This window comes from Streptomyces sp. NPDC006197, from assembly GCF_040613865.1.
GTDB lineage: Bacteria > Actinomycetota > Actinomycetes > Streptomycetales > Streptomycetaceae > Streptomyces.
In genome coordinates this window covers 1-42,827 of sequence record NZ_JBEXSZ010000066.1, presented here as the reverse complement: position 1 = coordinate 42,827, position 42,827 = coordinate 1, and the positions used below count along the sequence as shown (strand labels likewise).

The window sequence follows — 42,827 nt, the reverse complement described above, 5'->3', positions numbered from 1 at the left end:
GCGTACGTCGAGCAGGACCTCCACGAGATCTACCAGGGCGAGGTCCGCTACGCCCGCGACGCCTTCGAGGGCCTGCGCCTCATGGACGCCCTCATGGCCGTGAAGAAGGGCGTCCCCGGCGCCGTACTGCCCCCGCTCAAGCAGCGCCGCGTGGCCCGGCAGCCGGTGGTGGAGGTCCGGGAGCCCGAGCCGGCCGGACGCTCCGACGTGGCCACCGACAACCCCGTACCCGACCCCCCGTTCCTCGGGACGAGGGTCACCACCGGCATCCCGCTGTCCGAGTACGCCCCCTGGCTCGACGAGACCGCCCTCTTCAAGGGCCAGTGGGGACTGAAGGACACCGCGACCATCGAGACGGAAGGCAGGCCGCGCCTGCGCGCCCTCCTCGACCGGATCGAACGCGAGGACCTGGTCGAAGCAGCCGTCGTCCACGGCTGGTTCCCCTGTGTGTCCAAGGGCGACGACCTGATCGTCCTGGACGAGGACGGAGGCGAGCGGACCCGCTTCTCCTTCCCCCGCCAGCAGCGGGGCCGCCGCCTCTGCCTGGCCGACTTCCACCGCGCCGAGGACTCCGGCGAGGTGGACGCGGTCGCCTTCCAGGTCGTCACCGTCGGATCCAGGATCGGGGAGGAGACGGCCCGGCTCTTCGCCGCCGACGCCTACCGCGACTACCTCGAACTCCACGGCCTCTCCGTGCAGCTGGCCGAGGCCCTCGCCGAGTACTGGCACGCCCGGGTGCGGAAGGAGTGGGGCATCGGCGGGCAGGACCCGGCGTCCATGGCCGGGATGCTGCGCACCGAGTACCAGGGCTGCCGCTACTCCCTCGGCTACCCGGCCTGCCCCGACCTGGAGGACCGGGCGAAGATCGCCGCGCTGCTCCGGCCGGAGCGGATCGGGGTCGTGCTGTCGGAGGAGTACCAGCTGCACCCCGAGCAGTCGACGGACGCGATCGTCGTCCACCACCCGGAGGCGAGCTACTTCAACGCGGGAGGCCGCAGGTGACCCCGACGTACTCCTTCGAGTTCTTCCCGCCGAAGACCGACAAGGGCGAGCAGGTCCTCTGGGACGCGATCCGACGGGTCGAGGCCCTCAAGCCGGACTTCGTCTCCGTGACGTACGGCGCGGGCGGCTCGTCCCGCGACCGGACCATCGACGTCACGAAACGGATCGTCACCGGGACCACCCTGCGGCCCGTCGCCCATCTGACGGCCGTCGGGCACTCGGTCGCCGAGCTGCGGGCCGTCATCGGCGCCTACGCGGACGCCGGCGTCCGGGACGTGCTCGTGCTGCGCGGCGACCCGCCGGGCGACCCGCGCGGCGCGTGGACCCCGCACCCGCAGGGCTTCGCGTACGCGTACGAACTCGTGGAACTGGTCCGTTCGCTGGGCGAGTTCAGGATCGGCGTGGCGGCCTTCCCCGAAGGCCATCCCCGCTCGGAGGGCCCGGCCGCCGACCTCGCGCACTTCGTGGCGAAGTGCAGGGCGGGGGCGGACTACGCCATCACGCAGATGTTCTTCGACCCCGAGGACTACCTGCGGCTCCGGGACCGGGTCGCCGCCGCCGGCTGCGACATCCCGATCATCCCGGAGATCATGCCGGCCACCGACGTGCGCCAGATCCGCCGCTTCGCCGAGCTGTCGGACGCGGCCTTCCCCGAGGACCTGGCGCACCGCCTGGAGGCGGCGAGGAACGACCCGGCCGCCGCGTACCGCATCGGCGTCGAGCACGCGACGCGGATGGGCCTGCGGCTGCTCGACGAGGGCGCGCCGGGCCTGCACTACATCACGCTCAACAAGTCGACGGCGGCCCTGGAAATCCACCGAACCATCCTCAGCGCAAGGAGAGTTGCAGCGCATGTCTGACTTCACCGGTACCGCGTTTTCTGACTTCAAGGTCGCCGACCTCTCCCTGGCCGCCTTCGGCCGGAAGGAGATCACCCTCGCCGAGCACGAGATGCCCGGCCTGATGGCGATCCGCCGCGAGTACGCGGAGATGCGGCCACTGGCGGGCGCCCGGATCACCGGCTCGCTCCACATGACGGTCCAGACCGCGGTCCTCATCGAGACCCTCGTGGCGCTCGGCGCCGAGGTCCGCTGGGTGTCCTGCAACATCTACTCGACGCAGGACCACGCGGCCGCCGCGATCGCCGCCGCCGGCATCCCGGTCTTCGCCTGGAAGGGCGAGACCCTGGAGGAGTACTGGTGGTGCACCGAGCAGGCCCTCACCTGGCCCGGCGCCGACGGCCCGAACATGATCCTGGACGACGGCGGTGACGCGACGCTGCTCGTCCACAAGGGTGTGGAGTACCAGAAGACGGGTGTCCTGCCGGAGGCCTCGAACGAGGAGCTGGCGGTCGTACGCGCCCTGCTGGAGTCCACCACCCTGGACTGGACGGCGATGGCCGCCGGCATCCGCGGCGTGACGGAGGAGACGACGACGGGCGTCCACCGCCTGTACGAGATGCACCGCGAGGGCGCGCTCCTCTTCCCGGCGATCAACGTGAACGACGCCGTGACGAAGTCGAAGTTCGACAACAAGTACGGCTGCCGGCACTCACTCGTCGACGGCATCAACCGGGCGACGGACGTGCTGATCGGCGGCAAGACGGCCGTGGTCTGCGGCTACGGCGACGTCGGCAAGGGCTCCGCGGAGTCGCTGCGCGGACAGGGCGCGCGGGTCATCGTCACCGAGATCGACCCGATCTGCGCGCTCCAGGCGGCGATGGACGGCTACCAGGTGGCCACGCTGGACGACGTGGTGGAGACGGCGGACATCTTCATCACGACGACGGGCAACAAGGACATCATCATGGCGTCCGACATCGCCAGGATGAAGCACCAGGCGATCGTGGGAAACATCGGCCACTTCGACAACGAGATCGACATGGCGGGCCTGGCGCGGATCCCGGGCATCGTGAAGGACGAGGTGAAACCGCAGGTCCACACCTGGACGTTCCCCGACGGCAAGGTCGTCATCGTCCTCTCCGAGGGCCGGCTCCTCAACCTCGGCAACGCGACCGGCCACCCGTCCTTCGTGATGTCGAACTCCTTCGCGGACCAGACGCTGGCGCAGATCGAGCTCTTCACGAAGACGGAGGAGTACCCGGTCGGGGTGTACACGCTCCCGAAGCACCTGGACGAGAAGGTCGCCCGCCTGCACCTCGACGCGCTGGGCGTCCGCCTGACGACCCTCCGCCCCGAGCAGGCGTCGTACATCGGGGTTCCGGTGGAGGGCCCGTACAAGCCGGACCACTACCGCTACTGAGTCCGGCATGTGTACCGAACGCGACCCCTGGCTCCCGGACCGGCTCCTCCGCACCGAACGGGACCTGCTGATGCCGCTCCTCCGGCGCACGCCCGAGGAGGCGTACGAGCTCCGCACCGCATGCCCCGGCTGGACCGCCCGCCAGGTCCTCGCCCACTGCGGGGCGGCGCTCGTCCGGATCGTCGAGGACCGCCTCGAAGAAGGCGTCTTCCTGCCGGAGGCCAACGCCTGCGACGTCGCCGAACGCGAGGACTGGCCCATCGGCCGCATCCTCGACGAACTCGAACGCGGCCTGACCGAGGCGGGCCCCGTCATCGCGGACCGCGAGGACGGCCGGCTCGACGCGGTCGCCCTCGGCGAGTGGATCCACGCCGGGGACGTGCGGGAGGCCTTCGGCGAGCCCGGCGCGTACTGCGGCGCGGCGCTCGACCTCGCCCTCCCGCTGCTGGCGGTGACGAGCCGCCGCCGGGAGACACCGCGCCTGATCGGCGACCTGGCCGGCCGGGACGGCGGCCCGGTGTCCCTCGGCAACGAGACCGAGGGGCGGCCGCCGGCGCGCTTCTCCGGCGACGCGTCGACACTGATCCGCATCTACGCGGGCCGCCCACTGGTCCGGACGCGCTACTCCCTCACGGGCGCGACAGAACAAGAACTCCTCATCTACCGCTGAGCCACGCCCCGGCGCCCCCGCCCGTCGACGGTCGTGGAGCTGGACGCGGACCACTACGGCCTGCTCCGGCGGCCGGACCCGGCGGAGCTCGTCAAGAAGATCCGCCACCGCCTGGGGCCGTGGGGGTCTCCCCCGGGGCGGGGTTTTTCGTGTGGAGGATGGCCCGGGCCTGTTCGGCGGCCCGGGCCGTGCTCTCGGAGACGAAGTCGAGGAAGCGGGCGACGCTCTCCAGGCGGTGGCCGGCCGGGGTGTCGGAGCCGAGGACGGTGACGCCCTGCCGCGCGGTGTCGCCCACCTGCGCGATGGACCGGGCGGAGGCCGTCATCGCCTGGTACCAGACGTCGTCGTCGACGGTGTAGCGCTCGCGGCGGCGGTCGTCGCGCTCCCGGCGGATGAGGCCCTGCCCGTCGAGGAACGCGACCGCCTTGGAGACGGACGCCGGGCTGACCTGGAGGCGCTCGGCGAGCTCGGACGCGGTGAGGCTGCCCGTGTCGGCGAGCGTCAGGCTCGCCATGACGCGGGCCATCATCTTGGGCATGCCCGAGCCCATCATGACGGTCGTGAACGTCTCCTCGTACGCGCGCACGGCCTCGGCGTCGCGCCCGTGTTCCTGCGGGGAGGCCGCCGTCCCCCGGGGCGAGGCCGGCTTGCGGCGGTGGGCGCGCTGCTCGGTGGCGCGGTGGGCGAGGTCGGCGCGGTAGCCGGTGGGTCCGCCGTTGCGCATGACCTCGCGGGTGACGGTCGAGGTCGGGCGGTCGAGGCGCCGGGCGATCTCCGCGTACGCGAGGCCGTCGGCGAGTCCCAGCGCGATCTGCTGACGTTCGGGCTGGGTGAGTCTGCCTCCCGGCATCGCGGTCTCCTTCGTCGTCCGTGGTGCCGTCAGCATAGCGTTCACACGCAATCCATTGCAACGTACTGAGTGAGGTTCGTTGCGTTAGACGTGAGGCCATTGCAATGAAATCCCGTAACTGACCTGTGTTAATGCCATTTTTGTGCAACGAAGTGCTTGCTGAGTCCTCGAACGCAACGTAGCTTTTCCTTCATCGGAAACAGCGCGGCGAACAAGCGCCCGCCAGAGACGAAGGAGCAGCACCATGCAGAAGTTCGACACCACCGCCCCGATCGCCGCCGTCCTCGCCGTCCCCGCCGGACGCGTCCGGCTCATCGCCGCCGACCGGGCCGACACCACCGTCGAGATCCTGCCCGCCGACCCCTCCAAGAGCCGCGACGTGAAGACGGCCGAGCGCACCGAAGTCGCCTACGCCGACGGGGTCCTGCGCATCGAGGTCCCCAAGTCGAAGAACAGCGTCCTCGGCGCCACCGGCTCCATCGAGGTCACGGTCCAGCTCCCCGCCGGCTCCCGCGTCGAGGCCGAGGCCGCCGCCACCGAGCTGCGCGGCGTCGGACGGCTCGGCGACGTCACCTTCGAGGGCGCGTACGGCCAGATCAAGATCGACGAGGCCGCGAGCCTCCGCCTCACCGCCGTCGACGGCGACATCGAGGTCGGCCGGCTGACCGGCTCCGCCGAGATCAGCACCGCCCGGGGCGACATCCGCATCACCGAGGCGGGGAACGGCACGGTCGCCCTGAGCACCCAGAAGGGTGACATCACGGTCGGCGCCGCCACCGGCGTCTCCGCCTCCCTGGACGCCGGCACCGCCTACGGCCGCGTGAGCAACTCCCTCCGGAACGACGGCACTCCCGTCCTGGACATCCGGGCCACCACGGCGTACGGCGACATCACGGCCCGCAGCAACTGACAGCGTGACCGCCCCGGCCGCCGAAGCACGAGGCCCGTCACCTCCCACCCGCCAGGGTGGCCGGCGACGGGCCTCCGTCGTGCGCTCCGGGCCCGCAGGGGCTTGCACCTGAGAGCGAACATCCTTGGATCCGGGACCTGTTGGAGGAAAGCTGGGAGGACGCATCCCGGATCCCGGAGGCCCTCCATGAGCGCTGAGCACACGAACACCCTGTACGAGGCCGTGGGCGGCGCCGACGCGCTGCGCCGGCTCTCCGAGACGTTCTACGAAGGGGTCCTGGCCGACCCCCTCCTCGCCCCCGTCTTCGCCGACTTCACCGCCACCCACGTGGAGCACGTGGCCGTGTGGCTGGCGGAGGTCTTCTCGGGACCGGCCGAGTTCACGGCGGAGCTCGGCGGGCACCAGGCCCTGCTCCGCGCCCACCTCGGGCTCGGCATCACGGAGGAGCAGCGACTGCGCTGGATGGAGTTGATGACGGCGGCCGTGGAGAAGGAACTGCCGGACGACGCCCTGCTGCGCCGCCGGGTGCTGGAGTACTTCGACTGGGGCACGCGGATCGCCAAGGACGTCTCGGCCTCGGCCCCGGGCACCGACCTCGGCACCCCCGGCCCCACTCCGCGCTGGGGCTGGAACGGCCTCGTCTGACCCGCGGCCCTTTCCGCGTGAGCGCGGGAAAACCCTTTGCGGGGCGGGGGCGCGGGGCGCCACGCTCTCCGGCATGACCAGCCATCCCTCCCGCTTCGCCGCGGAGTCCCGCCCCGTCGCGGAGTCCCGCTCCGTCGCGGAGTCCCGCTCCGTCGCGGAGTCCCGCTCCGCCGCGGAGCCCCGCCCCGTCGCGGACCTGTTCTCCGTCGACGGGCGCATCAAGGCGATCCCGCGCAAGCCCGCCCGCCGCGAGGCGCTGCTCGCGCACCTCGCCGCGACCCTCTTCGAGGCGGACCGGACCTACCGCGAGGCCGAGGTCAACGACGCCCTGCGCAGCGTGCACGAGGACTTCCCGGCGCTGCGCCGCTTCCTCGTGACCGGCGGCTTCCTCTCCCGTACGAAGGACGGCGCGGACTACCGCCGACAGCAGCAGCCCGGCTCCCCCGGAGGCGCGATCCCCGCCGTCGCGTGACGGCCGCGGTGGTGGCCGGCCTGCTCGCCGGCTACGGCATCGCGATCCCGGTCGGCGCGGTCGGCGCCTACCTCGTGGCCGTCACGGCCCGCACCGGCTGGCGCACGGGCGCCGGCGCGGCCCTCGGCGTCGCCACGGCCGACGGGGCCTACGCCCTGCTCGCCGTGGCCGGCGGCTCCGCGCTCGTCCCCGTGCTCGCTCCCGTGATGACCCCGCTGCGGTGGGCGTCCGCGCTGGTGCTCACCGTGCTGGCCCTGCGGGCCGCGTGGGGCGCGCTGACCGCGTACCGCGACGGCGGCCTCGCCTCCCGCGACGACGGTACGGCCCTGACGCCGGTCCGGGCGTACGTCACCTTCCTGGGGATCACGATCCTGAACCCCATGACGGTGATCTACTTCGCCGCCCTCATCCTCGCCACGGGTCCCTCGGCGCCCGACACGCTGCCGGACCGCACGGCCTTCGTCCTCGCCGCCCTCGCCGCCTCGGCCAGCTGGCAGCTCCTCCTCGCCCTGGGCGGCACCCTCCTCGGCCGCATCCTGACGGGCACACGGGGCCGCCTGGGCACGGCACTCGCGTCGAGCACGCTGATCGTCGTCCTCGCGGTGCGACTGGTGGCCCAGAGCTGACGCCGTCCCGTCCCTCCCCCCCCGCTTCCCGGGACGTCTCAGCCCACGGGATCCGGTTGCCCTCCCCCGGGGGCAGGCGTCAAGCTCCGGGGCTGGTCGGTCGGAATGCGGGGGGAACATGACAGGGCGGGTACGGGGGGCAGGGCTGCGGCAGCGGCATCTGGCCATGATCGCGTTGGGCGGGGCCATCGGGGCCGGGCTGTTCGTCGGGTCGGGGGTCGGGATCGCGGCCGCCGGGCCCGGGATCCTCGTCTCGTACGTCCTCGCCGGGGTGCTGACCGTGCTCGTGATGCGGATGCTCGGGGAGATGTCCGCGGACCGCCCGGTCAGCGGGTCCTTCGCCGAGCACGCGCGGACGGCCTTCGGGCCGTGGGCCGGGCTGCTCGCCGGGTGGATGTACTGGGCGCTGCTCGTCGTGAGCGTCGCCGCCGAGGCCGTCGCGGCGGCGCACGTCGTCGGCGGGTGGGTGCCCGCCGTGCCCGGCTGGGCGTGGGTCGCCGTCTTCATGAGCGTCTTCACCGCGAGCAACCTCACCGGCGTACGGAACTTCGGCGAGCTGGAGTTCTGGTTCGCCGGCCTGAAGATCGCCGCCATCGCGGGTTTCCTCCTGCTCGGCGCCGTCGTGCTCGGCGGGCTGATGCCCGGGACCCCCTCACCGGGGGCCGGGCACCTCCTCCACGACGGCGGCTTCCTGCCGCACGGCTGGCACGGCGTCGCCGTCGGCGTCGTCGCCGCCGTCTTCGCCTTCGGCGGCCTGGAGACCGTGACCATCGCGGCCGCCGAGTGCGAGGACCCGGCCCGCGCCGTGCGGGCCGGCGTCCGGGCCGTGATGTGGCGGGTCGCGGTCTGCTACCTCGGCTCGATGGCCGTCGTCGTCGCCCTCGTCCCGTGGAACGACCCGGCCGTGGCCGACGGCCCGTACGCCGCCGTCATGGGCCGGATCGGCGTGCCCGGCGCCGCCGACCTGATGAAGGCCGTCGTCCTCGTGGCGCTCCTGTCCGCGATGAACGCCAACATCTACGGCTCCTCCCGCATGCTGTACGCCCTCGTCGGGCGCGGCGACGCGCCCCGCGCCCTGGGCAGGCTCGGCGGGCGGTCGGGCGTCCCGTACGCCGCCGTCCTCGCCTCCGCCGCGTTCGGGTTCGTCTCCGTCGTGCTCAGCATGGTCTGGCCGCGCACGGTCTTCCCGTTCCTGCTCAACTCGATCGGCGCCGCGATCCTGCTCGTCTGGGCGCTGATCGCCGCCTCCCACCTGCGGCTGCGCGGCCCCTCGGCGCGGGCCGTCGCCGCCCTCGCCGGGATCGGCGGGGTGCTGCTGTTCATGCTGGGGGACGCCGCGAGCCGTACGCAGCTGCTCACCACCGGGGGGTGGGCCGTGGCCCTGCTGGTCCTCGCGTGGGTGCGGCGGCTCAGGAGCGCGCGTACCGGGCCAGGAACAGATCCACTCCCGAGCTGATCACCCGCGTCAGCTCCGCGTCGTCGATCTCGGCGTCGGGGGAGAAGGTGCGGACGAGCTGGGGCACGCCCACCGTCGCCGCCACCAGCTGCTGCACGGCGAGCGCCGGGTCGGGCGCGTCGAGGACGCCGCGCGCGTTCAGCTCGGTGAAGGCCTCGACGAGCGGGCCGTTGTTCATGTCGTAGCTGACCCGGTACCAGAGCTGGCCGAGCTGCGGGAAGCGGTCGATCTCGCCGATGACCAGGCGGCGCAGCTTCATGATGTCGGGGCGCAGCAGGATCCGGGCCCAGTCGGTGGTGAGCCGGACGAGCGCGGCCCGCAGGTCGGGGGCGTCGGCGATCGTGGAGTTGGAGGGCTCCAGATCGGCGTACGTCTTCGGCAGGACGCCGCCGATGACGGCGAGGAACAGGCGCTCCTTGCTGCCGAAGTGCTTGTAGATCGTCGCCTTCGAGACGCCGGAGCCGCGGGTGATCGCGTCCATGGACGCCGCCGAGTACCCCTCCGCGAGGAACTCCGCGAGCGCCGCGTCGATGATCGCCTGGCGCTTGCGCGAGGCCGCGTCCGCCGGGTCCGGGATGATCGGGATGCCGTACTCGTCGATCGCGTCGGCGTGCTGTGCGTCGGCTCCCATGGGGCGTTCCTTAGCTGCGGTGGCGGGTCCGCCAGTATATGAACTGAACGGTTTGGTCTGCAAAAGCTCCCGCAGGGCGTCGCCCTCAGAGGAAGAAGCTGTCGTGGCGGAGGAAGAACTCCGCCCGTTCGGTGTCGGTGAGGTCGCCGAGACGGCTGATGTTCTCGAAGTACTCCTCCCGGGGGGCGCCCGGGGCGAACAGCATGAGCATCGAGGCCGGCTCGTCGGACTCGTTGCGGAAGGCGTGCAGCCCGCCGACCGGGACGTAGAGGTGGTCGCCGGAGGAGGCGTTCACCCACTTCTCCCCGTCGAACAGCCGCACGGTGCCGGAGAGGACGAAGAAGGCCTCCGACATCGCCTTGTGGAAGTGGGTGGTCGGACCGCCCGACTCCGGTCCCATCTCCACGCGGTACAGGCCGTACTCGCCGTCGGTGGAGGCGGTGGTGGACAGGTAGTGGTAAGCGGTGCCGTTGCTGACGTGGTCGGGTGCCGCGGTGGCGGGACGGAACCGGGCGCTGATCTCACCCTCGTCGCCGGTGTAACGGGGGGCGGGGTAGGCCTTCGGGTCGGGGAGTGACATGGGGGCTCCAAGAGGCGTGAGGCGTCAGACGCCGGGTGTCGGGTGGGGTGCCGAGGTCGGGTTTCGGGTGGGGGTCAGAGGGAGGTGAGGGACGAGGCGAGGGCGGGGCCCGCCGCGACGCCGACCAGGAAGGCCAGGTTGAACAGGCCGATCGCCAGACCGTGCCGGGCCGGCGGCAGGCCCCCGGTCGCGGCGCCCGTGAGCAGCCCCTGACCGCCGGCCGTGACGAGCGCGCTCGTCCCCGAACCGATCAGGACGGCCACCGGCCAGGGCGCGGCCACGGCGAGCACGAGCGCCACGGCCGAACCGAGCGCGAGGGACACCCGCAGCCGGGCCGGGCCGAGCTTCGGGGCCACGCGGACCAGCTGCCAGGACAGCAGCGCCCCGGCGAGCGCGGCGACGGACGCGACGGCTCCCGTCTCCACCGCACTCCAGCCGGTGAGCGCGGCGACGCGGCGCGGAGCGGCGTACAGCAGGGCGAAGTTGACGGTCGAGAGGGCCAGCATCAGCCCGGCGGCGGCGAGGAAGCGGCGGTCGCGGAGGATGTCGAGGGGCAGCCCGGGGGTACGGGGGGTGTCGTCGCCCGGCGTCGGCGACCCGCCCGTGAGCCGGAGCGCCGGGCGCAGGGACAGCAGGCCGAGCAGCGGGAGGACCAGGGCCGCGCGCCAGCCGAGCGCCCCGGCCACCGCCGCCCCCACGAACAGGCCGGCGGTGCCGCCGACCGCGCTGCCGATCGCGACCAGGCCCGGGGTCCGGCCCGAGCGGTCCCGGCCGGCGAGCTGGAACGCGGCGACGTTCAGACCCGCGGCCCCGACCGCCTCCAGGGCCCGCCCGGCGATCGCCAGGGGCAGGTTCGGCGCGAGGAGGACGAGGAGCGCGCCGAGGACCACGAGGGCGGCGGCGGCCCTGATGACCCCGGCGGGGCCGTGCCGGCGCCCGGCGGTGGCCGAGAGGAGCGGGGTGCCGACCGCCATGCCGATCCCGAAGGCGGTCATGAGCCAGGCGGCGGCCCCGGGCCCGACGGCGAGGACGCGGGCGGCTTCCGGGAGGGCCAGGCTGGGCCCGGAGACCCCCATCGAGGCGGGCGCGGCGAGAGCGGCGAGCAACAGACCGGCACGGAGCCCGGCGCCCGTGTCGCCGGTTTGTGGGCAGGCGTTCCTCAGGGCGGAACGGGTGGGCACAAACCGACCACCGGGCCGCGGATGGGCTCGTGGCCCAAGTCCCGCGAGCGGGCGCGGCTCGGGCGAGCCCTCGCCCCGTGCCTTCGGCAGAGCCCTCATGCCGGCATCCGTCCCATCAGGCCCTGCCTGAAGTCGCGCTCCGCCTCGCGGAGTTCCTCGGCCGTGTTCATCACGAACGGGCCGCTCCGGGCCACCGGTTCGCCGATCGGTTCACCCGTCAGGACCAGGACCTCGGCGGCGGTGTCCAGGGCCTCGACCGTGAACCGCTCGCCGTCCCGCGCCAGGACCGCGAGGTGGCCGTCGGGGAGGTGTTCGCCGGCCACCGTGACCTCGCCCCGCATCACGTACACCATCGCGTTGTGGCCGGCCGGGGCCGTGAACTCGGCGCGGGTGCCGGGGGCGAGCCGCCCGTGGGCGACGAGTACCGGCGTACGGGTCTCGAAGGGGCCGGTCACGCCGTGGCTGGTCCCGGCGAGGACGGTCAGTTCGGCGCCCTCCGGGGTGACGGCCACCGGCAGGTCGCCGGGCTCCACGTTCTGGCTGCGCGGCGGGACGCCCTTGAGGTGGGCGGGGAGGTTCAGCCAGATCTGGAGCATGTGCTGCCGGCCGCCCGAGGCGAGGAACTCCGGCGTGGGCAGGGCCTCGTGGACGATCCCGGAGCCGGCGGTGAGCCACTGGACGCCGCCCGCGCGGACGACGGCGCGGTGACCGCGCGAGTCGGCGTTGGCGATGTCGCCGTCCAGGACGTACTGGATCGTCTCGAAGCCCCGGTGGGGGTGCGGGGGCGCGCCCTTCGCCTCGCCGGGCGCGAGGTCGACGGGACCGACCTGGTCGATCATCAGGAAGGGGTCCACGAAGGGGAGTTCTGCGGTGGGGAAGGGGCGGCGCACCGGGAATCCGGCGCCTTCGTAGGTGTGGAAGGGGCGGGCGACGCGGGCGACGGCCCCCCCCGTGGTGAGTGTGCTCATGCCATCGAATGAACTACACCATTCAGTTCACTGTCAAGACTGAACGGTTCGGTTGACAGACTGAACTGATCGGTTTAGCTTCATGGCTGTCGAGCCCGGCACCCGCCGACCCGCCCGACTCACCGACTCGTCCGACCCATCCGACCGACCGGGGGACTCCCATGACCGCGTCCACGATCCTCGCCATCTCCGGCTCGCTCCGCGCCACCTCGCACAACACGCAACTCCTCCGCGCCGCGCAGAAGTTCAACCCCGGCGGCCTGGAGATCGAGATCTACGAGGACCTGCGCGAGATCCCGCCGTACGACCTGGACCTCGACACCCCCGAGAAGCGCCCGGCCGTCGTCGACGAGCTCCGCCGCCGGGTCATGGAGGCGGACGGACTGCTCATCGCCACCCCGGAGTTCAACTACTCCATCCCCGGCGTCCTCAAGAACGCGCTCGACTGGCTCTCCACCGACTGGACCAGGACCGAGGGCCTCCCGCTGCACCGCAAGCCCGTCGCGATCCTCGGCGCCGCGCCCACCAACTTCGGCACCGTCCGGGCGCAGCTGGCCCTGCGCCAGGTCTTCGTCTGGACCGACAGCGACGTCGTCGTGAAGCCCGAGGTCCACGTCTTCCGCTCCCACGAGCGCTTCGACGCCGACGGCAACCTCACGGACGAGACGACGATCGAGCTGCTCCAGGGCCTGCTCGGCGCGCTCCGGACCAAGATCGAGGCCCGCTCGTGACCACCACCGTCACCGTCACCCACCTCGGCACGGCGACCGTCCTCCTCCGGATCGGCGACCTCACCGTCCTCACCGACCCCGCCCTGGACCCGGCCCCCGCCGACTACCCGGGCGCCCGCCCGCTCCACCGCACCACCGGCCCGGCCCTGACCGCCGCCGAACTCCCGCCCGTCGACCTGGTCCTGCTCTCCCACGACCAGCACGCCGACAACCTGGACCCGACCGGCCGCGAGGTCCTGGCCGGCGCGGACCTGGTGCTGACCACCCCCGAGGGCGCCGAGCGCCTCGGCGGCCGGGCGGAGGGCCTCGCCCCCTGGGAGAGCCGGAAGGTCACGGCCGGAACGACGACCGTCACGGTCACGTCGACCCCGGCCCGCCACGGCCCGGAGGGCACGGAACACGTCACCGGCCCCGTCACGGGCTTCGTCGTCGCGTACGAGGGCGGCACGCTCTACGTCTCCGGCGACACCGTCCGCCACGACGCCCTCACGGAGATCGGCGACCGCTTCCGCATCGACACGGCCTTCCTCCACCTCGGCGACGCGCACTTCCCGTCCACCGGGGACCGCGCCTTCTCGATGAGCGCGACGGAGGGCGCCGCCCTCGCCCGCACCCTCGGGGCCCGCACGGTGATCCCCCTCCACTACGACTCCTGGGACCACCTCGCCGAGGACCCGGCCCGCATCACGGAGGCCTTCGCGGCCGACCCGGAACTCGCCGGCCGGCTGAGGTGGCTCCGCCCCGGCGTGACCGAGACACTCGAGATCACCTGAACACCACGAGCCAGGAAGGGCCGCCCATGGCCGAGCAGCGTCCCCCGCTTCCCCCGTTCACCGCCGAGACCGCCGCCGCCAAGGTGCGGGCGGCCGAGGACGCCTGGAACACCCGCGACCCCGACCGGGTCGCCCTCGCCTACACACCCGACTCCGTCTGGCGCAACCGCGAGGAGTTCCTCAAGGGCCGTGACGAGATCAGGGCCTTCCTGGCCCGCAAGTGGGCGAAGGAGAACGGGTACGCGCTCCGCAAGCAGCTGTGGGCGTTCACCGACGACCGCATCGCCGTCCGCTTCCAGTACGAATGGCACGACGAGACGGGCCAGTGGTACCGCAGCCACGGCAACGAACTCTGGGAGTTCACCCCCGACGGTCTGATGTCCCGACGCGAGGCCAGCATCAACGACGTCCCGATCCCGGAGTCGGACCGCACGCTTTTTGGACCGCGCACGGACTAGGAGCGGTGGGCGGTCCACACCCGTTTCCACAGGAGCAAGCCGCTGTGGAAAACTGCCCGGAGCATGAGCACCTGGGGGGCCAGTGGGCAGAGCGCATATGCGGAAAATGCTGCGGCTGATGGAGAGCGGGGAGCCGGTCACGCTCACCGTTTCCACGACGATGAAGAGACTCACCAAGCTCGCCTTCATCGCGCAGCAATTCGGGTACGAGTACGCGGACCTGAAGCTGGGCAGCGGCGGTTCGTGCGTGATGTGGCTCGTTCCGGACCCCAGCCCGCAGGCCCGGGCGCTCGCCGCGGAGAACCGGGCTCGGTACCCGCACGCGAGCGACGGGGTCTCGCTGCCGTCGTACGCGCCCGACGCACTCGAACTTCTCAAAGCCCGGATGACCTTGGACCTCAAGCGTCAGTACTCCACCGGGAAACGGCTGGCACTCATCTTCGCTTTCCTCGCCCTGGCCGCCGCGGGGATCGGCTCCGAGTACGGCGACAACGCGATCGACGCCCTCACCATCGCCGGAGTCTTCCTGGCCGCGACCGCGGCTCCGGTACCCGTCGGGTTCGCCATCAGCCGACGCTTCGTCGTCAGGTACACCGCCCGACTGGAGGCGGCCGGGTTCACGCCGGTGACCGACCGGAACGGGCGGCTGCGGTACGTGCCGCCGGGCGGGCAGCTTCCCGGGCACGGCAATCCGTTCGCCGGCTGACGCAGTCCGTTTTCGAGCCCCGCGGTACGACGGCCCGGTTCCCGCCGCACGCGGGATGCCGGGCTGTCGGTCTGTGGACTTCGTCCTGGTCTCAGGGGTTGTCGATCGAACCCGGGTCGAACGTCCGGAAGGTGCCGCTGAGGGGCAGCACGACCGTCCGTCGGTGGGTGTCCTGCGCCGCGGCGGAGGTGGTGGCCACAGGCAGGGTCAGGCCCAGCACGGCCAGGACGAGGCAGACCTTCGTGGCGGCGCGCGCGAGATGACCGCGCATGGATGCTCCCATCGGTGAGGCGGGACCGTGTATCCACGCCCTCCCGCGGACGGAAGTCCACCCTGTCCAGCCGACCGAAAACATGTCGAGTCGAACCGGCCCGGACGAGTGAGGCCTCACGCGACCGGCCCCAGGGCCTGTCGAGGCCGCGAGTCGTGGCGCAACCGGACAACCCGAACCGTTCCGCACGGTGGCCGCTAGGCTCCGCCTGACCGAAAACCGCTCGTCCAGGGGGACCTGATGTCAGATCAGAACAAGAAGGTCGTGCTCGGCTTCTTCGAGGCGGTCAGCGACCGCCGCCTCGAAGACCTGCCGCAGTTCATGGCGCACGACGTCGTCGACCACAACAAGATCATCCACGGCGAGGCCGACGAGCCGGGAGCGGCGTTCGACGGCCTGCGCCGGCAGCTCGCCGCGTTCGACCCGCTCACCGTCCGCGTGGACGAGCTCATCGCCGAAGGCGACCGCGTGGTCGCCCGCGTCACGCAGCGGGGCGTCCACCACGGGACCCACCCGCGCATGCCCGAGCCCACCGGCCGCGACTTCGACGTCGAGGCGATCTGGATCCTCACGCTGGTCGACGGCAGGATCTCCGAGATCCGCGCCGTGAGCGACCGCCTCGGCCTCTTCCTCCAGCTCGGCTGGGACTGGCCGCAGACCGACTGAGCCGTACGGCGGGGGCCGGCGCGACCGGACCCGGCCGAGTCCGCGGGCGGAGGGTCAGCGCCCCCGGCGCGCCCCGGCCGTCATCGCGACGGCCCCCGCCACCGCGAGGACCGCGCCCGCCGCCATGACGCCCCGGCCGGAGCGGTACGAGAGCACCGACCAGCACGACCGCGCCGACAGCAGCGAACCGACGCTCGCCCAGGACCCGACGGAGAGCGCCGAGGCGGCGGAGCCGATCGACCCGACCGAGAGGAACGACCCGACCGAGCCGATCGACAAGGTCGAGTTGACCGAACCGACGGACAGGAACGAGTCCCGGGACCAGAGCGAAAGACGCGAAGAGTCGGCCATGGACCGATCGTAGGCGCTCACGCGGCGAACGCCCCGGGACCGAACCGCCCCCACACCAGGAACAGACACAGCCCCAGGTAGATCACGTCCCCCGCGATCGTCGCCCGCTCCCCCCGCCTCAGCCGCATCGTCAGCGCCCCCACGAACAGCAGCACCAGCCCCGTCGCGGTCACCGGCACGAGCACCGGTGCGACGTCGAGCACGGCGGGCAGCACCAGGCCCGCCGCCGCGAGCAGCTCCACGGCGCCGATCGCCTTCAGCGCACCCGGGCTGAACTCCAGCACCCACTGCGCCGACGCGCCCAACGCCGCCATCCGCTCCCTCGGCAGGAACATCTTGAAGCTGCCGAGCAGGCAGACGAAGGCCATCAGTCCGGCGACGATCCACAGGGCGAGATCCATGGTGCGGCTCCTTGCTCCGGTCGAGGTGTGCGCTCGCCCCCGAGACGAGACGGCACCCCCGCCCGTGACACCCCGCATCTGAGACCTGGATCACACGGGGGGTCGTGTCACAGGACGCCGCGCCGTCTCGTCTCGGGGACGTAAGCCCACCGACCCGCACCGAACCGAGGAGACACGACCATGGACGCACGGATCGACTTCTTCGCCAGCCCCACCGCCGGCAAGGCCCTCAAGCACCTCATGGCCGCCGGCCGGATCCTCAAGGACTCCACCCTCCCGGCCGCCGTGCAGGAGCTGGTCTCCCTGCGCATCAGCCAGATCAACGGCTGCGGCGTCTGCCTCGACATGCACACCAAGGAGGCCATCGCGGCGGGCGAGAGCCCCGTCCGCCTCGGCCTCGTCGCCGGCTGGCGCGAGGCCACCGTCTACACCGAGGCCGAGCGCGCCGCCCTCGCCTTCGCCGAGCAGGGCACCCGCGTCGCCGACGCCGGCGAAGGAGTCAGCGACGAGGTCTGGGAGCGGGCCGCCCGGCACTTCGACCAGGAGCAGCTCACCGCCCTCGTCCTTCTGGTTTCCTTCATGAACGCCGCCACCCGCATGAACATCATCAGCAAGCAGCCGGCCGGCGGCTACGAGGTCGGCCAGTTCCACTGAACGGGGAGTGACATGGGCAAGGTCGAGGAGTTCGAGGAACTGCGGCCGCTGCTGTTCTCGATCGCGTACCGGATACTCGGCAGCGTCAGCGAGGCCGAGGACGCCGTGCAGGAGGCCTGGCTGCGGTACGACGCCTCCCCGACCACGCCCACGTCCCCCAAGGCGTTCCTCTCCGCCACGGTCACCCGCATCGCCATCGACGTACTCCGCTCCGCGCGCGTCCGCCGGGAGGAGTACGTCGGCCCGTGGTTCCCCGAGCCGCTGCTCGACGACCCGTACGAGGACCCCGAGCGCGCGGCCGAGCTCGCCGACTCCGTGTCGATGGCCGCGCTGCTCCTCCTGGAGCGCCTCAGCCCCCTCGAACGCTCCGTGTTCGTGCTGCGCGAGGTCTTCGGCTTCGGCTTCGACGAGATCGCCTCCGCCGTCGGCCGTACGGAGCAGGCCTGCCGCCAGCTGTTGGTACGGGCCCGGCGGCACATGCAGGACGGCCGGCCCCGCTTCGAGGCGGACCGCGCCGAACGCCAGGAACTCGCCGCGCGCTTCTTCGACGCGTTGAAGGGCGGCGACGTCGACGGCCTGCGGAACGTCCTCGCTGCCGACGTCCAGATGGTCGGCGACGGCGGCGGCAAGGCCCCGCAGCTCGCCCGCGCGATCGCCGGCGCGGACAACGTGGCCAAGCTGCTGGCCGCGCTCTTCCCCGTGATGCTCCGGGTGGACCTCACGCTGGAGCCGCACGACGTCAACGGCCAGCCCGGCGCCATCGTCCGCGACCGCGACGGCAAGGTCCTCCACACGCTGTCCCTCGACATCGCCGACGGCCGCGTGCAGACCATCCGCTCGGTCATCAACCCCGACAAGCTCGCCCACCTGGGCCCGGTCGCCGACGCCTGGGCGATCCACGAGCAGGTCCGCGAGGCCCGCCGGGGGTAGGACCTCAGCCCGCCTTGACGGCCTCGACGAACGGCACCCACGCGGCGGCCGGGAGGGGGACGGGGCCGTCGGGGCGCGGGCCGGCGCTGCTGGACGCGGCGGCGGCGCGGTTGTCCCAGCCCTCTGCCCACCGCAGGGGTACGCCGAGATCCCGGAGGGCTAGGCGTCGTTGCGGCCCGCCTCGTACAGTCGATCGACCGGTGTGGATGTCGGAGGGGGCACCTGTGTCAGGGCGTGTACTGTCCGGGCGCTATCTGCTGGGGAACCGGCTGGGGGCAGGCGGGATGGGCGTGGTGTGGCGCGCGCAGGATCTCGTGCTGCACCGTGAGGTCGCCGTCAAGACGGTCTCAGGGCCCGGTGTGACGTCGGAAGCGGCCGTCCGGTTGGAGCGCGAGGCGCGTGCTGCGGCCGGTCTGTCCAACAGCCCGCACGTTGTCACGGTCCACGACTTCGGGCGGGACGGCGAGACGCTGTTCATCGTGATGGAACTGGCACCCGGCCGCACGTTGGACCGTGTCCTGGCTGCCGATGGCCCGCCGGCACCGGCTCGGGCGGTCGACTGGGCCCGCCAGGTGTGTGCCGCGCTGGAGGCGGCGCACGAGCGTGGGATCGTCCACCGTGACGTCAAGCCCGCGAACGTCATCCTGACGCCCGACGGGACGGTCAAGGTCCTCGACTTCGGCATCGCCTGGTTCCACCCGGCCCTGGGTCTCGACCAGTTGAGCCAGGTCGGGGGCGTCCTGGGAAGCGCGCCGTGGATGTCGCCGGAGCAGGCGCGAGGCACCCAGGTCGGACCTGCGTCCGACCTCTACTCCTTGGGCTGTCTGTTACACCACCTCCTCACCGGACAGCCACCGTTCTCAGACCGGGACGCCCTGTCCCAAGTCGTCGCGCACGTGACCGAGGCCCCTGAACCGCCGTCCCGTACGTGCCCCGGGCTTCCTGTGGAGATCGACACCCTGGTCGCCGACCTCCTGGCCAAGTCCCCCGACCACCGCCCCGCGTCAGCGGCCGAGACCGCGGCCCGTCTCGGCGCGATCGCCGAGCTTCTGGGCAACGCGGCGACCACCGGCCGCGCCCGCCCTCGCCCTGTGCCCGAGCCTTCCACCGGGCGGCCCGTCAGCCGCCGCACCCTCCTGATCGGCATCGGGGTGGTCGTGACCGGCGGGACGACCGCGGTGGTCGTGCCCAAGGTGCTGGACCGCCCCGAACGCGGGACGGGACTGGGCCCCCTCAAGACGAAGTGGAAGGTGCCCGGAGAATTCCACTCGTTCGGCCAGGTCGGATCCGTGCTGCTGACCACGGCGCCGTCGTCGGAGGGAGTTGTGTTCCAGGCCAGGGACGCACACACCGGGAAGGCGTTGTGGCAGCTGCCCGAGAACACGGAATTCGTCCCGGGATCGCTCTCCTTCTCCACGGACTCCCTTCTCGTCCGCCGCTCCTACGACACGGCGCAGTGTCTCGACGCCCGGACCGGCAAGGTCCGGTGGACCCACCGACGAGAGCCGGACAAGGACGAGGTGACCTCCGGCGGGTACGCGGTCTTCGCCGACGGCGCCCTGTTCACCGCCTTCGGAGCCTGGGTGTACAGGCTGGATCCCCGGACGGGAACGGAGATCTGGTCCCGCCGGATGACCAGCAACCTGGGCACGGTTTACGGCCTGGAGCATCATGGCGGACTGGTCTTCGCCCAGGACTGGAAGGAATGGTGGACAGCCTTCGATCCGGCCAGCGGCACACCTCGTTGGACGGACAAGTCAGGGGAGCCGGGTACCAATATCCCCGTGGACTTCGCCGGTGCGGCGAACGGCAAGATCTATTTCCAGGACGACGAGGGACTGCGTGTCGTCAACGCCGCTGACGGCAGTGCCCTCCCGCCTCTGAAGGCGAGCGGACGGATTCTCGCCGAGCACGGAATTGCTTTCTCCGACAGTTCGGCATCAGGCGCGGCGGCCTGGTCGCTCACGGACGGCCGACGGCTGTGGAACCTGCCCGACACCACCTGGCACCTCGCCACAGCCGGCACGACCGTCCTGCTGTCAAAGCGAACCCCTGACACGGGTCTGATTGCCGCGAACATCCTGACGGGAGCAGTTCTGTGGGAGACGGACGACCTTGTCTTCATAGGCAGCCCGCCGGAGGAACGCGACGAGCAGCCCTGGCTCTTCTCCCGGACGAGCGGCACCAACGACGTGGTCCAGGTCGACCCGGGCACCGGAAGGCGGAGCAGTCTCGGCATCTTTCCCCAGAACCCGATCTCAGCTGCCTGGTTCGACGGGACCCTGTACGTCACCTGTGGCGACGGCATGCAGGCCGAGTCCGTCAAGAACGCGAACCTGTACGCGGCAGACGCTCCCCGCCCCTAGGGGGCGATCACGTGCGGAGCCAGATGGTGGGGGCTGCGGCGGTCGCGGTGCCGAGGTGGACGTAACGGCGCCTGTCGTAGCGGGTGGCCACCGCCCGGGACTGTTTCAGGCGGTTGACGGTCCGCTCGACGGTGTCGCGCTTCTTGTGCGGGTCGGCCGCTGCTGGCCACCACCCCCGGCCCCGAGAACGCCGCCCAGGCGCTGCGACTCGTCGCCTCGGCGTACGGCACCGGCCCGAAGGATGTGCGCTATCCGGCCTCGCTGCTGGCCACCGGCCAGGCGGCGGGGGACCTGGCCCCGGCGTTCACCGGCGACGTCTCCGACGAGTTCCGGAGCTGCCTGGCCCACGAACTGGTCCTCAGGGGCGTGCCGGTCGCGCAGGCGCCGGGGATCGCCGCGTGGGCGGTCTCGCCGGAGCGGCGCGGCCACCCGCTGTGGTGGCTGCCGCTGACGGCGTCGGACATCGAGTCCGAGGCGGCGCTGCCCCACCACGGCACCGGGAGCAGCGGTTGGGCGATGCCGTACGGGCCGTCGGAGCATCGCGTCCCGGCGGTGATCGGCGACGCCGGTGCGACGGCGGCTGTCGAGACGACCTCGCGGGCCCGGGCCGCGGCGATGGGCGCGGCGGTGGCGACCTGGACGGAGGAGTCCAACGGGCGGGTCGAGGCGCGCGTCTTCGACCTCGCGGAGCCCCTGGACGCCGGGGCGATCCCGGGCGCGCTCCTGACGCTGGGGCTGGAGTGTCTGGCCGGGGTCGAGCAGGACTCCGGTCTGTCGGGCGTCGTGCGGACGCCGGCCGAGGCGTGGCGGGTGCTCTTCGCGGCGGCGTCGAGCGGAGGGGCGTACGGATGGGGCGAGTTCGGTGCCTACGGCCGGCTGGCGGCCTGGCGGTCCCTTGGTCTCGTACGGGTTCGGGCCCGCACCCGTCGGAGGTGAGGGCCCGAACGGGCGAAGCGGCCGGGTTACTTGATGGTGATGTCGGCGAAGGCGAGGGTGAGGGCCTCGGGGTCGTCGTCCTCGTCGTCGTGGAAGCTGTCGGCGGCCCACGCTTTGGTGAGGTGGATGCGCCGGGCCTCGGGGGAGGCGGGGTCTCCGGCGATGATGATGACGTCCTGCTCGGTGGACAGGTCCTCGACGGCCTGGACCCAGCGGCCGGCGGCCTCGTTGCGCTCGTCCTTGCGGACGATGAGCAGCCCGCCGCGGCGCGGCTCGTCGGAGCCCTGGTCGGAGGCGACGAAGGCGTCGATGTCGTGGTCCTCGCCGGCGAGGGTCAGGTGGGTGACCTCTTCGAGCTCCTCGGTCTGGGAGTCGCCGAGGTCGAGGTGGTAGACGGTCATGGCAGTGCTCCTGGGCGTGGGGGGTCAGTAGAGCTCGGGGGAGGTGCGGACGGGGATGCGTGCCTTGACGACCTTGCCGGTGGACAGGAAGAAGATCACTCGCGCGTCGTTGCCGGGGGTGATCAGGTGGGTCGGCTTCTCCAGCATCAGGTGGTACTTGCCGGGTTCGAGTGCGAACTCGCCCTTGGCCGGAATGGTGATCTTGTCCAGCTTGACCATCTTCGAGGACTCGGAATCCGCGACGGTCTCGTAGATGGTGATGTTCTCGTAGTCCGGGCTCTTGATCTTGGTGACGTCGATGTCCTCCTCATGGGAGTTCTTCATCGTCAGGTACCCGGCGGCGGGCAGGGCGTTGGGCAGCCACCGCACCCAGCGGTTCTCCGGGATGACGGTGACGTAGGTCGAGACGGGAATCTTCATCGGCAGGGCCTTCCTCTGGACAGTCGCCCGAACGTGAGGTTCCGGGCCACCCTGGGTAACGATCGCCCTGACCATGGTCACGGAAAGTGACGCAAAGGTGGCGGTCTGGCCGAAACGCGGTCGAACACCGCAACCGTCCACCCGGCTGAACTCCGCATCACGGGGCTGTCAGGATGCGGGCATGACGCAGATCATCAAGGGGGGAAACCTTCCGCTCAGCGGCGAGCCGATGCGGGTCGCCGTGGTCCGCCGGTCCGGCGGGGCGGAGGCGCCGAAGGTCGACGCGGCCGCGCTGCTCGTCGACGCGGACGGCAAGGTCAGGGACCGGGGCGACCTGGTCTTCTACAACCAGCCCGAGCACGCCGGGAGCGGCATACGGCTCCTGGGGGAGACCCAGGGCGAGGGCGGGATCGTCGCCGACTGGCTGGAGATCGACCCCGGTCGGATCGAGGCCTCCGTGGAGCGGGTCGTGGTGGCGGCGTCCTGCGACGGCGGGACGTTCGGCGAGGTCGAGGGCCTGTACGTACGGGCGGTGAGCGCGGCCACCGGGGCGCAGTTGGCGCTGTACGCGGTCGAGGACGCGACGACGGAGACCGCGATCCTGCTGGGCGAGTTCTACCGCAGGAACGGGGGGTGGAAGTTCCGGGCGGTGGGGCAGGGGTACGACTCGGGGCTGCCGGCCCTCGCGACGGACTTCGGCTTCTCGGCGTCGGAGGAGGAGGACGAGCCGGGGGACGAGGGCGCGCCCGCACCGGAGATCCCCGCCGCCGTGCCCGCACCCGCCGCCGTGCCCCCGCAGGCCGCCCCCGCGCCCCTCGCCGTCGAGAAGTCCGGCGCCCCCGTCCCGTACTCCGGCGCGCCGCAACCCGCCTCCCTGGGGCGGCTCAACGACCTCCCCCGCGAATTCGGCCCGGAGTTCCCGTACTTCGAGTACCAGGGCGACGGCAAGGAGGACGTCGAGACCGGCCTCACCCTTCCCCGTGGCTTCATCGCCGTCGACGTGGTGAAGAAGGGCGCCGGGTACCTGGACGTCGTCACGCTGACCGTCCGCAAGCGCCGGTGGCGGCAGGTCGTGCGGAGCGGCATGGACGATCTGCGCGGGGTGGGCGTCCTGCACCACGACGGTCAGTCGCCGTTGCGGCTGAGGGTGGACACGCGCGGCCGGTGGATGATCAGGCTCCGGCCGGTGTCGACGCTGCGGGCGTTCGACGGGCCGGTGGAGGGGTACGGGCCGGACGTCCTGGCGTACACCGGCGACGAGACCGGTGTCAGGTTCCGGTTCGAGGGCGACGAGGACAAGAAGGGGTACTTCGGCGTCGCGGCCCACCGGAAGGGCGGCCACTGGGAGTACCGGTTCAGCCGGCGCGACCGGGGCCGGGGGAAGGGCGACCTCCCCCGGGGGCCGCGCCTCCTCGTCGTCGAGGCGGACGGGGCCTGGTCCATGGAGCCCCGCCCGGGAGGCGGCGGGGGGTTCTGGAGCAGGTCGGGGCGCTAGGGGGCGTCTTGCCGATCAGGCGTCGCGAGCCCGGCCTGATCGGCAAGACACCCCCTGGGGAAGGGCGGAAGGAGCCTGTGCGTGGCTCGCCGGACCAATCCGGCCCGCCACGCGCGTCGTTCCAGCGTCCGCCCGTACTCGCCGGGCGGACCACTCGACGTATCGCCGAATTGGTCTAGTCCAAGTTTGGTCCAGGCCATTGACGTGACCATGTTGGCGGGGGTTACTTCGTATCCCAACAGCCGTGCCCGACAACGGCGTTGGCGCACCCCGTACCCCCCCACCGTCATTGGATTGCCATGAGACGACGCGTACGTTCGCTCCGCTCGGCCCTCACCGCCGCCGCGACCGCCGTGGCCGCCCTCGGCCTCGGGGCCGTCGCCACCGCCCCCGCCCAGGCCGCGACCCCGCTCCCCGCCCGGGTCTTCGCCCCGTACTTCGAGTCCTGGACCGGGGAGAGCCCGGCCGCCCTCAGCGCGCAGTCGGGCGCCAAGCACCTGACGATGGCGTTCCTCCAGACCGCCGCGAAGGGCTCCTGCACCGCGTACTGGAACGGCGACACCGGCCTGCCGGTCGCCCAGTCCTCCTTCGGCGCCGACATCGCGACCATGCGGTCCCGCGGCGGCGACGTCATCCCCTCCTTCGGCGGCTACACGGCCGACACCACCGGCACCGAGATCGCCGACAGCTGCACCGACGTCAACCAGATCGCCGCCGTGTACGAGAAGGTCATCACGACCTACGACGTCACCCGGCTCGACATGGACATCGAGGTCGACTCCCTCGACAACGCCGCCGGCATCGACCGCCGCAACAAGGCCATCAAGCTCGTCCAGGACCGGGCCGCCGCCAACGGCCGCCAGGTCCAGATCTCGTACACCCTGCCGACGACCACCCACGGCCTCGCCGAGAGCGGGCTCGCGGTGCTCAGGAACGCCGTGGCCAACGGCGCGAAGGTCGACGTCGTCAACATGATGACCTTCGACTACTACGACAACGCCGCCCACGACATGGCCGCGGACACCAAGACCGCCGCCCAGGGCCTGTACGACCAGCTCGCCAGGCTCTACCCCGCGAAGACGTCCGCCCAGCTCTGGGGCATGGTCGGCATCACCGAGATGATCGGCGTCGACGACTTCGGCCCCGCCGAGACCTTCACCCTCGCCAACGCCCGCACGGTCTACGACTGGGCGGTCTCCAAGGGCATCAACACCCTGTCCTTCTGGGCGCTCCAGCGCGACAACGGCAGCTGTGCCGGCGGCGCCGCCGCCGACAACTGCTCCGGCATCCAGCAGAACACCTGGGACTTCTCGCACGTCTTCGCCCCCTTCACCAGCGGGACGACCGCCCCGGCCGACGACTTCTCGGTGACGACGACCCCGTCCGCCGCCACCGTCACCGCGGGCGCGTCCACCTCCGCCACGGTGAGGACCGCGGTCACCTCCGGTGCGGCGCAGACGGTGAACCTCACGGTCGGCGGCCTGCCCGCAGGCGTCACCGCCACGCTCAGCCCCGCCTCGGTGACGGCCGGGGGCTCCTCGACCCTCACCGTGAACACCACGGCGGCCACGGTCTCCGGCACGTACCAGATCGTCGTCAACGGAGCGGGCCCCTCGGCCGGGCACGCGGCGGTCCTCTCCCTGACCGTCACCGGGGGCGCCACCCGGTGCACGGCGGCCCCGTGGGCCTCGTCCAGCGTGTACACCGGAGGCCAGCAGGTCTCGCACAAGGGCCACACCTGGAAGGCCAAGTGGTGGACGACGGGCGAGGAGCCCGGCACCACCGGCGAGTGGGGCGTCTGGCAGGACCTCGGCGCCTGCTGAACCCCTCAGGGGAAAGGGGCCCGGAGTCGTCGACTCCGGGCCCCGTCCCTCGTGTCGACCGGTCACGGGCAGCTGATGCGGATGTCGCCCGAGTCCGTCGTGCAGGTGTCGGTGTTGTAGCCGCCGTTCGCCGTGTCGTTGCCGGCGACGCCGTCGACGGTGTTGAGGCTGTCGGAGCCGTAGTTGCCGATGAGCGTGTCGCTGCCCGGCCCGCCGATGAGCGTGTCGTTGCCGTAGCTGCCGTCGGCCCGGTCGCTGCCCGGCCCGGCGTGGACGGTGTCGTTGCCGAAGCTCGCGTTGATCGTGTCGTTGCCGCTGAGGGCGCAGATCACGTCGGTGTTGTAGCTGCCGTTGATCGTGTCGTTGCCGCTGGTGCCGATGATCGTGCAGCCGCGGTTGTTGTTCACCGTGGTGGTGCGGGTCGCCGTGTTGTTGCCCGTCGCGGGGTCGGTCTGGGCGGCGGTGACCGTCGCGGTGTCGGTGAGCGTGCCCGTGCGCGAGGGCTCGGCGACGATCGTCACCGTGGCGGTGGAGGGGCCGGAGGTGCTGCCGACCGGGTTGAGCGTGCCGATCGCGCAGGTGACCCGGCCGGTGGTGACGGTGCAGGTGCCCCGGTTCGTGGTCGCCGACAGGATGGTGGCCGTCCCCGTCAGGGTGTCGGTGAGCTGGACGCTCGTCGCCGCGGTCGTGGTGCTGTTGTTCGCCACGCCCACGGTGTACGTGGCGGTGTCGCCGATGCTGACCGTGGCGGGGCCGTTCTTCGTCACCGAAAGGTCCACGCCCGCCGGGGGCTCGACGCCGCCACCGCCCAGGTAGCGGGCCAGGGCCCGGTCCTCGGTGGAGCTGACGTCCTCACCGGCGAGCCCCGCCGTGACGATCTTGCCGTCGGGCTGCACCGCCACCTGCGCGGCCTGGTCCTCGGGGCCGCCGAAGTCGGTGGTCACCCGGCCGTCGCCGCCGAAGTCCGGGTCCAGGCCGCCGCCCGTGTTGTACCGCGTCAGCGCGAAGTCGCCGCCGTACGTGCCGGCCGCGACGATCCTGCCGTCGGGCTGCAGCGCCACGTCCGCCGCGCCGCCGTCCTCCGGCCCGAAGGCGGTGGTGACGACGCCGTCGCCGTCGAAGCTCGGGTCCGGAGCACCGGCGGCGGTGAACCGCCGCACCAGGAAGGTGTTCCCGCTCTTGCCGGCGGTGACGATCCTGCCGTCGGACTGCAGCGCCACGCCCTCCGCCGATCCGGTGCCGGTGGTCACCCGGCCGTCGCCGTCGAAGGTCGCGTCCAGGCTGCCGTCGGGGTTGTAGCGGGCCAGGGTGACGCCGTTCCCCACCCCGGCGGCGAGGATCTTGTTGTCGGGCTGCAGCACCAGATCCCGGACCCAGGCACAGCAGCTGGGACCGAAGGTTCCGGTGACGATGCCGTCGCCGTCGAAGGTCGGGTCGGGGACGCCGGAGGCGGTCCAGCGCACCAGCGACCACACGCCGCCGCTCGATCCGCCGGCGACGATCCTGCCGTCGGGCTGGACGGCCACCGCCTCGGCGATCTCGATCTGGTAGAAGTCGACGTCCGTGGTCACCCGGCCGCCCTCGCCGAAGGTGGGGTCCAGGCTGCCGTCGGGGTTGTAGCGGGCGGCCGCGAAGTAGCTGTTGGCGGCGATGTCGGTGGACGCGCCGACCGCCACGATCTTGCCGTCGGGCTGAAGGGCCACGCCCCGGCCCTCTTCGTTGGCACCGAAGTCGGTGGTGACGATGCCGTCGCCGCCGAAGGTCGTGTCCAGCGTGCCGTTCGGGTTGTACCGCGTCAGCGTGAAGTCGCCGGAGGTGTCGGGGGTGTAGCCGTCGCCCATCGTGACGATCTTGCCGTCGGGCAGTACGACCATGCCGTCGGCGCCCGCGTAGCCGCCCAGGTCCGTGACGACCCTGCCGTCGCCGTCGAAGGTGGGGTCCAGATCACCGGGCGCGGCCGTCGCCGCGGCGGGCAGGCCCAGGACGAGCGCCAGGGCCGCGACGCCGACCGCGCCGGCGCGCCGGGCCCGGCGCCAGGGGGAATGCAGGGGCATGCGAGACCACTCCGTCCGTCGGAAGCTGCGGGGCCACAGCTTTCTGCGACGGCGGCGGACGGGCGGGCCGCGGCGGGCCGGACTGCGCCTACTGGACGGCGGCGTACCACCCCCAGGGGTGAGGAGCCGATCCCCTGGAGGGCATCACAGCGTCCCGAACTTCCTCCTGTTGCCGTCGTCCGTGGTCTGCTGGTCGCCGGAGATCCGGAGGACCGCGTCGGGGAGGGTGCCGCTCAGGTAGTCGCCGAAGGCGGCCGTGGCCGCGGCGAGGTCGTCCAGGACGGTGGTGAACGTTTCGGAGACCGCCGCGCCGAGCTCGCCCGAGGCGGCGCCGTCGGCGTTGTGGGTGACGGCCTGCTTCAGGGCGCCGGTGGGCGTTCCGTAGACCTCGATGGCGACCTCCCGGAGGTTCTTGGCCGCCCGTACGTGCTCGGCGTGGTCGACCTCGATGCCCTTGCCCGGGTCGGTGCCGGCGGGAAGGGCGCCGTCGCCTCCGGCGCCCGCCCCGGCGACCCCCGCGGCCACGCCTCCGGAGGCGGTCCCGGCGAGGGCGGCGGCGACGCCGGGGAGGCCGGCGACGGCGGGATCCCGCACCAGCAGGCTCAGCTTGCCCGTGATCTGCCGGTGGCAGGTGGCGACGATCGCCCGCGCCGAGGTCTGGGCGTTTCCGATGGCCTGAGTGACGACGCCGCCGGACGCGCCGAAGGTGAGCACACCGGCGGCGAGCGCGGCCACGGTGGTCCTGGCGCACTCGGCCGCGACCTCGACCACTTCGGCCTTGGCCACGGCGATGCTTCCGGCGACCGCCTGCGCCACGAGGGCCGTGTTCGTCCCCGCGGTGGAGAGGGTGGCGAGGTGCTGGTTCCGCACCGTGTCCCAGTGCTCCCCGAGCGCGTCCATCGCCTCGCCGCGGCCGGACGACAGGAGGCGCGTCATGTGCTGGTGCGCGTCCCCCACGGCCTCCTCGACCGAGCTGACGTAGGGATCGAGTCCCTCCGCCATCGAGTAGTACGGCCCCTGCTCCGCCTCCGGCCGTACGAGGTACTGGTCGATCAGGACGCGGTACAGCTCCGACGCGTCGGTCATGGTGTGAACTCCCCCTCGTCACGCGCGTGTTGGTGGCACGCGCCCCACGTGTGCCGCTCACGGTCCCACTCGCCCCGCGCGGCCACAAGAGCGACGCCCGGCGGACAGGCCCCCAGGGCCTGTCTGACCATTCCCGTCGGGTCCGGCCCTGGGCGGTCAGTCGATGTGGACGATCTGGAAGGCCTCGGCCATCCGGCCCGGGGGCAGGCCGCCGGCCGTCGCGTGCTCGCCGAGCCAGTCGCGCAGGAGGCCCGCCAGGTCGTCGAAGTGGGCCGTCTGCGAGGTGTGGATGCGCAGGGCCTCGACCTTGCGGTCGAAGACGGAGGTGACGTCGACGTACTGGTTCGGGGTGGGGCCCGTCATCAGCCACAGCTCGTGGACGGTCCACGGCTCCAGGCCCTCCTCCCTGAGGAGTTCCGGGTGGGCGAAGGGGTTGCGGGCCTCGGGGTAGACGGCGCGCAGGCAGGCGTCCCCGACCGCCCGGTGGTCGGGGTGGAGGTCGGCGACGCGGGCCCAGTTGATCTCGGGGGACGGGACGATGGCGCGCTGCGGCCGTACGTCGCGGATGACCCGGCACAGGTCGCGGCGGAGCTCCACGGAAGGCTCCACGAAGCTGTCGGGGTAGCCGAGGAAGCGGACGTCGGTGACGCCGCTGAGCTTGGCCGAGTGGACCTGCTCGGCGCGGCGCAGGTCCGCCATGACCTGGCGGGGGAGCGCTTCGTCGTAACCGCCCGCGCCGCCGTCCGTGACGATGCAGTACGTGACGCGGGTGCCGCGCTCGACCCACTGCATGACGGTGCCGCTGACGCAGAACTCGATGTCGTCCGGGTGCGCGGCGACGACGAGCAGGGACTCGGGGGTGGTCCGGTTGAAGTCCTCCATGGGGCCAGCCTGTTGGGGCGGAAGGGGCGTCGCAAGGCCATGTCGTGGCGTGAACAGGACATGGCACTTACGCGCCATTCAAAAAGTTGGTAGGTTCAAATCATTGGGTGCAGTCAGTAAGTCGATTCGGAGGCGACCGGCATGTGCAGGATTCTCGGCTCCTTCGCCGCCGGGGCGGACCGCCCCGAACCGGCCCAGCTCGCGGCGGTCTCCGCCCGCCAGCGCCACGGCGGCCCCGACGAGCACCAGCTGCTCGGCGGGCCCGGCTGGTCGCTCGGCTGCGACCGGCTCGCCGTCACCGACCCCCGCGGCGGACAGCAGCCCTACCGACTGCCCCACCTGCCCGGCATCCTCGCCGTGCTCAACGGCGAGATCTACAACCACGCCGAACTCCGCCGCACCCTCGCCGCCCGCGGCCACCGCTTCCCCGACCGCTGCGACGGCACCGTCCTCCCCGCGCTCTACGCCGAGTACGGCCCCGCCTTCGCCGAACACCTCGACGGCATGTTCGCCGTCGCGCTCCTCGACCTGCGGCCCGGCAGCACCCGACTCGTCCTCGCCGTCGACGACATGGGCATGAAACCGCTCCACCTGCATCACGACCCCCACGACGGCTCCACCCGCTTCGCCTCCGAGATCCCCGCCCTCCTCGCCTTCGAAGGCGTACGGATCACCCCCCGCGACGACGCCCTCGACACCGTCCTCGCCACCCGCACCTCCTTCTCCACCCACACCGCGCTCGACGGCATCGACGTCCTCCCGCCCGGCGCCACCGCCCTCGTGCGCCCCGGCGCCCCGCCCGTGGTGCGGCGGAGGGTCCCGCACCGCGCGACGCCCCTCGGCGACACCCAGGACGTCCTGCGCCACGAGGTGCGCCGGCTCGCCCGCGCCGACGTGCCCGTCTGCGCCGTCACCAGCGGCGGCCTCGACTCCGGACTCGTCACCGCCCTCGCCGCCGAACACGCCCGCGAGACCGACGCGCCGCCGCCGCACACCTTCCACCTCACCTACCGGGGCCGGTGGCCCGACTCCGAAGCCGCCCACGCCCGCGCCGTCGCCCGCCGCGCCCGGACCGTCCACCACGAGGTCGCCGTCGACCCCGACGAACTCGGCTCCCTGCTCACCCGGACCGTCCGCCACCTCGGCCAGCCCAATGCCGACCCCATCACCCTCTCCACCTACGCCCTCTTCCGCGCCGTCCGCGAGAACGGCTTCACCGTCGCCCTCACCGGCGACGGCGCCGACGAACTCTTCGGCGGATACGACCGGATGCGCGCCGCCCTCGCCGCCGGCCCCGAATGGGCCGACACCTACACCGACGCGCTCTCGGCGGCACCGAGGCTCGTACGGGAGCACCTCTACACCTCCCACTACCGCGCCTACATCGCCGACCGGGGCTCCGCCGCCGACCGCATCGCCCGGGAACTCCGCTCGGCCGAGGCCGTCGGCGCGGACCGGATCACCGCGATGACCGCCTTCGAGACCCGGTGGCGGCTCCCCGCGTACCACCTGCGGCGCCTCGACCACCTCTCCATGGCGTGGGCGGTGGAGGCGCGGCTGCCGTTCCTCCAGCCGTCGGTGGTCACCCACGCGCGCTCGCTGTCCACTTCGGCGCGGACGGGCAAGCGGGCGCTGTACGAGGCGGGCGCGGAGCTGCTGCCGCCGTCGGTCCTCCGCCGCCCGAAGCAGCCCTTCACGCTCCCGGTCGCGGCGATGCTGGCCCCCGGGGGCCCTCTCCTCGACCTGGTCCGCGAGATGCTCTCCCCGGCGCGGCTGGTCCTCGGCGGGAAGATCCGCGCGGACCGGGCGGCGAGACTCCTGGCCCGGCACCTGGACCGGCCCACCGCGCAGACGGCCCTGACGCTCTGGTCCCTCGCCGTCCACGAACTCTGGACGGAGGTCGTCCAGGGCATGCGCATCCCCACCGGCTGTGCGGCCTGACCCCCCGGGACCTTCCCGTCCCGAACCCGCCGCGCCCCGTGCCGCGCAGGCTTCCGCGCCCCCGTGGAGGCGGTCGACCCGCAGGACGGGACGACCGCCCACCACGACCGCCACCGTCGTACGGGCCCACGACGCCCCCGGACCCACCCTCGTCCTGCGGGTCGACCGGCTTCCCCCCGGCGCCCTCGCCCTGCGCGGTGAGCTCGCGCGGCTGCTCCGGGGGCTCACCGGGACCCCCCACGCCGGCATCAACAAGATCGCCCTCTACGGCCGTACCCCCCACACCCTCCCCTACCGCTTCGTCCAGGCCCTCCCCGACGGCTCCTTCGACTTCCGCGCCGGCTGCGGGCACTCCCTCCTCGCCTGCGTCGTCGCCGACGGGCGGCGCGAGCCCGTCACCGTCCGCTCGGTGACCACCGGTGACACCGTCCTCTGCGAACCGCGGGGAGACGCGTACACGCTCAGCTTCCTCCGCGCCCCCACCGCCCCCGGCACCCTCCCCACCGGCCGTCCCGTCGACGTCCTCGACGGCGTGCCCGTCTCGCTCGTGCGGTACGGCAATCCGTACGTGTTCGTCGACGAGCGGCACCTGCCCCCGAAAGCGACGTACGAGCGGCTCCTCGCGCTCCGGGCCGAGGCCGCCCGGCTCCTCGGGCACCCGCCCACCTCCGCGCTCCCCAAGATCGCCGCCTTCGCCGAGGGCGCCGACGGGCGGCTCTCCGTCCGTGCGCTCACCGTCGGCGGCTGGCACCCCCGGCTCGCCCTCACCGGTGCCGCCGCCCTCGCCGCCGCGGGGGCGATCGGCGGGACCGTCGTGCCCGCCGTGCACGGGCCCGTCCGCACCCCGGCCGGCACCGTCACCGTCTCCGCCGCGCCGGACCGCGTCCGGGTCCACCACAAGCGCGCCGAGGTCCTCGAAAGCCTCGAACTGCCCTGGCGTGTCCACGCAACGGCGTGAACGCGCACCCCGCTCGCAAGGTCTCCGCCCCCGTTCCTCTGCCACGCTGAAACGGACCGGTCATCGGTATCCGTGGGGAGAGCAGACGAACATGAAATTCGAGAATCTGCGTGTCGTCGTGACCGGAGCGTCCCGCTATTTCGGTCGCGCGCTCGCCGTCGGATTCGCGCATCTCGGCGCCGAGGTCTACGTGTCGGCGCGGACCGTGGAGGCCGCCGAGCGGACCCGCACCGAGGTCGTGGGCTCGGCCCGCGACCGCATCCACGCCTTCGGCTGCGACCTGAGCAGGCCCGCCGAGATACGGGAGTTCGCGGCCCGGGTCGGCGAACGGACCGACCGGATCGACCTGTTGGTCAACAACGGCGCCCGCTGGCTCGACGGCATGGACCTGGAGTCGGCGAGCGACGCGGAGATCGTGGAGACGATCGAGTCGACGGCCGGCGGCACGGTCCTCATGGTGAAGCACTTCCTGCCGCTGCTCCGCGGCTCGCTGCGGCCCGACATCGTGAACATGGTCGCCGTCCGCGACGCCGAGGGAGCCTCCGCCGCGACCGCCTCCGCCGCCCACGAGGCCTTCTGGGCGGCGAAGAGTGCCCAGGCGGGCTTCGCGGACATCCTGTCGCGCCGGCTGCGGCCCTCCGGGGTCCGCGTCTTCTCCCTCTTCCCGCCCGACTTCTCGACCTCGGACCCGCGCTTCGCGGAATGGGACGGAGCGAATCCGGACGGAATGGCGCCCGACGAGAAACTCACCACGCAGGCCCTCTTCGAGTGCATCGTCTACGCCGTCGAGCAGCCCCGCGACTGCTTCATCCGCTCCTTCCACTTCGAGCCCCGCTGACCGCCCTGCGCCCCACGGCGCCCCGTCAAGGAGGTCCCATGAGCACCCCCGTCTGGATCACCGCGACCCCTCCCGCCACCCACGGCGAGCTCCACATCGGCCACCTCGCCGGGCCGTACGTCGCCGCCGACGTCCTCACCCGCTTCCTGCGCGCGGAGGGCGAGGCGGTCCGGTTCACCACCGGCACCGCCGACCACGCCAGCTCCGTGGAGGTCCGCGCGCTGCGCCACCACCGCAAGCCCGAGGAGGTCGCGGAGGGCTACCGCGCCGCGATCGCCGCCGACTGGCTGCGGTCGGGCGTGGAGTTCGACCACATCGTGCGCCCGCGCCGCGACAAGGGGTACGGACGCTGGGTGCAGGACCTCTTCGCGAAGCTGTACGCGCAGGGCGTGATCGCTCCCCGGACCCGGCTGCTCCCGTACTGCGAGCCGTGCGGCCGCTGGCTGCACGGGGCGCACGCCACCGGCACCTGCCCGCACTGTGGCGCGGCCTGCGACGGCGGGATGTGCCACGAGTGCGCCCGGCCGAACGACGGCGGCGATCTGATCGGGGCGCGCTGCGCTCTCTGCGACACCCCGGCGGTCGCCCGCCGCTGCCGCCGGCTCTACGTGCCCCTGGAGCCGTTCCGGGACACGCTCGCCGACTACTGGGCGACGGCGGGCCTGCCGCCGCGGCTCGCCGCGCTGTGCGAGTCGCTCGTCGAGGACGGGCTGCCGGACATCGCGGTCGGCCACCCCGGCGAGTGGGGGCTGCCGGTGCCGGTGGAGGGCTTCCCCGAGCACCGCGTCGACGGCTGCTTCGAGGCGGCCGCGATGCACCTCTTCGGCTACGACGTGACGGGCCCGCTGCCGCGCCGCGCGATCCACTTCTGCGGCTTCGGGCACGCCTTCTGCCACGCCGTGCTGCTGCCGGTGCTGCTCCTCGCGCAGGACGTCAAGCTGCCGCAGGACTTCAACGTCAACGAGTCGTACGTCATCGAGGAGGGCGTCCGGGAGGGCAACGTCTGGGCGCTCGACCTGCTCACCGAGTACGGCTCCGACACCCTGCGCCGGCACGTCCTGCAGGCCCGCCCGCTCGGCCGCCGCACGGTCTTCCGGCGGGAGCGGCTCGCCGCCGCCCGGCGCGAGCTGGACGAGAACTGGAACAGCTGGCTGTCCCGGCTCTTCTCGGCCGTACGGGAGGAGTGCGGCGGCCTCGCCCCGCAGGCGCTGCCCGGCGGCACCGGCTGGGAGATCCTGGAGCGCCGGCTGCACCGGGGCGTGGACGACCTGCGCGAGGCGTACGGCCCCGACGCGTTCGACCCGCGCCGGGCGGTCGCCGTCCTGGACGAGATGGTCCGCTCGGTGGCCGACTTCGGTCACGTCAACGCCCATGAGCGGTGCCGGCCCAGCACCTCCTGCCGCCACCTTCCGGCGCTCGCGGCCCAGTTGGCGGTGGCGTCGGCGCTCGCGGCCTGGTCGCGGCCGGTGATGCCGGAGGGCGCCGACCGGCTCGCGGCGGCGCTGCGGGTGGAGCCGGGGCGGCCGGTCGACTGGCACGCGCTGGTGCCGCCGCTGCCGGGGACCCGGCTCGCGCCGCCGTCGGGGCCGGTCTTCGGGTTCTGACGCCGCTCGCCACGAACCCGTACTACTAAGCAACTAAGTACTTACGTGTACGTACGTCCGTAGGAAATGCCCCTGCCGCGTGACCGTGCGCGCGACGCGCAGGGACGCGTGGCCCCCGCCTCCCTCTCACAGGAGCCCCACGTGTCCCTGCGCGTCGCCATGCTCAGCGTCCACACCTCCCCGCTCCACCAGCCCGGGACGGGGGACGCCGGCGGCATGAACGTCTACATGGTCGAGCTCTCCCGCGCCCTCGCCGAACAGGGCGTGGAGGTCGACCTGTTCACCCGCTGCCGGGGCGAGGGCGCGCCCCCGCTCGTCGAGCTCGCGCCGGGCGTGCGGGTCCGGCACCTGCACGCCGGGCCGCGCCGGGCGCTGCCCAAGGAGGCCATGCCCGGCCTGGTGGTGCCGTTCTCGCTGGCCCTGCTCAAGGAGGAGCGGCGCTACGACCTGGTCCACTCGCACTACTGGCTCTCCGGACAGGCGGGCCGGATCGCCGCGGTGGGCTGGCGGATACCGCTCGTGCACACGGCCCACACCCTGGCCCGGGTGAAGAACGCCTCGCTCGCCGAGGGCGACGCCCCCGAGCCGGAGCTCCGCGTCCGGGGCGAGCACCAGGTGGTGGGCAGCGCGGACCGGCTGATCGCGAACACGGCCGACGAGGCGGAGGCGCTGCGCTCGCTGTACGGGGCGGAGGAGGCGCGGACCGAGGTCGTACGGCCCGGGGTGGACCTGCGCACCTTCCACCCGGGGGCCGAGGGCTCCGGGGGAGGGCGGGCGGCGGCCCGGGCCCGGCTCGGTCTGCCGGCCGACGCGTTCGTGCCGCTCTACGCGGGCCGCATCCAGCCCCTGAAGGGCCCGGACGTGCTCGTCCGGGCGGTGGCGGAGCTGCTGCGGGAGGCGCCGGGGCTGCGCCGCCGGCTCCTGGTGCCGGTGGTGGGCGGGCACTCGGGCGCCTCCGAGCGGGGCTCGGCCTGGCGGCTCGCGGAGGAGCTGGGGGTCGCCGACGTGCTGCGGCCCTGCCCGCCCGTACGGCAGGAGCGGCTCGCGGACTGGTACCGGGCGGCGGACGTGCTGGTGGTGCCGTCGCGCAGCGAGTCGTTCGGTCTGGTGGCGGTGGAGGCGCAGGCGTGCGGGACGCCGGTGCTCGCGGCGGCGGTGGGCGGGCTGCCGACGGCGGTGTGGGACGGGGTGACGGGTCTCCTCGTGCGGGGCCACGACCCGGTGGAGTACGCGCGCCGGCTGCGCATGCTCGCGGCGCATCCGGAGGTGGTGGAGACGATGGGGGCGGCGGCGGTGCGTCACGCGCGCGGGATGAGCTGGCGGGTGTCGGCCGCGCGGACCGTCGAGGTGTACCGGGGGGCGCTGGAGCGGGAGGTGGAGCAGGGGCGGCGGCACGCCCCTGCCCCGGCGGCCCCTCTCTCCTGGAGGAACGAGAAGGCCGTAGCACAAGTCTAGCATCTCTTTTGGTTCGACCAAAGGTATGGCGGGCTCCGGATGCCTCAATTCCGTTGTCCCGATGGCGCATTGACGCATCCACGCCATGGCAGATCCACGCACGGACAATCCCTGGATCCGATTCGGGGACCGGGACAGAATGGAGATGTCTTCAGGGAAAGCCCGGCGGCACGGGCCCCCGGAAGTCCGAATTCACATTCCAAGTCCTGGAGGAATCATGTCCGTCGCGCAGAACACCGGTATCCGCAAGACCTTCCGCCGGCTCGTGATCGCCATGGTCGCGTGTACGGCGGTCGCCGGCGGCGCCGCCTTCGCCCTCGACTCCGGCAGCGACCCCGTCACCCCGCAGGCCGTTGCCGGTGTCACCGAGGACAACGGCTGGCCGGTCGCCCCCACGGACCCGACCCCCAGCCCCACCAACTGATCCGGCAACCCGGGACGTTCACCCGGAAATTCCCCGGACGATCCCCCACCGCGAGGCCCCGCAATCGCTGCCACGATTGCGGGGCCCCGCCCGTTCCCGAAAGGAATTCAGTCCAGCCAGCCGAGCCGCACCGCCCGCGCACCCGCCTCGAAACGGCTCGTCGCCCCCAGCTCCTGCATCAGCTCCGAGATCATCCGGCTGACCGTCCGCAGCGACACCCCGAGCGTGCGCGCGATCCGCTCGTCCTTCATCCCCGAGGCCAGCATGTGCAGCGCGGCCCGCTGCTGCTCCGACAGACCGTCACCGCCCGCCTCCGCCGACGCCTCGTTCCCGTACGGGGTCGCCGTGTGCCAGCAGTGCTCGTACAGGCTCAGGTACGGCCGCACCAGCGCGCTGCCCCGCGCCAGGATCGCGCCCTCGCCCGGCTCCTCGGGACGGATCGGCACCAGGGCGAACTGCTGGTCGGCGATGATCAGGTTCATCGGCACCACCGGCGCGAGCCGGATCTCCACCCCCAGCTCGGCCCGCTGCCCGAGGAACTCCTCCATCCGCGGGTCCGTCGCCTCCTGACGGCCGTAGACGGCACGCACCCGCACCCCGTTGGCCAGCTGCCGCCGGTCCCGGTCGAGCATCAGCTCCGGGTTCTGCCGGCCCGGCGTCCCCGGGTGCATCGAGGCCGAACTCTCCTGCATCACATCGGTGATGTCCTCGATGGCCTGCTGGATCCTGCGGTAGTCCGTCAGGGCCTCGACGTGCGCCTCCGCCCGGGTCAGCGCCTCGGCCCGCAGATAGGAGCCCGCCAGGACCTCCAGCGTGCTGTACGCCTCGTCCGCCTCGGCCAGGTGCTCCCGCAGCCGCTCCCGCTCCCGCTCCAGGAGCCGCAGCAGCGCGATCTCCGGATCGATCGCCGCCACCGTGTCCGTCTCGGACCGCCAGCTGCCGTCCTGCACGGCGTCGATGGTGGCGTGCACCTGCCCCGTGGGCACGATGAGGCCCAGGGCGAGGAGTTCGCGGCGACATCGCCCGTACTCCTCCGGCGCGAGCCCGAGCTCCCTGCGGACCTCCTCGAAGTCCGAGACGCCCCGGCGGCGCAGCTCCTGGTACACGGCCAGCAGGACGTCGGTCGTGCCGTCCCCCGTGCCGTCGCCCACGGTGACCATGGCGAAGTGACCCCCTCATCCTCCGAGTCGACCCCGCCCCCACCCCGTCATGCGGCGCGGCGGGATCCCGTCGTGCGTTTTCCGCGGCCCGCACGACCCCCGCGGGCCGTGCGCGTCCCCCCTGACATCCGAACTCCTCGCACTAGCCCACGGGTTCCGGCCCCTCGCCGTCGAGCAGCCCGAGCCGGGCCGCCTTGACGCCGGCCTCGAAGCGGCTCGCCGCCCCCAGCTCCTGCATGACCTCGGACAGCAGCCGGCTCACCGTCCGCAGCGAGACGCCGAGGCTGCGCGCGATCTGCTCGTCCTTGATGCCCGAGGCGAGCATGTGCAGCGCGGCCCGCTGCTGGTCCGACAGGCCGTCGCCGTCGGACTTCCCGGGCTCCTCGCCGTACCGGGCGGCCGCCTGCCAGCAGTACTCGTACAGCGCGAGGTACGAGCGGACCAGGCCCGGGCCGCGGGCGAGGATGACGGGCGAGTCCGGGTCGTGCGGGTCCGTCGGCAGCAGGGCGAAGTTCTCGTCGGCGAGGACCATGTTCATCGGGACGACGGGGGAGAGGCGCAGCTCCACGCCGAGCGCCGCCCGGTCCTCCAGGTGCTGGGTCATCTCGGGCACGGTGCCGACCCGGCGGCTGTACATGGCGCGGACCCGCACCCCGCGGGCGGCCCGGGAGCGGTCCCGCTCCAGCTCGGCGGCCATGTCCTCACGCCGTACGGACCCGGTGTGCATGACGTGCACGGCGGTGCGCACCGACTCCGTCAGGTCCGCCAGCTCCCGCAGCACCCGCTGCGGGTCGGTGACGATCTCGACCTCGACCTCGGAGCGGGGCGCGGCCCCGGCCCGCAGGAACGGCCCGGCGAGGGCTTCGAGGGCGGTGTGCGCGCGGCTGGTCGCGGCGAGGCGGTCCTGGAGCCGGTCGCGCTCCCGGCGCAGCAGCCGCAGCAGGGCGACGTCCGGGTCGAGGACGACGGGGCGGGGGCCCGGGTCCGGGGCTTCGGGGGCGGCGGTGAGTCCTAAGGAGGCGAGTTCGCCGCGACATCGCTCCCGCTCGTCGGCGGAGAGCTCCAGCCGGTCGGCGACCTCGTCGAAGCCGGCCTCGGGGCGGGCGCGGAGCTCCTGGTAGACGGCGAGAGCCTGATCGCTCCCCGCCCGGGACACGGCGGCGTTTCTGGACACGGCGCAGCAGACTCCCCTCGGATCCGGCGGACCCTGTCGAATCGCCCCGCTAGACCCTGCCACAAAATCGAACGACACGCACGGAGTTGACCGGGGCCGGAAGGGCGGGCACGCGGGGAGGTGACGGCGGCTCAGGCGCCGGGGCCGGCCGCCCGGCAGTCGGGGCACAGACCCCTGAAGACGACCTCCGCGTCGTCCACCCGCCACTGCGGCAGGGCGCCGCGGGGCGGCTCCGGCGCGGTCGCGGAGACGTTCTCCACGCGGCCGCACGCGGTGCACAGGGCGTGCTGGTGGGGCGGCCCGGAGATCTCGAACACCGCGGGCAGGCCGGGCCGGTCGAACTTGCCGACCAGGCCGGTCTCCTGGAAGTGCCGCAGCATCTCGTACACGGCCTGGCTGGTCAGCGTGCCGAGCCGCTCGCGGGCCGTCGTGGTGATCGCCTCGACGTCCAGATGGCCGCCGGCGGCGAGCACCGTGAGCACCTCCAGGCGCGGGCCCGTGACCCGCAGCCCGACGTCGCGCAGGCGCTGGATCACCGCCTCGCGGCCCGTCAGCTCTTCCACGACTGCCATCTTCTCCGCCCGCCACCTGGTCGGCCCAAACTTTTGTGGGCATCGTACCTCTTGCTCGTCAACCTCGGCAGGTGCTCTTCGGCCGACCCTCGCCCGTGTCCGCACCGGCCGACCCTCGCCCGTGTCCGTACGGGACGGCCCTCGCCCGTGTCCGTACCGGCCGACCCTCCGCCCGTGTCCGTACGGGACGGCCCTCCGCCCCCCCCGTCAGTCGTCCGCCCTGCACACGAGGAGGACGGACTCGGTCCGCTCGTCGATCCGGTGGCGCCGCCGGCCCTCGATGTGCAGCCCCGCCGAGTGCAGCTCGGCCGCGAGCCGCTCGGGGTCGACGATCCACTTGTCCGTGGTCAGCACGACCCGCTCCGAGGAGAGCTTGCCGGTCCTGGCGGCGTAGTACGTGATCCGCTCGCTCATCGACGGCAGGTCGAAGACCTGCCGGGCCACCACCCACTCGTCGATGCCGTCGAAGCGCGGCACCTGGAACGCCCAGGTCCGCCGCGGCTCCGCGATCAGCCCCGGCAGCTGGTGCGCGGTGTAGTCGAGGGCGAGCGCCCCGCCCGTCTCCAGATGGGCGGCGACCTCGCGCAGCAGCTCCGGCCGGCCCGCCGGCGGGACGGCCGCGACCATGGCGCCCGCGAGCAGCGCCAGCCGGTAGCTGCCTTCCAGACGGAGCTCGGTCAGGTCCGCGCGGTGGGTGACGACGAGCCCGGCCGCCTGCGGGCCGATCCGGCGGGCCCAGCCTTCGAGGCGCTCCAGGGCCGAGGCGTCCCGGTCCACGGCTTCCACGGCGAAGCCGTGCCGGGCGAACGGGACGGCGAGCCGCCCGGCGCCGGAGCCGAGGTCGAGGACGGGTCCGCCGGTGGAGCGGGCGAGGCCGAGATAGCGGACGATGTCCGCGCTGTGCGGGCCGAGCAGGGCGTCGTGCAGCCAGACGGAGCCCTCGTCGGCCGGGGAGACCGATTCGAGCCCGGGGAGGGTGTCGGCGGTGACCCGGATGCCGGCGCCGGGGGCGGGCTCCTGGTCGAGGCCGTATCGGGACGGCAGGACCGGAGCGAGCGCTGCGGGCACGACGGGCAGGGAAGTGCCGCTCGGTGTGTGCATCGCTCCTCCAGGGGCTCGCTCGGTCCATGCCGTCCGGACGCGAGGTACCCGTGCCGCCGGGCCCGCGCCGCTGAACCCATCCTGACCTGGGAGCGAACCCCCGATCCACCGGATCGGGCTGCGTGAACACGCGATGGCGTGGATCTGCCACGGTGGGCTTCAGACGAGCGGTCGGCTCCACCGTCTCGGGGAGAGCGCCGCGAAGCCGAGGTGGGCGTAGAAGGGGAGAGCCGGGTCGGCCTCCGCCGGGAGCTCCACGCGCTGCTCCCGGGCGCCGTAGCCGCGCATCCGGTCGGTCGCGGCGGCGAGCAGGGCCGTGCCGACGCCGGCCCGGCGCGCGCCGGGCTCCACCGCCAGCGCGTACACCTCGCCCTCGCCGGGGACCGGGACGCCGCCCGCGGCGACGCCGACGACCGCGCCCTCCGGGCCCGTGGCGACCAGCCAGCCGAGCCAGCCGGGGGCGCCTCCCGGAATTTCAATTTCCGCGCGTATGCGGGGGAGTGCGCATTGAGCCGAGATCAGCCGTCGCATCGGGATTTCGTCCAGTATTCCGGCGTAGCTGCTCCGGATGATGTCGGCAAGCAGTCTGGATATCGTGGTCGCGTCGCCGGCCGCTGCCGTACGAACGCCGGCGAGCTGCATTGGTTTTGCACCCTTCGACGTGCCGAGTCCGAACCCCAACGTACCCACGATAGCGGTGCATTCCGTGATCCGTGACCGATGCGAAATCTACGAATTCGCTTAGTAAATAACGGCGTTCACGGATTACCGGGGGAACGAGCAGCACGCGATGACCAGGGGGGCCATCGCGAGCCCCGCCGCCGCGATCGTCAGGAGCCCGTGGAGCACGGGGTGTCCCGCGCTGTACGGGGTGAGGATGCGCCGCATCCGCAGCGCCGCCGAGGGGCCGCCCGCCGCGAACGCGGACCGCGGCGCCCGCCCCGAGGCCAGCGCGTACAGCGCCGTCGCCAGCGCGTCCCGCGTACAGCGGCGCAACGCCCGGTCGTCCGCGGCCATTTCGAGCAGCAGGGGTACGGCGGGCCCGCCGTGGCGCGCGAGCGGGAGGCGCGGGAAGACGGCCGCGAAGGCCTCCGCCGCCGCGACGAGGAGGTGGTGCCGGCCCGCGATGTGCGCCCGCTCGTGCGCGAGGGCCGCCGCGAGCTGGGCGGGCGTCAGGGCGCGCACCGCGCCGGAGGAGACGACGACCCGGCGCGGGCGGCCCGGCAGGCAGTAGACGGCGGGCCGGTCGTCGTCGAGGACGGTGGCCCGCAGCGCGGGGTCGTACCGGCCGACGAGCCGCAGCACCCCCGCGTGCCGCGTCCGCATCCGCCGGGCCCCGGCGAGGCGGCGCACGAACGCGGCGGTGGGCACCGAGAGGACGAGGAGCGAGAGGCACAGGGCGAGCCGCTCGCGCCCGTCGAGGTGCAGGAGCTGGTCGGGGGTGGGCGGCCGGAGCGTGAACATCATGTCGGCCAGCCGGTGGCTGCTGCTGCTCGACAGGACCATCTGGGCGGGCAGCAGCGCGGACGCGACCGCGAAGCCGGCGCCGCACGCGGCCCAGACGCCGAGGGCGAGCCGGGGCACCTGCTGGGCCCAGCGGGCCCGGGCCACCAGCCAGGGCACGACGAAGCCGGTGAGGAGGACGAGCCCGAGCGGGACGAGGAGGTGGTGGTTCACGCGTGACCTCCGGTGGGGGCAGGGCGGTTCATGCGCGGTCTCCGGTGGGGGCGGGCTGGTTCACGAGCGGCCTCCGGTGGGGCTTGGGGCGGTTCGCGCGTGACCTCCGGTGGAGGCGGGCTGGTTCACGAGCGGCCTCCGGTGGGGCTGGGGCGGTTCACGAGCGGCCTCCCGTGGGGGCGGGCTGGTTCACGCGCGGTCTCCGGTCCGGCACCCCGACGAAGTACGAACATAGTTGAGTCGGGGTCAATTCAGAAGGGGGAGTT

45 protein-coding genes and 1 pseudogene are annotated in these 42,827 nt (G+C 72.8%); 26 read left to right on the top strand and 20 right to left on the bottom strand.

Annotated features, from left to right (window positions below; translation table 11 throughout):
* The 4 genes from ABZ318_RS21325 to ABZ318_RS21310 all read left to right on the top strand — a co-directional run.
* Nucleotides 1–1,002: vitamin B12 dependent-methionine synthase activation domain-containing protein (locus tag ABZ318_RS21325; protein ID WP_356904047.1), on the top strand; the 1,002-nt coding region annotated here is incomplete at its 5' end.
* Nucleotides 999–1,862, top strand: a complete 864-nt coding sequence (metF, locus tag ABZ318_RS21320) for a methylenetetrahydrofolate reductase [NAD(P)H] (RefSeq protein ID WP_356904045.1) — start codon at nt 999–1,001, stop codon at nt 1,860–1,862. The genes ABZ318_RS21325 and metF, both read left to right, overlap by 4 nt.
* On the top strand, nt 1,855–3,264 hold the full coding sequence (gene ahcY / locus ABZ318_RS21315) for an adenosylhomocysteinase (RefSeq protein WP_356904044.1): 1,410 nt from the start codon (nt 1,855–1,857) through the stop codon (nt 3,262–3,264). The genes metF and ahcY overlap by 8 nt, the downstream gene beginning before the upstream one ends.
* 7 nt (nt 3,265–3,271) lie before the next feature.
* Nucleotides 3,272–3,934, top strand: coding sequence for a maleylpyruvate isomerase family mycothiol-dependent enzyme (locus ABZ318_RS21310; RefSeq protein WP_356904043.1), 663 nt, complete (start codon nt 3,272–3,274; stop codon nt 3,932–3,934).
* 91 nt (nt 3,935–4,025) lie between these two features.
* On the opposite strand, the gene ABZ318_RS21305 is transcribed toward ABZ318_RS21310, so the two are convergent.
* Entirely contained in the window at nt 4,026–4,784 is a 759-nt protein-coding gene (locus ABZ318_RS21305) for a helix-turn-helix domain-containing protein (protein ID WP_356904041.1), read from the bottom strand.
* 244 nt (nt 4,785–5,028) lie between these two features.
* Between ABZ318_RS21305 and ABZ318_RS21300 the strand changes: the two genes are divergently transcribed.
* From ABZ318_RS21300 to ABZ318_RS21280, 5 genes are all read left to right on the top strand, one after another.
* On the top strand, nt 5,029–5,694 hold the full coding sequence (locus ABZ318_RS21300; protein WP_356904040.1) for a DUF4097 family beta strand repeat-containing protein: 666 nt from the start codon (nt 5,029–5,031) through the stop codon (nt 5,692–5,694).
* A 186-nt stretch (nt 5,695–5,880) separates the two neighbouring features.
* Complete coding sequence (locus tag ABZ318_RS21295; protein ID WP_356904039.1) at nt 5,881–6,339, top strand: group II truncated hemoglobin; 459 nt, start codon at nt 5,881–5,883, stop codon at nt 6,337–6,339.
* Nucleotides 6,340–6,535: 196 nt separating this feature from the next.
* Entirely contained in the window at nt 6,536–6,811 is a 276-nt protein-coding gene (locus ABZ318_RS21290; RefSeq protein ID WP_356904051.1) for a DUF2087 domain-containing protein, read from the top strand.
* Complete coding sequence (locus ABZ318_RS21285; protein WP_356904038.1) at nt 6,808–7,437, top strand: LysE family transporter; 630 nt, start codon at nt 6,808–6,810, stop codon at nt 7,435–7,437. The genes ABZ318_RS21290 and ABZ318_RS21285 overlap by 4 nt, the downstream gene beginning before the upstream one ends.
* Nucleotides 7,438–7,603: 166 nt before the next feature.
* A complete protein-coding gene (locus tag ABZ318_RS21280) occupies nt 7,604–8,893 on the top strand; it encodes an amino acid permease (RefSeq protein ID WP_356904037.1) in 1,290 nt (429 codons plus the stop codon).
* Here ABZ318_RS21280 and ABZ318_RS21275 read toward each other — a convergent pair.
* The 4 genes from ABZ318_RS21275 to ABZ318_RS21260 all read right to left on the bottom strand — a co-directional run bounded on the left by ABZ318_RS21275 (nt 8,847) and on the right by ABZ318_RS21260 (nt 12,253).
* On the bottom strand, nt 8,847–9,524 hold the full coding sequence (locus ABZ318_RS21275; protein WP_356904036.1) for a TetR/AcrR family transcriptional regulator: 678 nt from the start codon (nt 9,522–9,524) through the stop codon (nt 8,847–8,849). The genes ABZ318_RS21280 and ABZ318_RS21275 overlap by 47 nt on opposite strands.
* A gap of 85 nt (nt 9,525–9,609) precedes the next feature.
* Nucleotides 9,610–10,104 (bottom strand): cupin domain-containing protein, encoded by a 495-nt coding sequence (locus ABZ318_RS21270; protein ID WP_356904035.1) that lies wholly within the window; start codon nt 10,102–10,104, stop codon nt 9,610–9,612.
* Between the two features lie 74 nt (nt 10,105–10,178).
* Nucleotides 10,179–11,285: an MFS transporter gene (locus ABZ318_RS21265; protein WP_356904034.1), complete on the bottom strand. Its 1,107-nt coding sequence runs from the start codon at nt 11,283–11,285 to the stop codon at nt 10,179–10,181.
* Nucleotides 11,286–11,380: 95 nt separating this feature from the next.
* Nucleotides 11,381–12,253: a pirin family protein gene (locus ABZ318_RS21260; RefSeq protein ID WP_356904033.1), complete on the bottom strand. Its 873-nt coding sequence runs from the start codon at nt 12,251–12,253 to the stop codon at nt 11,381–11,383.
* A gap of 161 nt (nt 12,254–12,414) precedes the next feature.
* On the opposite strand from ABZ318_RS21260, the gene ABZ318_RS21255 reads away from it, so the two are divergent.
* From ABZ318_RS21255 to ABZ318_RS21240, 4 genes are all read left to right on the top strand, one after another.
* On the top strand, nt 12,415–12,984 hold the full coding sequence (locus ABZ318_RS21255) for an NADPH-dependent FMN reductase (RefSeq protein ID WP_356904032.1): 570 nt from the start codon (nt 12,415–12,417) through the stop codon (nt 12,982–12,984).
* On the top strand, nt 12,981–13,757 hold the full coding sequence (locus ABZ318_RS21250; protein ID WP_356904031.1) for an MBL fold metallo-hydrolase: 777 nt from the start codon (nt 12,981–12,983) through the stop codon (nt 13,755–13,757). Before ABZ318_RS21255 ends, ABZ318_RS21250 begins: the two co-directional genes overlap by 4 nt.
* 26 nt (nt 13,758–13,783) lie before the next feature.
* Entirely contained in the window at nt 13,784–14,215 is a 432-nt protein-coding gene (locus ABZ318_RS21245; protein WP_356904030.1) for a nuclear transport factor 2 family protein, read from the top strand.
* A 118-nt stretch (nt 14,216–14,333) separates the two neighbouring features.
* Nucleotides 14,334–14,921, top strand: a complete 588-nt coding sequence (locus ABZ318_RS21240) for a hypothetical protein (RefSeq protein ID WP_356904029.1) — start codon at nt 14,334–14,336, stop codon at nt 14,919–14,921.
* A 91-nt stretch (nt 14,922–15,012) separates the two neighbouring features.
* On the opposite strand, the gene ABZ318_RS21235 is transcribed toward ABZ318_RS21240, so the two are convergent.
* Nucleotides 15,013–15,192, bottom strand: a complete 180-nt coding sequence (locus ABZ318_RS21235) for a hypothetical protein (RefSeq protein WP_356904028.1) — start codon at nt 15,190–15,192, stop codon at nt 15,013–15,015.
* Nucleotides 15,193–15,432: 240 nt separating this feature from the next.
* Here ABZ318_RS21235 and ABZ318_RS21230 point away from each other — a divergent pair, with 240 nt between their 5' ends.
* Nucleotides 15,433–15,858, top strand: a complete 426-nt coding sequence (locus ABZ318_RS21230; protein WP_356904026.1) for an ester cyclase — start codon at nt 15,433–15,435, stop codon at nt 15,856–15,858.
* 54 nt (nt 15,859–15,912) lie between these two features.
* Here ABZ318_RS21230 and ABZ318_RS21225 read toward each other — a convergent pair whose 3' ends face one another.
* Together ABZ318_RS21225 and ABZ318_RS21220 are read right to left on the bottom strand one after the other, a co-directional pair.
* On the bottom strand, nt 15,913–16,209 hold the full coding sequence (locus tag ABZ318_RS21225) for a hypothetical protein (RefSeq protein WP_356904025.1): 297 nt from the start codon (nt 16,207–16,209) through the stop codon (nt 15,913–15,915).
* Nucleotides 16,210–16,226: 17 nt separating this feature from the next.
* Entirely contained in the window at nt 16,227–16,610 is a 384-nt protein-coding gene (locus ABZ318_RS21220; RefSeq protein WP_356904024.1) for a DoxX family protein, read from the bottom strand.
* A 180-nt stretch (nt 16,611–16,790) separates the two neighbouring features.
* Here ABZ318_RS21220 and ABZ318_RS21215 point away from each other — a divergent pair, with 180 nt between their 5' ends.
* The 3 genes from ABZ318_RS21215 (at nt 16,791) to ABZ318_RS21205 (ending at nt 20,560) form a co-directional block, all read left to right on the top strand.
* The gene (locus ABZ318_RS21215) at nt 16,791–17,264 is read left to right on the top strand and encodes a carboxymuconolactone decarboxylase family protein (RefSeq protein WP_356904023.1); all 474 of its coding nucleotides are present in this window, start codon (nt 16,791–16,793) and stop codon (nt 17,262–17,264) included.
* 12 nt (nt 17,265–17,276) lie between these two features.
* Complete coding sequence (locus ABZ318_RS21210; RefSeq protein WP_356904021.1) at nt 17,277–18,194, top strand: RNA polymerase sigma-70 factor; 918 nt, start codon at nt 17,277–17,279, stop codon at nt 18,192–18,194.
* Between the two features lie 224 nt (nt 18,195–18,418).
* On the top strand, nt 18,419–20,560 hold the full coding sequence (locus tag ABZ318_RS21205; RefSeq protein WP_356904020.1) for a protein kinase: 2,142 nt from the start codon (nt 18,419–18,421) through the stop codon (nt 20,558–20,560).
* Nucleotides 20,561–20,567: 7 nt separating this feature from the next.
* On the opposite strand, the pseudogene ABZ318_RS21200 reads toward ABZ318_RS21205, so the two are convergent.
* A pseudogene (locus ABZ318_RS21200) lies at nt 20,568–20,753 on the bottom strand (IS5/IS1182 family transposase); the annotation flags it as partial.
* On the opposite strand from ABZ318_RS21200, the gene ABZ318_RS21195 reads away from it, so the two are divergent.
* Complete coding sequence (locus ABZ318_RS21195; protein ID WP_356904050.1) at nt 20,720–21,496, top strand: DUF6183 family protein; 777 nt, start codon at nt 20,720–20,722, stop codon at nt 21,494–21,496. The pseudogene ABZ318_RS21200 and the gene ABZ318_RS21195 sit on opposite strands and share 34 nt — an antisense overlap.
* Nucleotides 21,497–21,522: 26 nt before the next feature.
* On the opposite strand, the gene ABZ318_RS21190 is transcribed toward ABZ318_RS21195, so the two are convergent.
* Together ABZ318_RS21190 and ABZ318_RS21185 are read right to left on the bottom strand one after the other, a co-directional pair.
* On the bottom strand, nt 21,523–21,897 hold the full coding sequence (locus tag ABZ318_RS21190; protein ID WP_356904019.1) for a hypothetical protein: 375 nt from the start codon (nt 21,895–21,897) through the stop codon (nt 21,523–21,525).
* Nucleotides 21,898–21,921: 24 nt separating this feature from the next.
* Nucleotides 21,922–22,317 carry a copper chaperone PCu(A)C gene (locus ABZ318_RS21185; protein ID WP_356904018.1) on the bottom strand — a complete coding sequence of 132 codons (396 nt, stop codon included), beginning with the start codon at nt 22,315–22,317 and terminating at the stop codon, nt 21,922–21,924.
* A gap of 181 nt (nt 22,318–22,498) precedes the next feature.
* Here ABZ318_RS21185 and ABZ318_RS21180 point away from each other — a divergent pair, with 181 nt between their 5' ends.
* Both ABZ318_RS21180 and ABZ318_RS21175 read left to right on the top strand, forming a co-directional pair.
* Nucleotides 22,499–23,812, top strand: coding sequence for a TerD family protein (locus ABZ318_RS21180; RefSeq protein ID WP_356904017.1), 1,314 nt, complete (start codon nt 22,499–22,501; stop codon nt 23,810–23,812).
* 299 nt (nt 23,813–24,111) lie between these two features.
* A complete protein-coding gene (locus ABZ318_RS21175) occupies nt 24,112–25,635 on the top strand; it encodes a glycosyl hydrolase family 18 protein (protein ID WP_356904016.1) in 1,524 nt (507 codons plus the stop codon).
* A 62-nt stretch (nt 25,636–25,697) separates the two neighbouring features.
* Here the strand turns inward: ABZ318_RS21175 and ABZ318_RS21170 are convergent, their stop codons facing one another.
* The 3 genes from ABZ318_RS21170 to ABZ318_RS21160 all read right to left on the bottom strand — a co-directional run bounded on the left by ABZ318_RS21170 (nt 25,698) and on the right by ABZ318_RS21160 (nt 29,657).
* The gene (locus ABZ318_RS21170; protein ID WP_356904015.1) at nt 25,698–27,689 is read right to left on the bottom strand and encodes a calcium-binding protein; all 1,992 of its coding nucleotides are present in this window, start codon (nt 27,687–27,689) and stop codon (nt 25,698–25,700) included.
* 144 nt (nt 27,690–27,833) lie between these two features.
* A complete protein-coding gene (locus ABZ318_RS21165; RefSeq protein ID WP_356904014.1) occupies nt 27,834–28,775 on the bottom strand; it encodes a hypothetical protein in 942 nt (313 codons plus the stop codon).
* 156 nt (nt 28,776–28,931) lie between these two features.
* Nucleotides 28,932–29,657, bottom strand: a complete 726-nt coding sequence (locus ABZ318_RS21160) for a PIG-L deacetylase family protein (protein WP_356904013.1) — start codon at nt 29,655–29,657, stop codon at nt 28,932–28,934.
* Nucleotides 29,658–29,798: 141 nt separating this feature from the next.
* Here ABZ318_RS21160 and asnB point away from each other — a divergent pair, with 141 nt between their 5' ends.
* The 6 genes from asnB (at nt 29,799) to ABZ318_RS21130 (ending at nt 36,877) form a co-directional block, all read left to right on the top strand.
* Nucleotides 29,799–31,598, top strand: a complete 1,800-nt coding sequence (gene asnB / locus ABZ318_RS21155) for an asparagine synthase (glutamine-hydrolyzing) (protein WP_356904012.1) — start codon at nt 29,799–29,801, stop codon at nt 31,596–31,598.
* Nucleotides 31,588–32,556, top strand: coding sequence for a hypothetical protein (locus ABZ318_RS21150; protein ID WP_356904011.1), 969 nt, complete (start codon nt 31,588–31,590; stop codon nt 32,554–32,556). The genes asnB and ABZ318_RS21150 overlap by 11 nt, the downstream gene beginning before the upstream one ends.
* Before the next feature lie 91 nt (nt 32,557–32,647).
* A complete protein-coding gene (locus tag ABZ318_RS21145; protein ID WP_356904010.1) occupies nt 32,648–33,394 on the top strand; it encodes an SDR family oxidoreductase in 747 nt (248 codons plus the stop codon).
* A gap of 38 nt (nt 33,395–33,432) precedes the next feature.
* Nucleotides 33,433–34,998: a class I tRNA ligase family protein gene (locus ABZ318_RS21140; RefSeq protein WP_356904009.1), complete on the top strand. Its 1,566-nt coding sequence runs from the start codon at nt 33,433–33,435 to the stop codon at nt 34,996–34,998.
* Nucleotides 34,999–35,157: 159 nt separating this feature from the next.
* The gene (mshA, locus tag ABZ318_RS21135) at nt 35,158–36,453 is read left to right on the top strand and encodes a D-inositol-3-phosphate glycosyltransferase (RefSeq protein WP_356904048.1); all 1,296 of its coding nucleotides are present in this window, start codon (nt 35,158–35,160) and stop codon (nt 36,451–36,453) included.
* Between the two features lie 217 nt (nt 36,454–36,670).
* Complete coding sequence (locus ABZ318_RS21130) at nt 36,671–36,877, top strand: hypothetical protein (RefSeq protein ID WP_356904008.1); 207 nt, start codon at nt 36,671–36,673, stop codon at nt 36,875–36,877.
* A gap of 107 nt (nt 36,878–36,984) precedes the next feature.
* Here the strand turns inward: ABZ318_RS21130 and ABZ318_RS21125 are convergent, their stop codons facing one another.
* The 6 genes from ABZ318_RS21125 to ABZ318_RS21100 form a co-directional block, all read right to left on the bottom strand.
* On the bottom strand, nt 36,985–38,037 hold the full coding sequence (locus tag ABZ318_RS21125; RefSeq protein WP_356904007.1) for a helix-turn-helix transcriptional regulator: 1,053 nt from the start codon (nt 38,035–38,037) through the stop codon (nt 36,985–36,987).
* A 142-nt stretch (nt 38,038–38,179) separates the two neighbouring features.
* Entirely contained in the window at nt 38,180–39,211 is a 1,032-nt protein-coding gene (locus ABZ318_RS21120; protein ID WP_356904006.1) for a helix-turn-helix domain-containing protein, read from the bottom strand.
* Nucleotides 39,212–39,342: 131 nt separating this feature from the next.
* On the bottom strand, nt 39,343–39,783 hold the full coding sequence (locus ABZ318_RS21115) for a transcriptional repressor (RefSeq protein WP_356904005.1): 441 nt from the start codon (nt 39,781–39,783) through the stop codon (nt 39,343–39,345).
* Nucleotides 39,784–39,990: 207 nt separating this feature from the next.
* Entirely contained in the window at nt 39,991–40,884 is an 894-nt protein-coding gene (locus ABZ318_RS21110) for a class I SAM-dependent methyltransferase (protein ID WP_356904004.1), read from the bottom strand.
* Nucleotides 40,885–41,043: 159 nt separating this feature from the next.
* The gene (locus ABZ318_RS21105; RefSeq protein ID WP_356904003.1) at nt 41,044–41,415 is read right to left on the bottom strand and encodes a GNAT family N-acetyltransferase; all 372 of its coding nucleotides are present in this window, start codon (nt 41,413–41,415) and stop codon (nt 41,044–41,046) included.
* Nucleotides 41,416–41,649: 234 nt separating this feature from the next.
* The gene (locus ABZ318_RS21100; protein WP_356904002.1) at nt 41,650–42,561 is read right to left on the bottom strand and encodes a M56 family metallopeptidase; all 912 of its coding nucleotides are present in this window, start codon (nt 42,559–42,561) and stop codon (nt 41,650–41,652) included.
* Between the last annotated feature and the right edge of the window lie 266 nt (nt 42,562–42,827).

Excerpts from the sequence above, each read along its gene's own strand:
- ahcY (WP_356904044.1), top strand. The coding sequence starts at position 1,855 with ATGTCTGACTTCACCGGTACCGCGTTTTCTGACTTCAAGGTCGCCGAC.
- ABZ318_RS21310 (WP_356904043.1), top strand. The coding sequence starts at position 3,272 with ATGTGTACCGAACGCGACCCCTGGCTCCCGGACCGGCTCCTCCGCACC.
- ABZ318_RS21305 (WP_356904041.1), bottom strand. The coding sequence starts at position 4,784 with ATGCCGGGAGGCAGACTCACCCAGCCCGAACGTCAGCAGATCGCGCTG.
- ABZ318_RS21300 (WP_356904040.1), top strand. The coding sequence starts at position 5,029 with ATGCAGAAGTTCGACACCACCGCCCCGATCGCCGCCGTCCTCGCCGTC.
- ABZ318_RS21295 (WP_356904039.1), top strand. The coding sequence starts at position 5,881 with ATGAGCGCTGAGCACACGAACACCCTGTACGAGGCCGTGGGCGGCGCC.
- ABZ318_RS21280 (WP_356904037.1), top strand. The coding sequence starts at position 7,604 with ATGATCGCGTTGGGCGGGGCCATCGGGGCCGGGCTGTTCGTCGGGTCG.
- ABZ318_RS21275 (WP_356904036.1), bottom strand. The coding sequence starts at position 9,524 with ATGGGAGCCGACGCACAGCACGCCGACGCGATCGACGAGTACGGCATC.
- ABZ318_RS21270 (WP_356904035.1), bottom strand. The coding sequence starts at position 10,104 with ATGTCACTCCCCGACCCGAAGGCCTACCCCGCCCCCCGTTACACCGGC.
- ABZ318_RS21260 (WP_356904033.1), bottom strand. The coding sequence starts at position 12,253 with ATGAGCACACTCACCACGGGGGGGGCCGTCGCCCGCGTCGCCCGCCCC.
- ABZ318_RS21255 (WP_356904032.1), top strand. The coding sequence starts at position 12,415 with ATGACCGCGTCCACGATCCTCGCCATCTCCGGCTCGCTCCGCGCCACC.
- ABZ318_RS21245 (WP_356904030.1), top strand. The coding sequence starts at position 13,784 with ATGGCCGAGCAGCGTCCCCCGCTTCCCCCGTTCACCGCCGAGACCGCC.
- ABZ318_RS21240 (WP_356904029.1), top strand. The coding sequence starts at position 14,334 with ATGGAGAGCGGGGAGCCGGTCACGCTCACCGTTTCCACGACGATGAAG.
- ABZ318_RS21235 (WP_356904028.1), bottom strand. The coding sequence starts at position 15,192 with ATGCGCGGTCATCTCGCGCGCGCCGCCACGAAGGTCTGCCTCGTCCTG.
- ABZ318_RS21230 (WP_356904026.1), top strand. The coding sequence starts at position 15,433 with ATGTCAGATCAGAACAAGAAGGTCGTGCTCGGCTTCTTCGAGGCGGTC.
- ABZ318_RS21225 (WP_356904025.1), bottom strand. The coding sequence starts at position 16,209 with ATGGCCGACTCTTCGCGTCTTTCGCTCTGGTCCCGGGACTCGTTCCTG.
- ABZ318_RS21220 (WP_356904024.1), bottom strand. The coding sequence starts at position 16,610 with ATGGATCTCGCCCTGTGGATCGTCGCCGGACTGATGGCCTTCGTCTGC.
- ABZ318_RS21215 (WP_356904023.1), top strand. The coding sequence starts at position 16,791 with ATGGACGCACGGATCGACTTCTTCGCCAGCCCCACCGCCGGCAAGGCC.
- ABZ318_RS21210 (WP_356904021.1), top strand. The coding sequence starts at position 17,277 with ATGGGCAAGGTCGAGGAGTTCGAGGAACTGCGGCCGCTGCTGTTCTCG.
- ABZ318_RS21190 (WP_356904019.1), bottom strand. The coding sequence starts at position 21,897 with ATGACCGTCTACCACCTCGACCTCGGCGACTCCCAGACCGAGGAGCTC.
- ABZ318_RS21185 (WP_356904018.1), bottom strand. The coding sequence starts at position 22,317 with ATGAAGATTCCCGTCTCGACCTACGTCACCGTCATCCCGGAGAACCGC.
- ABZ318_RS21180 (WP_356904017.1), top strand. The coding sequence starts at position 22,499 with ATGACGCAGATCATCAAGGGGGGAAACCTTCCGCTCAGCGGCGAGCCG.
- ABZ318_RS21175 (WP_356904016.1), top strand. The coding sequence starts at position 24,112 with ATGAGACGACGCGTACGTTCGCTCCGCTCGGCCCTCACCGCCGCCGCG.
- ABZ318_RS21170 (WP_356904015.1), bottom strand. The coding sequence starts at position 27,689 with ATGCCCCTGCATTCCCCCTGGCGCCGGGCCCGGCGCGCCGGCGCGGTC.
- ABZ318_RS21165 (WP_356904014.1), bottom strand. The coding sequence starts at position 28,775 with ATGACCGACGCGTCGGAGCTGTACCGCGTCCTGATCGACCAGTACCTC.
- ABZ318_RS21160 (WP_356904013.1), bottom strand. The coding sequence starts at position 29,657 with ATGGAGGACTTCAACCGGACCACCCCCGAGTCCCTGCTCGTCGTCGCC.
- asnB (WP_356904012.1), top strand. The coding sequence starts at position 29,799 with ATGTGCAGGATTCTCGGCTCCTTCGCCGCCGGGGCGGACCGCCCCGAA.
- ABZ318_RS21145 (WP_356904010.1), top strand. The coding sequence starts at position 32,648 with ATGAAATTCGAGAATCTGCGTGTCGTCGTGACCGGAGCGTCCCGCTAT.
- ABZ318_RS21140 (WP_356904009.1), top strand. The coding sequence starts at position 33,433 with ATGAGCACCCCCGTCTGGATCACCGCGACCCCTCCCGCCACCCACGGC.
- mshA (WP_356904048.1), top strand. The coding sequence starts at position 35,158 with ATGCTCAGCGTCCACACCTCCCCGCTCCACCAGCCCGGGACGGGGGAC.
- ABZ318_RS21130 (WP_356904008.1), top strand. The coding sequence starts at position 36,671 with ATGTCCGTCGCGCAGAACACCGGTATCCGCAAGACCTTCCGCCGGCTC.
- ABZ318_RS21125 (WP_356904007.1), bottom strand. The coding sequence starts at position 38,037 with ATGGTCACCGTGGGCGACGGCACGGGGGACGGCACGACCGACGTCCTG.
- ABZ318_RS21115 (WP_356904005.1), bottom strand. The coding sequence starts at position 39,783 with ATGGCAGTCGTGGAAGAGCTGACGGGCCGCGAGGCGGTGATCCAGCGC.
- ABZ318_RS21110 (WP_356904004.1), bottom strand. The coding sequence starts at position 40,884 with ATGCACACACCGAGCGGCACTTCCCTGCCCGTCGTGCCCGCAGCGCTC.
- ABZ318_RS21105 (WP_356904003.1), bottom strand. The coding sequence starts at position 41,415 with ATGCGACGGCTGATCTCGGCTCAATGCGCACTCCCCCGCATACGCGCG.